Source organism: Pantoea sp. FN0305 (assembly GCF_050113845.1).
Taxonomy (GTDB): Bacteria; Pseudomonadota; Gammaproteobacteria; order Enterobacterales; family Enterobacteriaceae; genus Mixta; species Mixta alhagi.
Genome location: NZ_JBNJSN010000007.1, coordinates 170,013 through 227,683, shown reverse-complemented (window position 1 = coordinate 227,683; position 57,671 = coordinate 170,013). Strand labels below are relative to the sequence as shown.

At 54.9% G+C, this 57,671-nt stretch carries 47 protein-coding genes and 2 tRNA genes (1 of these 49 only partly in view); 16 read left to right on the top strand and 33 right to left on the bottom strand.

Translation table 11 applies throughout. The annotated features are described in order from the left end of the window. The 3 genes from queF to xni form a co-directional block, all read left to right on the top strand. A protein-coding gene (gene queF, locus ACQE3Y_RS15365) for an NADPH-dependent 7-cyano-7-deazaguanine reductase QueF (protein ID WP_085070376.1) crosses the window boundary here: on the top strand, positions 1-541 show its 3' portion. 305 nt of this gene lie to the left of the window's left edge; 541 of the gene's 846 nt are visible here — the last part of the coding sequence; the start codon falls outside the window, past its left edge; its stop codon occupies positions 539-541. 183 nt (positions 542-724) lie between these two features. Beyond that, on the top strand, positions 725-2,089 hold the full coding sequence (gene ppnN, locus ACQE3Y_RS15360; RefSeq protein ID WP_250650762.1) for a nucleotide 5'-monophosphate nucleosidase PpnN: 1,365 nt from the start codon (positions 725-727) through the stop codon (positions 2,087-2,089). A gap of 37 nt (positions 2,090-2,126) precedes the next feature. Further along, on the top strand, positions 2,127-2,882 hold the full coding sequence (gene xni / locus ACQE3Y_RS15355) for a flap endonuclease Xni (protein WP_426973672.1): 756 nt from the start codon (positions 2,127-2,129) through the stop codon (positions 2,880-2,882). A 219-nt stretch (positions 2,883-3,101) separates the two neighbouring features. Here xni and rlmM read toward each other — a convergent pair whose 3' ends face one another. The 4 genes from rlmM to ACQE3Y_RS15335 all read right to left on the bottom strand — a co-directional run bounded on the left by rlmM (position 3,102) and on the right by ACQE3Y_RS15335 (position 6,131). Further along, complete coding sequence (gene rlmM / locus ACQE3Y_RS15350) at positions 3,102-4,202, bottom strand: 23S rRNA (cytidine(2498)-2'-O)-methyltransferase RlmM (protein WP_426982022.1); 1,101 nt, start codon at positions 4,200-4,202, stop codon at positions 3,102-3,104. Beyond that, entirely contained in the window at positions 4,195-4,590 is a 396-nt protein-coding gene (locus ACQE3Y_RS15345) for a DUF423 domain-containing protein (protein WP_250650766.1), read from the bottom strand. Before ACQE3Y_RS15345 ends, rlmM begins: the two co-directional genes overlap by 8 nt. 57 nt (positions 4,591-4,647) lie before the next feature. Next, positions 4,648-5,565, bottom strand: a complete 918-nt coding sequence (gene gcvA, locus ACQE3Y_RS15340) for a glycine cleavage system transcriptional regulator GcvA (protein WP_085070366.1) — start codon at positions 5,563-5,565, stop codon at positions 4,648-4,650. A 341-nt stretch (positions 5,566-5,906) separates the two neighbouring features. After that, a complete protein-coding gene (locus tag ACQE3Y_RS15335; protein WP_426973668.1) occupies positions 5,907-6,131 on the bottom strand; it encodes a YgdI/YgdR family lipoprotein in 225 nt (74 codons plus the stop codon). 218 nt (positions 6,132-6,349) lie between these two features. Here ACQE3Y_RS15335 and csdA point away from each other — a divergent pair, with 218 nt between their 5' ends. Next, positions 6,350-7,555, top strand: a complete 1,206-nt coding sequence (gene csdA / locus ACQE3Y_RS15330; RefSeq protein WP_426982021.1) for a cysteine desulfurase CsdA — start codon at positions 6,350-6,352, stop codon at positions 7,553-7,555. Positions 7,556-7,560: 5 nt separating this feature from the next. Further along, positions 7,561-8,025, top strand: coding sequence for a cysteine desulfurase sulfur acceptor subunit CsdE (gene csdE, locus ACQE3Y_RS15325; RefSeq protein WP_426982020.1), 465 nt, complete (start codon positions 7,561-7,563; stop codon positions 8,023-8,025). Here csdE and tcdA read toward each other — a convergent pair. Both tcdA and mltA read right to left on the bottom strand, forming a co-directional pair. Next, the gene (gene tcdA, locus ACQE3Y_RS15320) at positions 7,988-8,791 is read right to left on the bottom strand and encodes a tRNA cyclic N6-threonylcarbamoyladenosine(37) synthase TcdA (protein WP_426982019.1); all 804 of its coding nucleotides are present in this window, start codon (positions 8,789-8,791) and stop codon (positions 7,988-7,990) included. The two genes, csdE and tcdA, sit on opposite strands and share 38 nt — an antisense overlap. Positions 8,792-8,847: 56 nt before the next feature. Beyond that, on the bottom strand, positions 8,848-9,999 hold the full coding sequence (gene mltA / locus ACQE3Y_RS15315) for a murein transglycosylase A (RefSeq protein WP_426973662.1): 1,152 nt from the start codon (positions 9,997-9,999) through the stop codon (positions 8,848-8,850). A gap of 202 nt (positions 10,000-10,201) precedes the next feature. Between mltA and ACQE3Y_RS15310 the strand changes: the two genes are divergently transcribed. After that, positions 10,202-10,278 (top strand) — tRNA-Met (locus ACQE3Y_RS15310). 49 nt (positions 10,279-10,327) lie between these two features. Continuing rightward, positions 10,328-10,404: transfer RNA gene (locus ACQE3Y_RS15305), tRNA-Met, on the top strand. An 86-nt stretch (positions 10,405-10,490) separates the two neighbouring features. Here ACQE3Y_RS15305 and amiC read toward each other — a convergent pair. Continuing rightward, positions 10,491-11,738, bottom strand: a complete 1,248-nt coding sequence (gene amiC / locus ACQE3Y_RS15300) for an N-acetylmuramoyl-L-alanine amidase AmiC (protein ID WP_250650771.1) — start codon at positions 11,736-11,738, stop codon at positions 10,491-10,493. Positions 11,739-11,969: 231 nt separating this feature from the next. Between amiC and argA the strand changes: the two genes are divergently transcribed. After that, positions 11,970-13,298: an amino-acid N-acetyltransferase gene (argA, locus tag ACQE3Y_RS15295; protein WP_085070352.1), complete on the top strand. Its 1,329-nt coding sequence runs from the start codon at positions 11,970-11,972 to the stop codon at positions 13,296-13,298. Positions 13,299-13,303: 5 nt separating this feature from the next. Here the strand turns inward: argA and recD are convergent, their stop codons facing one another. The 12 genes from recD to rppH form a co-directional block, all read right to left on the bottom strand. After that, positions 13,304-15,160, bottom strand: a complete 1,857-nt coding sequence (gene recD / locus ACQE3Y_RS15290; RefSeq protein ID WP_250650773.1) for an exodeoxyribonuclease V subunit alpha — start codon at positions 15,158-15,160, stop codon at positions 13,304-13,306. Beyond that, complete coding sequence (recB, locus tag ACQE3Y_RS15285; RefSeq protein WP_426982018.1) at positions 15,157-18,699, bottom strand: exodeoxyribonuclease V subunit beta; 3,543 nt, start codon at positions 18,697-18,699, stop codon at positions 15,157-15,159. Before recB ends, recD begins: the two co-directional genes overlap by 4 nt. Continuing rightward, positions 18,696-21,587, bottom strand: coding sequence for a pitrilysin (gene ptrA, locus ACQE3Y_RS15280; protein ID WP_426982017.1), 2,892 nt, complete (start codon positions 21,585-21,587; stop codon positions 18,696-18,698). The genes recB and ptrA overlap by 4 nt, the downstream gene beginning before the upstream one ends. A gap of 118 nt (positions 21,588-21,705) precedes the next feature. Continuing rightward, positions 21,706-25,095, bottom strand: a complete 3,390-nt coding sequence (recC, locus tag ACQE3Y_RS15275; RefSeq protein WP_426982016.1) for an exodeoxyribonuclease V subunit gamma — start codon at positions 25,093-25,095, stop codon at positions 21,706-21,708. A gap of 129 nt (positions 25,096-25,224) precedes the next feature. Next, positions 25,225-25,539 carry a prepilin-type N-terminal cleavage/methylation domain-containing protein gene (locus ACQE3Y_RS15270; protein WP_426973654.1) on the bottom strand — a complete coding sequence of 105 codons (315 nt, stop codon included), beginning with the start codon at positions 25,537-25,539 and terminating at the stop codon, positions 25,225-25,227. Beyond that, the gene (locus ACQE3Y_RS15265; protein WP_426982015.1) at positions 25,529-25,939 is read right to left on the bottom strand and encodes a DUF2509 family protein; all 411 of its coding nucleotides are present in this window, start codon (positions 25,937-25,939) and stop codon (positions 25,529-25,531) included. Before ACQE3Y_RS15265 ends, ACQE3Y_RS15270 begins: the two co-directional genes overlap by 11 nt. A gap of 14 nt (positions 25,940-25,953) precedes the next feature. Next, a complete protein-coding gene (locus ACQE3Y_RS15260; protein WP_426973748.1) occupies positions 25,954-26,493 on the bottom strand; it encodes a prepilin peptidase-dependent protein in 540 nt (179 codons plus the stop codon). Beyond that, positions 26,490-26,954 carry a prepilin-type N-terminal cleavage/methylation domain-containing protein gene (locus ACQE3Y_RS15255; RefSeq protein WP_426973652.1) on the bottom strand — a complete coding sequence of 155 codons (465 nt, stop codon included), beginning with the start codon at positions 26,952-26,954 and terminating at the stop codon, positions 26,490-26,492. Before ACQE3Y_RS15255 ends, ACQE3Y_RS15260 begins: the two co-directional genes overlap by 4 nt. A 329-nt stretch (positions 26,955-27,283) precedes the next feature. Then, positions 27,284-28,078, bottom strand: coding sequence for a thymidylate synthase (gene thyA, locus ACQE3Y_RS15250; protein WP_250650779.1), 795 nt, complete (start codon positions 28,076-28,078; stop codon positions 27,284-27,286). Continuing rightward, positions 28,075-28,950 (bottom strand): prolipoprotein diacylglyceryl transferase, encoded by an 876-nt coding sequence (lgt, locus tag ACQE3Y_RS15245; RefSeq protein WP_250650780.1) that lies wholly within the window; start codon positions 28,948-28,950, stop codon positions 28,075-28,077. The genes thyA and lgt overlap by 4 nt, the downstream gene beginning before the upstream one ends. 162 nt (positions 28,951-29,112) lie before the next feature. Next, positions 29,113-31,359, bottom strand: coding sequence for a phosphoenolpyruvate--protein phosphotransferase (ptsP, locus tag ACQE3Y_RS15240; RefSeq protein WP_085072293.1), 2,247 nt, complete (start codon positions 31,357-31,359; stop codon positions 29,113-29,115). Positions 31,360-31,371: 12 nt separating this feature from the next. Further along, a complete protein-coding gene (gene rppH, locus ACQE3Y_RS15235; protein WP_085070316.1) occupies positions 31,372-31,899 on the bottom strand; it encodes an RNA pyrophosphohydrolase in 528 nt (175 codons plus the stop codon). A 441-nt stretch (positions 31,900-32,340) separates the two neighbouring features. On the opposite strand from rppH, the gene ACQE3Y_RS15230 reads away from it, so the two are divergent. The 5 genes from ACQE3Y_RS15230 (at position 32,341) to ACQE3Y_RS15210 (ending at position 35,604) form a co-directional block, all read left to right on the top strand. Beyond that, a complete protein-coding gene (locus ACQE3Y_RS15230) occupies positions 32,341-32,535 on the top strand; it encodes a hypothetical protein (RefSeq protein WP_426982014.1) in 195 nt (64 codons plus the stop codon). A gap of 49 nt (positions 32,536-32,584) precedes the next feature. Continuing rightward, entirely contained in the window at positions 32,585-33,268 is a 684-nt protein-coding gene (mutH, locus tag ACQE3Y_RS15225) for a DNA mismatch repair endonuclease MutH (RefSeq protein ID WP_426982013.1), read from the top strand. Positions 33,269-33,335: 67 nt separating this feature from the next. Beyond that, positions 33,336-34,046 carry a TerC family protein gene (locus tag ACQE3Y_RS15220; protein WP_426982012.1) on the top strand — a complete coding sequence of 237 codons (711 nt, stop codon included), beginning with the start codon at positions 33,336-33,338 and terminating at the stop codon, positions 34,044-34,046. 138 nt (positions 34,047-34,184) lie between these two features. Then, positions 34,185-34,400 (top strand): YgdI/YgdR family lipoprotein, encoded by a 216-nt coding sequence (locus ACQE3Y_RS15215; RefSeq protein ID WP_085070310.1) that lies wholly within the window; start codon positions 34,185-34,187, stop codon positions 34,398-34,400. Between the two features lie 163 nt (positions 34,401-34,563). Then, complete coding sequence (locus tag ACQE3Y_RS15210) at positions 34,564-35,604, top strand: NADP(H)-dependent aldo-keto reductase (protein ID WP_426973646.1); 1,041 nt, start codon at positions 34,564-34,566, stop codon at positions 35,602-35,604. Between the two features lie 40 nt (positions 35,605-35,644). On the opposite strand, the gene lplT is transcribed toward ACQE3Y_RS15210, so the two are convergent. The 4 genes from lplT to ACQE3Y_RS15190 all read right to left on the bottom strand — a co-directional run bounded on the left by lplT (position 35,645) and on the right by ACQE3Y_RS15190 (position 43,301). Further along, positions 35,645-36,847, bottom strand: coding sequence for a lysophospholipid transporter LplT (gene lplT / locus ACQE3Y_RS15205; RefSeq protein ID WP_426973645.1), 1,203 nt, complete (start codon positions 36,845-36,847; stop codon positions 35,645-35,647). Beyond that, the gene (gene aas / locus ACQE3Y_RS15200; RefSeq protein ID WP_426973643.1) at positions 36,844-38,985 is read right to left on the bottom strand and encodes a bifunctional acyl-ACP--phospholipid O-acyltransferase/long-chain-fatty-acid--ACP ligase; all 2,142 of its coding nucleotides are present in this window, start codon (positions 38,983-38,985) and stop codon (positions 36,844-36,846) included. Before aas ends, lplT begins: the two co-directional genes overlap by 4 nt. 135 nt (positions 38,986-39,120) lie before the next feature. Beyond that, a complete protein-coding gene (locus ACQE3Y_RS15195; RefSeq protein ID WP_426973642.1) occupies positions 39,121-40,842 on the bottom strand; it encodes a penicillin-binding transpeptidase domain-containing protein in 1,722 nt (573 codons plus the stop codon). A 182-nt stretch (positions 40,843-41,024) separates the two neighbouring features. Continuing rightward, positions 41,025-43,301, bottom strand: coding sequence for a molybdopterin guanine dinucleotide-containing S/N-oxide reductase (locus ACQE3Y_RS15190; protein WP_426982011.1), 2,277 nt, complete (start codon positions 43,299-43,301; stop codon positions 41,025-41,027). A 184-nt stretch (positions 43,302-43,485) separates the two neighbouring features. Between ACQE3Y_RS15190 and galR the strand changes: the two genes are divergently transcribed. Beyond that, positions 43,486-44,487, top strand: coding sequence for an HTH-type transcriptional regulator GalR (galR, locus tag ACQE3Y_RS15185; RefSeq protein ID WP_426973640.1), 1,002 nt, complete (start codon positions 43,486-43,488; stop codon positions 44,485-44,487). A gap of 487 nt (positions 44,488-44,974) precedes the next feature. On the opposite strand, the gene ACQE3Y_RS15180 is transcribed toward galR, so the two are convergent. The 7 genes from ACQE3Y_RS15180 to ACQE3Y_RS15150 all read right to left on the bottom strand — a co-directional run bounded on the left by ACQE3Y_RS15180 (position 44,975) and on the right by ACQE3Y_RS15150 (position 52,089). Beyond that, positions 44,975-45,412, bottom strand: a complete 438-nt coding sequence (locus ACQE3Y_RS15180; protein WP_426973639.1) for a hypothetical protein — start codon at positions 45,410-45,412, stop codon at positions 44,975-44,977. Positions 45,413-45,424: 12 nt separating this feature from the next. Continuing rightward, complete coding sequence (locus ACQE3Y_RS15175; protein ID WP_426982010.1) at positions 45,425-46,522, bottom strand: hypothetical protein; 1,098 nt, start codon at positions 46,520-46,522, stop codon at positions 45,425-45,427. A 1,159-nt stretch (positions 46,523-47,681) separates the two neighbouring features. Continuing rightward, positions 47,682-48,140: a GNAT family N-acetyltransferase gene (locus ACQE3Y_RS15170; RefSeq protein ID WP_426982009.1), complete on the bottom strand. Its 459-nt coding sequence runs from the start codon at positions 48,138-48,140 to the stop codon at positions 47,682-47,684. Beyond that, the gene (locus tag ACQE3Y_RS15165) at positions 48,137-48,910 is read right to left on the bottom strand and encodes an FCD domain-containing protein (RefSeq protein ID WP_085070295.1); all 774 of its coding nucleotides are present in this window, start codon (positions 48,908-48,910) and stop codon (positions 48,137-48,139) included. Before ACQE3Y_RS15165 ends, ACQE3Y_RS15170 begins: the two co-directional genes overlap by 4 nt. 76 nt (positions 48,911-48,986) lie before the next feature. Further along, positions 48,987-49,304, bottom strand: coding sequence for a PTS sugar transporter subunit IIB (locus tag ACQE3Y_RS15160; RefSeq protein WP_426982008.1), 318 nt, complete (start codon positions 49,302-49,304; stop codon positions 48,987-48,989). Between the two features lie 10 nt (positions 49,305-49,314). Continuing rightward, a complete protein-coding gene (locus ACQE3Y_RS15155; RefSeq protein WP_426982007.1) occupies positions 49,315-50,742 on the bottom strand; it encodes a glycoside hydrolase family 1 protein in 1,428 nt (475 codons plus the stop codon). Positions 50,743-50,751: 9 nt separating this feature from the next. After that, complete coding sequence (locus ACQE3Y_RS15150) at positions 50,752-52,089, bottom strand: PTS sugar transporter subunit IIC (protein WP_085070291.1); 1,338 nt, start codon at positions 52,087-52,089, stop codon at positions 50,752-50,754. 182 nt (positions 52,090-52,271) lie between these two features. Here ACQE3Y_RS15150 and ACQE3Y_RS15145 point away from each other — a divergent pair, with 182 nt between their 5' ends. Continuing rightward, complete coding sequence (locus tag ACQE3Y_RS15145; protein WP_426973629.1) at positions 52,272-52,580, top strand: PTS lactose/cellobiose transporter subunit IIA; 309 nt, start codon at positions 52,272-52,274, stop codon at positions 52,578-52,580. A gap of 43 nt (positions 52,581-52,623) precedes the next feature. Here ACQE3Y_RS15145 and lysA read toward each other — a convergent pair whose 3' ends face one another. Continuing rightward, a complete protein-coding gene (lysA, locus tag ACQE3Y_RS15140; RefSeq protein ID WP_426982006.1) occupies positions 52,624-53,874 on the bottom strand; it encodes a diaminopimelate decarboxylase in 1,251 nt (416 codons plus the stop codon). A 112-nt stretch (positions 53,875-53,986) separates the two neighbouring features. Between lysA and ACQE3Y_RS15135 the strand changes: the two genes are divergently transcribed. Beyond that, positions 53,987-54,907: a LysR family transcriptional regulator gene (locus ACQE3Y_RS15135; RefSeq protein WP_426982005.1), complete on the top strand. Its 921-nt coding sequence runs from the start codon at positions 53,987-53,989 to the stop codon at positions 54,905-54,907. Between the two features lie 13 nt (positions 54,908-54,920). Here ACQE3Y_RS15135 and fliB read toward each other — a convergent pair whose 3' ends face one another. Beyond that, complete coding sequence (gene fliB, locus ACQE3Y_RS15130; protein WP_426982004.1) at positions 54,921-56,132, bottom strand: flagellin lysine-N-methylase; 1,212 nt, start codon at positions 56,130-56,132, stop codon at positions 54,921-54,923. Positions 56,133-56,422: 290 nt separating this feature from the next. Continuing rightward, positions 56,423-57,586 carry an MFS transporter gene (locus tag ACQE3Y_RS15125; protein WP_426973623.1) on the bottom strand — a complete coding sequence of 388 codons (1,164 nt, stop codon included), beginning with the start codon at positions 57,584-57,586 and terminating at the stop codon, positions 56,423-56,425. Positions 57,587-57,671: the final 85 nt, after the last annotated feature.

The following is a 57,671-nucleotide window of genomic DNA, read 5'->3' as shown; positions in this document are numbered from 1 at the left end:
GACACGCTTTGCCGACTGGGGCGAAGTGCGCCAAACGCTGGAGCGCGATTTACGCGCCTGCGCGCAGGGTGAAGTCAGCGTGGCGCTGTTTCGCCTGCAAGAGATTGAAGGGCAACCCATTGGTCAGTTCGATGGTTTCTGCATTGATGAGCAGGATATCAGCATCGATGACTATCAATTCAACGCTGATTATCTGGCCGATGCCAAAGGCGAAGAGATCGTTGAAGAGACGCTGGTCAGCCATCTGTTGAAATCGAACTGTCTGATTACTCACCAGCCTGACTGGGGCTCGGTACAAATTCGCTATCGCGGGCCGCGCATCAAGCGTGAGGCCTTGCTACGCTATCTGGTCTCGTTCCGTCATCATAATGAGTTCCATGAGCAGTGCGTGGAGCGTATCTTTAACGATCTGTTGCGCTTCTGCCAGCCGGAGACGCTGTCGGTATATGCCCGCTATACGCGACGCGGCGGACTGGATATTAATCCATGGCGCAGCAATACTGATTTTTCGCCCAGCCATTCGCGCCTGGTGCGTCAGTAAATTGCGCAGTTCCTCGCAGGACTGCGCGCTGTTACAGGAATCGGTTGAGGAACTTCAGTACAGCAAGCTACTCTGAGAAGCAGCGGTAGCGATACGCTACCGTCCAGGGATTTTCTCGTCACCGTGCGGTTATCGTAACGGCACGGTGTCATTTGTCACCCCGGCGGGTGTAAAGGAGCGCACTTGATTACACATATCAGCCCACTTGGCTCAATGGATTTGCTGTCGCAATTAGAAGTCGACATGCTGAAACGTACGGCCAGCAGCGATCTCTATCAGCTGTTTCGCAACTGTTCTCTCGCCGTGCTTAACTCCGGTAGCCAGACCGACAGCAGCCATGAACTGCTCTCCCGCTTTGAAAACTTCGATATTAATGTGCTACGCCGCGAGCGCGGCGTAAAACTGGAACTGATCAATCCTCCGGAAGAGGCCTTTGTTGACGGACGTATTATTCGTTCTTTGCAGGCAAACCTGTTTGCCGTACTGCGCGATATTCTGTTTGTTACGGGTCAGTTCGAAACGGCAGGCCGCTTTCAGCAACTCGATCTGGATAATTCCATCCATATTACCAATCTGGTTTTCTCTATCCTGCGTAACGCCCGCGCCCTGCACGTAGGCGAAAACCCTAATATGGTGGTGTGCTGGGGCGGGCACTCAATTAACGCCACCGAATATCAATATTGCCGCAATGTCGGCACCCAACTCGGCCTGCGCGAACTCAATATCTGTACCGGCTGCGGACCTGGCGTAATGGAAGCGCCGATGAAAGGCGCTGCGGTGGGTCATGCGCAGCAGCGCTACCGTGAAGGGCGCTTTATCGGTCTGACAGAGCCATCGATTATTGCTGCCGAGCCGCCGAACCCGCTGGTCAATGAGCTGATTATCATGCCGGATATTGAAAAGCGCCTGGAAGCGTTTGTGCGTATCGCTCACGGCATTATCATTTTCCCGGGCGGCGTCGGTACGGCGGAAGAGCTGCTTTATCTGCTGGGTATTCTGATGAATCCGGAGAATAACGATCAGGTGCTGCCGTTGATTCTGACCGGGCCCAAAGAGAGCGCCGATTATTTCCGCGTGCTGGATGAGTTTATCGTGAATACCGTAGGTGAGCAGGCGCGTCGTTATTACACCATTATTATTGACGATGCCGCCGAAGTGGCGCGCCAGATGAAAAAAGCGATGCCGCAGGTTAAAGAGAACCGTCGTGAAAGCGGTGATGCTTACAGCTTTAACTGGTCGCTGCGTATTGAGCCAGACTTACAGGTTCCGTTCCTGCCTACGCATGAAAACATGGCCAATCTTAATCTCTATCCTAATCAGCCGCCGGAAAAACTGGCAGCGGCCTTACGTCGCGCCTTCTCAGGTATCGTTGCCGGTAACGTGAAAGAGATGGGTATCCGCGAGATTCGACAGAAAGGCCCCTACAGGCTTCATGGCGACCCGGCCATTATGCATCGCATGGACGATCTGCTGCAGGGCTTCGTGGCTCAGCACCGCATGAAGCTGCCGGGCACGGCCTATATACCGTGCTACGAAATCATTAAATAATCGCAAACGGGCGGCTTCAGGTTGCCCGCCTTTAACTATGACTATTCATTTATTAATTGTTGATGCGCTCAATCTTATTCGTCGTATTCATGCCGTGCAGGGTTCGCCCTGTCAGGATCGTTGCGTAGCGGCATTACAGCAGTTATTAGGCCATACACAGCCGACGCATGCCGTTGCGGTATTTGATGATGAACTGCGTCGCGAAGGCTGGCGGCATCAGCTGTTACCCGATTATAAAGCGGGCCGTCCGCCAATGCCGGAGGATTTGCAGCGAGAAATGCCCGAGCTGCAGATGGCGTTTCGTCAGGCGGGCGTTTCCTGCTGGTCCGCTGAAGGTGATGAGGCCGATGACCTGGCGGCTACGCTGGCCGTGAAGGTGGCGCAAAGCGGCCATCAGGCGACCATTGTTTCAACGGATAAAGGGTATTGTCAGCTGTTGGCTCCTGAGATTCGCATTCGCGATTATTTTCAGAAACGGTGGCTGGACTTACCTTTTATTGAACAGGAATTTGGCGTTACGCCAGAGAAGCTGCCCGATTTTTGGGGGCTGGCAGGCATCAGCAGTAGCAAAATACCCGGCGTCGCAGGCATTGGTCCCAAAAGCGCCAGTCAGTTATTACAGCAGTTTGGTTCTCTGGAAACGCTCTATCAACAGCTTGATGCCGTACCAGATAAGTGGCGTAAAAAGTTAATCGAACAGCGTGAGATGGCATTTATTAGCCAGCGTGTCGCTACGCTGCGTACCGATCTTAATCTTAACGGTAATTTAAAGGCGTTGCGCCTGCAGAAGTGAAACCCGGTCCTGGCTGCTGCCGGGGCTGAGGAAACCACTTTTAATAAATGGTTATGACCTGCAAACCAGAGCCCCGTCGCGAATATTAAACCAGACCAGACGCAACTACATTGGGTTCTGCGCTTATATCTATTAAAAGCTTTTTGTAGTTAACTTAATCGCTAATCCCTTAGCGGAAGCAATACTATTCGCCCGGGATTAGCGTTGGTGTAAGATGTTCTACCGTTCGTCGCGACGGCCCGGCGCTGCGCCCCAAATGCGGCGAATATGCACCGTTACCTCTTCGCGATCGTGATAAAGCTGACGTGCCTGAATCTGGGCGTTAATGCCATTCTCCTGCAGCTTCTCCTGAATCATCGCCAGATTCTGCGATACTTCTTCATAGCGCTTCTTCATCGGCAGCTTCAGATTAAAAATCGCCTCGCGACACCAGCCGTTGATCAGCCATTCCGCCATCAAATTAGCCACGCGCACCGGCTTTTCCACCATATCGCACACTACCCAGCTAATATTGCTGCGCGTGGGACGATATTTGAACCCATCTTCACGATGATGCGTCACCTGCCCGGTATCCATTAAAGAAGGCGCCATCGGGCCATTATCTACCGCATGCACCATCATGCTGCGTTTCACTAACTGATATGTCCAGCCGCCCGGACAGGCTCCAAGATCAACCGCATACATCCCGCTAGCCAAACGTTCATCCCATTCATCAGCCGGAATAAACACGTGAAATGCCTCTTCCAGCTTGAGAGTCGAACGACTTGGTGCATCGGAAGGAAATTTAAGCCGAGGTATACCCATAAAAAACGGCGAATTATTGTTGGGATAAGAGTAACCCACATAACAGTGACCAGAAGCGATAAAGAACACATGGATCACCGGTCGGCTGGCGCTCTCGTAATTCAGCAAACTCTTCTGCTGACGCAGCGCGCTACGCAGCGGAACGGTAAACTTACGGCAAAACTTCAGCAATTCCTTCGCTTCATTGGTATCCGGCACCTCGACCCGAAGGTCGCCGCCCTTCTCTACCACGCCGTTTATCATCCCGGCCACTGGGGAGATACGATCTTCAGGCGGTAGATCACGCAGCAGTTCACCCACCACCACCATCTGACGAGCAAAAATCAGCTCGCTGAAAGGCAGTTCGCGCGCCAGCTTGTCGGCCTCGGCCGCTTCATAACACTCAAACAGCACATAGCCGGAATTCTCTTTTACCCGAGCGAAACCATAAATTTCACGTTGCGCCGCTTTATCGGTAATCTCTGCCGCACACTCTTTCTCAAAACCGGAACGGCAATACAACAACACTTTATTCATGGCGATCTGCCTTTCTCTTCAGACGCAGCGCGCCGATTAACATTAAAATCCAACCAATCAGAAAACAGGTGCCGCCTACTGGCGTAATAAACACCCACATCTTCAAATGCGACAGCGCCAGACAATAAAGACTGCCGCTAAACAGCACTACGCCCAGGGCCAGAAAGGCGCTGCTCCAGTAAAACCAGATATTTGCGCGACGAAGCATCGCCGCAGCCAGGCCGATAATGGTCAGCGTATGCCAGGCCTGATAATCCAGACCGGTATGAATCCAGGCCATTTCTGTGGGCCCCAGAGACTGACTCAGGACGTGCGCACCGAATGCGCCAAAAGCGACAAAGAAAAATCCGCTGATGGCTGAAAAAATTAACATTGCACGACTGGACATCGAACGATCCTCGTAACATAACGCGCCGGGTCACTCCGTCGCGGTTAAATAAACAGGTTAATTGGCGTAGCGGAAGCGGAATTTTTCTTGCTCGCTTGCGGCTTTTGCCAGAATCCATTGTCGAAAGGCGGCTATTTTACCCAGTTCTGCCTGGCTGTCATGACAAACCAGATAAAAAGCGTTTTTACTTACCAGCACATCATTAAAAGGACAAACCAGGCGACCAGCCTCAATTTCACTTTGCGCCATAACATTGTTCGCCAACGCCACGCCCTGTCCATGAATCGCCGCCTGCAACACCATCGCGCTGTGGCTAAAAATCGGCCCCTGCTGCACATTAATATGCTGCAAGCCTAACTGGCGCGTATAGGATTGCCAGTCGCGGCGCGAAGCATCATGCAAGAGCGTCATATGTTCTAAATCGGCTGGCGTTTTTAACGGCTTATCGCCAGTAAGCAGCTGCGGCGAGCAAACCGGCAACAAATATTCAGCGTATAGCTTTTCTACACGCAGCCCCGGCCAGTTGCCGCGACCATAAAAAATCGCCACGTCCACATCGTCGGCCAGTTTCTCCTCTTCACGGTCTACCGCCTGGATACGCACATCGATTCCCGGATAAGCTGAGTTAAAGCTGGAGAGACGCGGCACCAACCACTGAATCGCAAAACTCGGCAGCAGGCTTACCGTTAGCGCGCCTTTGGCGCTGCGCGCCTGCAGCTTACGCGTCGCATCATTAAGCGCCGAGAAAATCTCTTTAATATCCAGATAGTAGCTTTGACCTTCCTCGGTCAATAATAACGAACGATTACGCCGCCGAAACAGCTTCAGACCGAGAAAATCTTCCAGAGACTTAATCTGATGGCTTACGGCTGCCTGGGTAACAAACAGCTCTTCAGCCGCTTTGGTAAAGCTAAGATGACGCGCTGCTGCATCAAAAACGCGCAGGGCATTCAATGGTGGAAGACGTTTTGACATGGTTTCCAAATCTTGGCTGAAACACTTTGACGCAACCCGAAAGCGCCGCGTTACGTATTAGATTTTTTTATCCGAGACATTATAAATTGTCCGTTGAGGAAGCTCCAGCAAATACCTATAGTTGCCGCACTTCCTGAGCCGGAACGAAAAGTTTTCAGAATAGGTAGGAAACTACTGATTTCAGAGGGCTTTTGGCTTGTGGTCGTGATGTTGTGTTTGCAATTTGATCTGACGCTTTTCAGATCGGGTAGCCTGGCTACCTTTTATTCCTGTAGATTTACCCTGTCTGTCCATAGTGATTTTAATAGCACCGCATAAGCGGTGCTTTTTTTTGCCTGAAATTACTGGCCCATCTCTACCATCTCTTTGACATCAGAGCGGTTGATCTGCTGCTCGTTGCCCTGAGCATCTTTATAGCTGATCATACCGGTATCATCGTCTACCATAGGCTTACCATCGGCAACAATCGTGCGTCCATCATTGGTATGCATAACGTAATTGCTGGAACAGGCGGCTAAAGTAAATGTCATGGCACAGGCGGCCAGTACTGCGGCGAGTTTTTTCATTTTCTATCTCCTTGCAGATTAAATGCGATAAACCAACCGTCCTAATCAGCCAGCGTGAATGGTGCTCAGCAGCAACATTCGCTCTGGTAAATCGGCGGTAAACAGTTTAAACCTTGCCTTTTCAGCATAACGCGGATTTGCTGCTTTGCCAGTGGCTTAGGCGCTATTCGGCCTGTTCCTGGCCGCAGAAGCTAAACCTTTATTGTAATGAGAACCGCATGACCCTATTTAATCCCGCCCAGTTCCGCCAGCAGTTTCCGGCACTGGCAAACGCGGGCGTTTATCTGGACAGCGCCGCCACCGCATTAAAACCTCAGGCGGTGATTGAGGCCACCGATCACTATTACAGCCTGAGCGCCGGTACCGTGCATCGCAGCCAGTATGCGGCGGCGCGTAAGCTTACTGAGCGTTATGAAAGCGCGCGTGCGCAGGTGGCTAGCCTGATTAATGCGCCAAATCCACAGACGATTATCTGGACACGCGGCACCACCGAAGCGATCAACCTTGTGGCGCAGAGCGCATTCAGACCTACCTTACAGCCTGGCGACGAGATTATCGTTAGCGAAGCAGAGCATCATGCCAATCTGGTGCCCTGGCTAATGGTTGCTGAACAGACCGGTGCACGGGTGGTGAAATGGCCGCTGGGCCCGGATCGCCTGCCGGATATGGCGCTGTTACCCACGCTATTAACCGGTAAAACGCGTCTGCTGGCGCTGAGCCAGATGTCCAACGTGACCGGCGGCTGTCCCGATCTGGCGCAGGCGATAAAGCTGGCGCATGCCGCCGGGGCATTGGTTATGGTAGACGGCGCCCAGGGCGTGGTGCACTGCCCGCCGGATGTGCAGGCGCTGGATATCGATTTTTATGCCTTCTCCGGCCACAAACTTTACGGGCCGATGGGCATAGGCGCGCTGTACGGTAAACCGGCGCTGCTGGAAGCGATGGCTCCCTGGCAGGGCGGCGGCAAAATGCTTAGCCATGTGGATTTTAATGGCTTTACGCCGCAGCCGATCCCCTGGCGTTTTGAGGCCGGAACGCCAAACGTCGCAGGCGTTATCGGCCTGAGCGCCGCGCTGGAATGGCTGGAAAAGGTAGATATCGAGGCGGCAGAACGCTGGAGCTGTAGCCTGGCAACGCTGGCGGAAGAACAGCTACAGGCGATTCCCGGCTTTCGTAGCTTCCGCAGCGGTGAATCCAGCCTGCTCTCTTTTGATATTGCCGATATTCATCACAGCGACGTGGTCACGCTGCTGGCCGAAAGCGGCGTGGCGGTACGCGCCGGTCAGCACTGCGCGCAACCATTAATGGCAGCGCTGGGCGTCAGCGGTACACTGCGCGCCTCATTTGCCCCTTATAATAGCCTGCAGGATGTCGATGCGCTGGTGCGCGCCATCCATAACGCCATCACTTTACTGGCAGAGTAATCACTATGACGCTTATCGCTCCACATCCGTTTGCTGCACTGATCACCGTTTCATCATTAAAAGAAAAGTTTGCTGCCTGCCCCGGCTGGGAAGAACGCTATCGTCAGCTGATTCTGCTGGGCAAACAGCTGCCGCCGCTGCCGGATGCGCTGAAGAGCACGGAAATTGAGCTGAGCGGCTGTGAAAATCGCGTCTGGCTGGGTCATCAGCGCCTGCCTGACAGATCCCTGCATTTTTACGGTGACAGCGAAGGAAGAATCGTTCGCGGCCTGCTGGCGGTGCTGCTTACGGCCGTTGAACGGCAGCAGCCGGAAACCTTGCTGCAGCAGGATCCGCTGCAGCTATTTGATGAGCTGGGCCTGCGCGAACAGCTGAGCGCCTCGCGCAGCAGCGGGCTGGACGCGCTGGCCCAGGCGGTTCGCGCAGCGGCGGCTAACCCTGACGCGCCGCCTTCGCCAACATTTTCTTAAGCACGTGCGATACCGCCACAAAACCAAAGGTAGCCGTTACCATCGTAGCGGCGCCGAAACCGGAGGCGCAATCCATCCGTTTCGGGCCTTCTGCCGTGCTGCGTGAAGCGCAAACGCTGCCGTCCGGCTGAGGATAAACCAGTGCTTCAGTAGAAAACACGCAGTCGATGCCCAGCTTGCCTTTACTGTTTTTCACCACGCCAAAATCCTGCTTTAGCCGCTCCCGCAGCTTCGCCGCTAGCGGATCCTGAATGGTTTTCGCCAGATCGCTCACCTGGATCTGGGTAGGATCGATTTGTCCGCCAGCGCCGCCAGTGGTTACCACCGGGATCTTATTGCGGCGACACCAGGCAAGCAGCGCCGCCTTGGGCCGCACGCTATCGATGGCATCGATCACATAGCTGTAGCCTGCGCCCATCAGCTCCGCAGTATTATCAGGCGTAATAAAATCGTCCACGCAGTGAACCGTGCATTCCGGATTGATCGCCAGGATACGCTCGGCCATCACTTCCGTTTTTGCCTTGCCGACATTGCCCTGCAAAGCATGAATTTGCCGGTTGGTATTAGTGATGCAGACGTCGTCCATATCGATCAGGGTAATAGCACCGATACCGGTACGCGCCAACGCTTCCGCCGCCCATGAGCCAACGCCGCCGATGCCGATCACGCAGACGTGCGCATCGGCAAACAGCTGTAATGCGTCCTGACCATAGAGACGCGCCGTACCGCCAAAGCGCTGCCGCCAGGCGTCAGAGAGAACTCTCATGAAATAACCTTTGTTGATAGTCAATAGCGGGCCAGAACGGCCCGCTATACAGAAGTTTACTGGCTGGCGCTGACCAGCATTGAACCATTCTGGTTGTTTTGCACGTTACTGAACAGCGTAGTGCCGGTGCCCGGCGCAGCGCGCAGCACCCAAACGCGGCCATAGTGATTAAAGAAGCCGGCCATATGCCCCGCCTCCGGCCCAATGCCCTGATAAATATCAAAGTGCTGCCCTTTGATGGCCCCGCCTACATCCAGCGCCACCATCAAACGCATCTCATACTTACCGGTGAACTTGCCGTCATTATTTAGCAGCGGCACTTCTGCCAGCAGCACCGTGCCCGGCGGGATCAGCGAACGATCCGCCGCAACCGACGCTTTCGCAATCAGCGGCACCGCGCTGGCACCGCGCACCGGCGTAAACTCCTCCGGCTTAAAGAAAACGAAAGAGTTATTGGTTTCCAGCAGCGCACGCACCTCTTCCGGGCTGTGCTCATCGGCCCACTTACGGATCGCCTGCATCGACATATCTTCGCGTTTCACTTCGCCGCGATCGATCAGCTCTTTACCGACGCTGTGATAGGCCCAGCCATTTTTACCGGCATAGCCAAAGAACATCAGCGGACGCCCATCGCCAAAATCCACATAGCCGCTGCCCTGCACATCCATAATAAAGTTATCCATCAGCGAATTGCTGTAGCCAATCACATAGCGCTCATCCAGCGCGCCGCTGTAGATCTGTGCCCGGCTCGGCAATTTGCGGCCTTTACTACGCGGCGGCATACGGTACAGCGGATACTGGAACTCGCCCTGGCGCGTATAGCGCGCGTGGATAACCGGCGTGTAATAACCGGTAAACTGGACGTTGCCGTAATTATCCACCCCTTCCATCTGGTACGCATCCAGGCCAAACAGTCGCAGCTGGCGTGTATCGCCCCCTGCCAGCAACCAGTTCTCAATAGCGCTATAGGTATTATTTTGACGTGTATATAAAGAAGAAGAGGCAAAGCGTATTTCACTGACCTGATCGCCGAAATCTTTACCGTTAACCGGACGCCCTTTGGCATTCGGCTGATTCACCAGCGCCAGAGGCTGCTCGATTTTGCCATCTTTATATTGCTGACCGCGATCGGTCGGCTTAGAGGAACAGCCCGCCAGCAGTGCTAACAGCGCGCCCGTAACCCAATACTTCGTCCAACGTCCTTTCATTGTATTCTCACCTCAGCTGCGTGCAGGGCAAGATAGCAAAGGGGTAATAAGAATGAAATGCGTTACCGGAAAAAGAGTCGCGCCATTTGTTTAATTAATCAGCAAGACGCGGAGATATTCAACAACTGGCGCTATTATCCCAATTAATTTTCAAAAAGGGGTTGCATCATAATCCGGTAAGAGTATAGTGCGCTTCCACGGACGCGGGATGGAGCAGCCTGGTAGCTCGTCGGGCTCATAACCCGAAGGTCGTCGGTTCAAATCCGGCTCCCGCAACCAATTAAGCAGTACGCAATAGAGTGTCGTGACGGAAGCGACAACATCCGGACGCGGGATGGAGCAGCCTGGTAGCTCGTCGGGCTCATAACCCGAAGGTCGTCGGTTCAAATCCGGCTCCCGCAACCAATCATTAAAACACCCTTAAGGGTGTTTTTTTGTATCTGGCGTTTGGTAAAAAACCGGTTCGCCCGCAAGCGCGCTCCCCGGTACTCTCACTTCTTATGGTGCGCCAGCGCCGCCCCTTTTGAAAAATAGGCTTTGATGCCGCCAAGAATCGCTTCAGCCACCTGCTGCTGATAGCGCGCCGTACGCAGCTTGCGCTCTTCCGCTGGGTTACTGATAAAGGCTGTTTCCACCAGAATCGATGGAATGTCGGGCGCTTTTAATACCGCAAATCCTGCCTGATCCACGCTGCGCTTATGCAGGTGGTTAATTTTGCCGATACGCGTCAGCACTTCCTTACCAAATTTCAGGCTATCGGTAATGGTCTGGCTTTGCAGCATGTCGAACATAGTATGGTCAAGATAGCGATCGCCGCTTTTACTTACGCCGCCAATTAAATCTGATTCATTCTGCGTTTGGGCAAGAAAACGCGCCGCCGCTGAGGTTGCGCCTTTAGTGGAGAGCGCGAACACTGAGGAGCCGCGTGCTGCCCGGCTGGTAAAGGCATCGGCATGAATGGAAACAAACAGATCGGCCCGCTGCTTACGCGCTTTAGCCACCCGCACCTTCAGCGGTATAAAGACATCTTCATTACGCGTCATATAAGCACGCATATTCGGCTCTTTATCAATCAGCGCCTTCAGGCGGCGGCCAATTTTCAGCACGATATCTTTTTCACGCGTCTTATGCAGGCCATGCGCGCCGGGATCTTCGCCGCCGTGTCCCGGATCGATCATGATAACGATAGGACGATCGCGCCCGGCTTTACCCGGCAGCGGCGCCTCGGCGGGCTGCGTACGTTCCAGATCGCCCTGATTATAATCCTTGAGCAACGCCAGTAGCGGATCGTCCTGGGTGTCGTACGCCGAATAGAGATCCACCACCAGGCGATGTTGGAAGCCAGCTACCGGCGCCAGCGTAAACAGGCGCGGCGCGACATTTTGCTTTAGCTCCAGCACGATGCGTACGGTGTTTTTATCGAACTGGCCCACACGTGCCGTTTTGATATAGGGATCGTTTTTCTGCACCAGATGCCCTACCCCTTTCAGTACCCGATTCAAGTGCAGGTTTTCAATATCGATCACCACACGTTCGGGATGACTCAGGGCAAACTGCTTATATTTCAGGGCCACGCTTGATTCAATGGTCAGGCGGGAATAGCTGGAAGAAGGCCAGATGCGCACCGCAACAATATGACTGCTGGCCGCTAACCCCACCCGGCTAACGCTCAATAGCCATATTGCTCCAGCGCCCTGTAACAGCCGACGACGGCTGATAACGGGATTAGATTCGGACATGCCGCTCCAGATACTGTGTTGTGTCTAAAAAAAAGCCAGAAAAAAATGTGGCGAAAACTTTAACCCAATCGCTTTTATGCTGTCATCCGGAAAAAAGCCTTAAATGCAGCCTGTTAACCTTATTATCCGATTGTGAAAAATGATAAGCGATAATAAAAGCCGCTTGCACTTCAGGCAACAAAAGAATAAAAATACACAAAAACCGAATAGTCATGCAAAAGAGGGTTTGCCGTGAAGGAACGTAGTACCGCACTGGTTCAGGGTTTTCGCCATTCCGTTCCCTATATCAACGCCCATCGGGATAAGACCTTTGTCATTATGCTCAGCGGCGAGGCGATTGAGCATGATAACTTTTCCAGCATAGTTAACGATATTGGTCTGCTGCACAGCCTCGGCATTCGTCTGGTAGTGGTATATGGCGCACGGCCACAAATCGATGCCAGCCTGGCGGCACATCAGCTGGAACCGGTCTACCACAAGCATACCCGCGTAACCGATGCGCAATCCCTTGAGCTGGTTAAGCAGGCCGCCGGACGTTTGCAGCTGGATATTACCGCCCGCCTGTCGATGAGCCTGAGCAATACGCCGCTACAGGGCGCGCATATCAATGTGGTCAGCGGCAACTTTATTATCTCTCAGCCGCTGGGCGTGGATGACGGCATCGACTATTGCCACAGCGGCCGTATTCGCCGTATTGATGAAGAGGCAATCCACCGGCAGCTCGACAGCGACGCCATTGTTTTGATTGGCCCGGTAGCCGTGTCGGTGACTGGCGAAAGTTTTAATCTGACGTCGGAAGAGGTGGCCACGCAGCTGGCAATTAAACTGAAAGCGGAAAAAATGATCGGCTTCTGCTCTGAGCAGGGCGCGACGGATGATGAAGGCAATATTATTTCTGAACTGTTCCCGAACGAGGCGCAGGCGCGTATTGAAACCCTGGAACAGCGTGGTGACTACCTTTCAGGAACGGTGCGCTTTTTGCGCGGTGCGGTTAAGGCCTGCCGCAGCGGCGTGCGTCGCAGTCATTTGATCAGCTATCAGGAAGATGGCGCGCTGTTACAGGAATTGTTCTCCCGTGACGGCATCGGCACGCAAATCGTGATGGAATCCGCAGAGCAGATCCGACGCGCCACCATCAACGATATCGGCGGCATTCTGGAGCTGATCCGTCCGCTGGAACAGCAGGGAATTCTGGTGCGTCGCTCGCGTGAACAGCTGGAGATGGAGATCGATAAATTCACCATTATCGAGCGCGATAACCTGACCATCGCCTGCGCGGCGCTCTATCCTTTCCCGGATGAGCAGATTGGTGAAATGGCCTGCGTGGCGGTTCACCCTGACTATCGCAGCTCTTCACGCGGCGAAATGCTGCTACAGCGCGTTGCTTTGCAGGCGCGTCAGCTGGGGCTGAAAAAATTGTTTGTATTAACCACCCGCAGCATCCACTGGTTCCAGGAGCGCGGCTTTACGCCGGTAGATATCGAGCTGCTGCCGGAAAGCAAGAAGCAAATGTATAACTACCAGCGTCGTTCTAAAGTCTTGATGGCCGATTTGACCTGACCGGTTTAGAACAGGATCTCCTGATGTGGGGCGCGCAGACGCTCCACCAGTCCGCTGCGCCGCTGGGTACGCACGGCAACCGCGCGCGCAAAAATTTGCCGATCGGTATAAAGCGTTAACCGGCTGCGCGCGCGGGTAATGGCGGTATAAACCAGTTCCCGCGTCAGCACCGGCAGATAGTGGTTAGGTAACACCAGCGCGGTATGTTCGAATTCCGAGCCCTGCGATTTATGCACCGTCATCGCCCAGGCGGTATCGTGTGGCGGTAAACGACTTGGCTGTACCGCCTTAATCGTGCCGTCGGGCAGTGGAAAGAACACCTTCAGCGCGCCGCTGGCATCATTCATCGCAACGCCAATATCACCGTTAAACAGCCCCAGCGCGCTATCGTTGCGTGCAATCATTACCGGCCGACCGATATACCAGCGGCTTTGCGCCTGCGGACGCCGAATTCGTCGCTGCTTCAGCAACTGGCGTTCGATACGCTCATTCAAACCCGCCACGCCAAATGGTCCTTCGCGCAGCGCACATAACAGCCGGTAACGGGCAAAGGCTGCCAACACCTCATCCGCATCCGCATTGCGCTGGAGCAGCGTTAAATACTCTTCATAACCTGCAATGCCCTGCTCTAAAAGCTGCTGGTAATGTTCAGCACTGCTTAGCTCGCTGCGACAAATATCCTCAAAGCCCGCGCCGAAAACCTTTTCCGCCGCTTTGGCATCACCCGCGTTTACCGCCTGCGCCAGTTGGCCGATACCGGAACGGGCATCGAAACGATAACTTTTGCGCAGCAGACAGATACTGTCGCGTACGTTAGGCATATCTTCCCCGTCCGCCCCATCCAGCTGACAGCCGGTAAGCAAAGCCAGCTGCCGGGCACGCGCCGTACTGTAGCCCGCTTCAGCGCAGCGGCAAATATCGCCCAATACCGCGCCCGCTTCGACCGATGCCAGCTGATCGCGATCGCCCAGGAAAATGACCCGCGCATGTTTTGGCAGAGCGGCAATCAGATTTGCCATCATCGGCAAATCCACCATGGAGGCTTCATCCACCACCAGCACATCAAGATGCAGCGGGTTACCGGCGTGGTAGCGCAGCCGCTGGCTGTTGGGCTGCGCGCCCAGCAAACGATGCAGCGTGGTCGCTTCTTCAGGAAAGGCTGTACGCTCAGCGTCGCTTAGCCGCAACGCCTGCAGCGCCTTGCCTAATGACTCCGTTAACCGCGCGGCGGCTTTACCGGTGGGCGCGGCCAGACGAATACGCAGTTTTTGTTGCGAAAGGCGAATCAGCGCCGCCAGCAGTTTAGCCACGGTGGTGGTTTTTCCGGTACCCGGCCCACCGGAAATCACCGAGATGTGACGGGTAATGGCCACGGCGGCGGCGATCTTCTGCCAGTCGTCCGGGCGATCGCCGAACAGCTCATTTAATATCTGCTGCAAATCGGCGTCATTGAAAGCGGGCACCGCCTGCTCGGTGGCGATAAAACGCGCCACATGGCCTTCGCCTCGCCACATGCGGTGCAAATAAAGCCGCTGCTGCGCGACCACCAGCGGCGTCGGCTTTGAGCCATCGCTTACCGCGTGGCTTTGCAGCAGCAAACGCTGCCAGTCTTCCGGCTGACCTACTGTGCGCCAGATTTCCGCCGCCAGCTCCGGCTGACGTCCGGCGAACAGTTGACCGTCACGAAAATGATCGAGCGGCAGGCAAACGTGTCCTTCTCCCGCCTCGGCGCTTACGCAGGCCGCAGCCAGCATCAGCGCGGGTTGCTCATCATCCGCCAGCATATGGGCGAACTGCAGATCCAGCGCACGTATCAGGCGTTTTTCTACCGCCTCGCGCAGCAACTCGCTGATTTTTCTCATTCCGCTTCCACCTTGTCTCCGGTAAACAGGCGATCCAGCGCCATGACAAAATCTGCAGACGGACGGTGATGAAACACACCGTTTTCACTGGCGCTGCCGTCCATTCCGCGCAAAAAAAGGTAAAACACACCGCCGAAGTGGCGCTGATAATCGTAATCCGCTACACGATGGCGCAAATAGCGATGCAGCGCCAGCGTATAAAGCTGATACTGTAAATCGTAGCGGTGACTAATCATCGCTTCCGCCATCGCCTGCGGCGTATAGGCGGCGCTCTCTTCGCCCAGCCAGTTAGATTTATAATCCAGCAGGTAATATTTTCCCTGCCAGCAAAAGACCAAATCGATAAAGCCTTTCAGCATCCCCTGCACCTGCTGAAAATTCAGCTCCGGCGCGCGTGCCGACAGCGTATCGTGCTGACGCATTACCGCGTCCAGCGCCGGCGCGGTCAGCAGCTGATGCATCGGCAGATAAAACTCCAGTTCCACCAGATAGCGGCCCGGCGTTAATCCCGCCAGATGAATGCCGTCCTGATTAAGCGGCGTTTGCAATACCCGGCTAATCCAGTCGCACAGCATCGGCAACCATTGCTCGCCAAAGCCAGCCAGCTGTAGCTGCTCCGCCAGCCATGCCTCATCCGGAGGCTGGTTAAAATCCAGCGTTTCAAACAGGCCATGCAGAAAGGTGCCCGGCGAAGCGCCGCGCGGAAAGGTATGCGGCGTTAGTGCTGGCGCAACAACGTCTGTGGTTTCTCCTGCCGCATCGACATCAAAACGCGGTGCCAGATCGAGCGCAACCGTCGGGCCATGCTGTTGCAGACCGGAGTAGCTGGTAACGCGCCAGTGATCCTGCAGCGGGCGGGATATCACCGGGCTCTCCAGCTCCGGCATACTATCGCCTTCCGGTTGCCAGCGCCCTTCCGCAGCCTCTTCCGGCATCACTACCTCTACCGCGTCGTTGCTTAGGCCATACAGCGCTTGCTGTAATCCGCTGGCGTTTAGCGCTTCACCACGCTGAACCAGATAGCCCACCGCGCTTTTGTGCAGATCGCTGTCACCTTCTTTTTTACGGTTGCCCTTAATCAGCGGCGCAATGCCGATGCTACAGTGATAAACAGAGCGGGTCAGCGCCACATAGAGCAGACGTAAATCTTCCGCCAGCCTTTCCTGCTCGGCCAGCGCCAGACTCTCTTCATCATCGCTCAAATCCAGCAACGCCTGAAAAGTCTGTCGATCGTGATATAGCCCCTGCGCCGCCTCGCGGAAGTTAGCGGCAAACGGCAGCCAGACCAGCGGATACTCCAGCCCTTTGGATTTGTGAATAGTCACAATCTGCACCAGATGACGGTCGCTTTCGAGACGCAACTGCTGACTGGCGGACTGATGGTTAGGCTGCGCGACCTGCTGTGCCAGCCAGCGCACCAGCGCATGTTCGCTATCCAGCTGCGCGGCGGCCTCCTGTAACAGCTCCCCAAGATGCAGCAGATCGGTCAGACGCCGTTCACCGCTTTCTGAGGCCAGCAGATTTTCTGCAATGCTGCGCCGGGTCATTAATTCACGCAGCATAGGCAGCACCCCGCGCTGCTGCCAGCGTTGACGGTAGGCCGCAAATTCTTCAACCAGCGCGTCCCAACGATCTTCATCCTGACTCATGGCGTCGATGGTGGCGGCGTCCAGCCCCAGGATACTGGTGGCCAGCGCGCTGCGCAGGGTACGCTCCAGCTCCGGTGCCAGCACCGCCTGCAGCAGCCACAGCAGTTCACGCGCTTCCGGCGTAGTAAACACGCTGTCGCGGTTAGATAAATAGACCGAAGGGATATTAAGACTTTCCAGCGCATCGCGTATCACCGCAGCCTCGCTGCGGCTGCGCACCAGAACGGTAATATCGGAGGCTCTGACCGCCCGCTGGTCGCCCTGCTTGCCCACCAGCGCTTCACCCCGCAGGCCAGCCTGCAGCCAGTGGAGGATTTCCGCCGCGCACTGACGCGCCATCCACTGCTGGTATTCGCTAACGCCCACGCCTTCGCCGGGCTGCAGCCAAAAGCGCAGCGCTGGCTGCACCGTGCCGTCAAGATGGAAACCGCGCGTTTCATTGGGCGGCGCGGCGTTCACCTCAATAAAAGGGATCTGGCTGAATAAAAACGGGTTCTCCAGCCGGGAAAAAAGCTGGTTGACGCTGGCGACCATCGCTGGCGATGAACGCCAGTTAGTGTCCAGCGTATAGTGCGCGCTGATTTCGCTACGGGCGCGCATATAGGTAAAAATGTCCGCGCCGCGAAAGGCGTAAATCGCCTGCTTGGGATCGCCTATCAGCAGCAGCGCATTTTCCGGCTGGGCGATATAAAGCCGCCGGAAAATACGATACTGCTGCGGGTCGGTATCCTGGAACTCATCGATCAACGCAACCGGATAGCGGGCACGAATGGCTTGCGCCAGTAAATCGCCGCCGGGCTGCTGCAGCGCTTCATCCAGACGACTCAGCAAATCATCAAAGCCGAGCAGCGCCCGTAGCTTTTTCTCTCTGCGGGTTGCCAGGCGAATATCTTCCAGCGCCCGGGCAATAATCAGATCGCGTAGCGAAAGCGGCTCGGCGAAGAAGTCATCTACCGCCGTAAACAGCGGATGGCGTGGCGGTTCGCCCTTTTTGGTTTTCTCCAGCAGCACGCTCTGGCGAAAACGCGCCAGATCTTTAGGCACCGTATAGCCCTGGGTCTCTTCTTCTACCCAGGTTGCCACATTATTCAGCCAGGCTGGTAAATGCTTACTACTGTAACTCCGCTTATCAACGCCAGATTTTTCAATCAGCTCGCGCAAATCTGCTGCCGCCGCACGCCATTGCGCCTTCAGGTTATCAATGCGCGCCACGATTTTCTCATGACGCTGCGCCAGCGTTTCTTCGCTATCCGGCGCATATTTTAACGCTGGCGATTCGCCATGCAGCCATGGCATTAAGGTGGCGAGCAGCTGTTCCGGTCCGGTCCACTCCTGCGCAATGACTTTGGCAATCGTCAGCGGCAGCGGATAGCAGTGGCGACGCCAGAAGTCGGCGGCGGCCTGACGGCGCAGCGCAGATTCATCTTCAATCAGCTGCTGCTCAAACAGCATCCCGGATTCAAAGGCGTTGAGGTTCAGCATCCGCTGACAAAACCCGTGGATGGTAAAAATCGCCGCTTCATCCATTTGCCGTTCGGCGGCCAGCAGCAGCGCGGCGGCATCAGCAGGATCGCTAATCTCCTGCATCAGCGCTGCCAGCACCGGATTGGCGCTGCTGCCGCGCACGCAGGCCAGCCGCAGCTCATGGATATTCTGCCGAATACGTCCCCGCAGTTCAGCGGTGGCCGCCTCGGTAAAGGTCACCACCAAAATCTCTTCCACCGACAGCGGACGATGAAAAGCATTATCCTGCCCGAGGCCAAGCAACAGCCTCAGGTAGAGTATGCCGATAGTAAAGGTTTTCCCGGTTCCCGCTGACGCCTCGATAAGCCGCTCTCCACGGAGCGGCAGTGTTAGCGGATCGAGCCGCTGGGGATTGTTGTCACTCATTTCTTCTCGCTTGTCACCGGCAGCGTCTGCTGCAGGCTGCTGACGTTCGGCCAGGTTTTCCAGCCTTGCGGTGATGCATAGTCAGCTTTTCCATGCTGGCTGCCGGAAATCTGCGACAGCATAGCCAGTCCCTGCTTAGCGATCACCGCCTGGTGGAAGAAATCTGCCAGGCTCTGCGGCGTCAGCGTTTTAAGTTGTTCAATAACCTGTTCACGGGTATCAAAAGCGTAATTTTCCCGATAGAAATCTTTGCCATAGCGCGCCGCCTCTTCATCCAGCGTTTGCGGACGCTGCTGCAGTTCATTAATCAGCGCCGCCTGATACTGGGCGAAATCCTGCTGGCTTAACCCCCGCAGCCGCTTTTCAGCATCGGCATAGAAAGCTTCATAGCGTTGCAGCAGCAGAGCGGGCTGTTTGCTGTTGCTTTGCAGCAGAAAACCGATGCCCCACTGGCGTCCCACTGACATCGGGAAGGTAAAGACCGCATAGCCCAGCTGTTGTTGAGTACGTAACTGGTTATAAAACCAGGGTTGAATAATCTGACTCAACAGCGAGCTGATAGCAATACTTTGTTCTTCACCGTAGCCCACAGGAATGTAAACCGCAGCCAGCGCTGAGTCGCTGCTGCTGCCCGCCTTCTGAATATTGGCGCGCAGCGGCTGGTTAATCAGGATATCTTCGCTGTGCCACCAGCTTTTGCCCTGACAGTTAACCTGCTGCTTAACTTCACGCGCCAACGACGTCACCATTTGCGGGGTCATGTTGCCCACGACCAGCATCTCCGGCGTCGCCTGCTCTGCCAGCATGCGGCGATAGTCGTTCAACTCCTGCAGGCTAATGGAATCCAGCAGCTTACGGCGCTCGCTGCGCTCGGTATAAGGAAGCTGCGACAACATCCGTACCGGCTGAATCGCCTGCTCAAACGCTTTGCCTTTTTCTGCCGCATCCAGTTGTTCTTTATACCAGGACTTGGCCTGCGCCAGCTGATCTTCCGTCGGAACATAATTGACGTAGCCCTGCAGCAGGGTAACCAACAGTTTGGGCAAACGTTGAGTAAAGCCGCTGGCGCTAAAAATGACGCCATCACTTCCGCTGGTGGAAAAGCTAATGCCGCCGACCGCCGCCTGTGAGCTCAGTTCATCAAGCGCCAGACCCGCCAGATAATCATTCAGGGCGAACAGCACCTGATGACGGGCGCTATCCATCGCCGCCTTATTACGTAATGCCAGCATAATATCGGCTTTCGGCTCGCTGGCATGATAGCGGCTTGGCATATAAAAGACGCGCAGCCCCGGCTCATTAATCAGCGGTTGCGGATGGGTTATCGGCTTTTCAGATGCCGGAATTAAATTAAAATCATCGGGGATATAGGGATTCAGAGCAGGCAGATCCAGCTTGATATTTTCGGCCTCCTGCTGCCACTTATTGAACAGTTCGGCGCTGATTTTATCTACCTGGTAAGGCGCTTCGACAAAATAAGCGACTTTGTTATGCGGCTCGTTGGGGCTGATATACCAGATGCGCGCATTCTGCGGCGTCATCTCTTTCAGGCGCGCGCTGATTTCCGCCGGATCATAGCGGTCAGCAAGGTAGGAGGCATTAAGCGTATACTCGACCGGCACCCGCAGCATGGTATCCGCCAGCCATTCGATATAATCCATATCGCGCGTAATCGACGGATAGCGATAATCGATATCCAGCACATGCGCCATCTCATCGAAATAGCGTTTATCGATACCCTTATCGCGCAGCATGGCCAGATAATCAAAAATCGCCGCGACTACCCGATCGCGCTGCGCCAGGCCTTTATCGGTTAGCGAAACGCTAATGCCAAATATACCGCCGTTACGCGTAATGAGCGGATCGGCGCCAGCATCAATGGAATCGGCCAGCCCCTGACTTTGCAGCCAGTCGGAAAGCGTATTTTTGCTGCGGTTGCTAATCAGGTAACCGATCAGCGTATCGGTTTTGCTGCGAAAGCGATCGCTATTGTTATCAATTCGGAATTCCAGGCGCAGTTGTTTACGCGGCTGGGCCGGTACGTAATGAATGATAATGCCTTTTTGCTGGTCGGTGACCACCGGCACGTTGATCGCAGGGACGCTGGCGTGACGATTGCTCACGCGCCCAAACGTCTGCGCGGCGATAGCGGCCAGCTCCGGCAGCGGTTTATTGCTGTAGATAACCGCTTTCATCAGGTTGGCTGAGTAGTGCTGCTGATAAAACTGACGCAGCGCATCCTGTAGTTTGCTGTCTGGTTTGTCGCTCAGCGTCTCCAGGTTACCGCCCGAGAAGCGCGCCGCTGGATGCGCCGGATTTAATGTCTCCGCTCCAACCTGAGCCATCCGATGTCCGTCACGGGAACGCGCCATCGTCAGTTCAGCGTTAACGGCATTCCGCTCGCGATCGGCATTAACCGGATCAAGCAGCGGCTCGGCGATGGCGTCAGCCAGGCGGTCGACGGCCGGGGCCAGCGCATCATTTTCCACTTCCAGATAGTAAGCGGTACGGTAAGAGGCAGTGCTGGCATTATGGCTGCCGCCATGTTTCTTCAGAAACTCCGCCAGGTTATCCGGCTGTGGATAGCGCTTCGAGCCCATCAACACCATATGCTCAAGATAATGCGCCAGGCCCAACTGCCGATCGGGATCGTCCAGCGAACCAATTGGCAACGTCAGCGCCGCCAGCGATTTCGTTGCCTGGGGATCGGAAACCAGCAATACCGTCATCTCATTATCCAGACGAATCGCCTGATAGTGACGCGGATCTTTATTGCTCTTTTGAATGGTCCGATCGAGAGGCTGCCAGCCTTTCTCAGCGCTGGCTACCTGGCTAAACATGGTGAAAATCAGTAACAGACTGGCTGTCCAGACAGCGTACTTTCTCATTTAATCCCCTTGAGTGTTATCCTTTTTCCAACGCGGTGTCGCTGATCAAAACAACTATCACCACTGAAATCTGGCGGGCTGGCTTCCCGCCAGGCGCATCTACTGTAGGTCAAACTGGCTACTCATCATTTTTCTGCGTATCGCTGCGGTTAAAACGCAGCAGCGGCAACAGCCACTGTTCGGCTGCAGCGCAAATGGCATCAAGCTGCGCCGCTTCCAGCGTACGGAACAGCCGTTGCAGATAGGGATCGCTCCCCTCGCCTTCCATTTGATAGTTGCCCTGCCAGGCGGTTAACAGCTTCGCCCGCGCTTTGGTTTGCGTGGCCTCATCCATTAGCATGATGTCGTTTTTAACGTCATAGCTCGCCTCCAGCCAGGCACCCCCGGTTTTCGCCAGCAGCAGCAACGGTGAACACATGCCGTCACGATAGCCTTCGACATAGCGCGTAAGCCACTCCTGCGCCTGCTGCGCATCGATCGCGTCAAAGCACCAGCTGCTCTCTTTGCGTCCCAGCATGCGGCTCTGCCCTTTTCCACCCAGCGCACACCACGCCAGATGCTCCAGCCACAGCGCCAGCCCATCGGTGAAGTTCAACACGCCAGGCCGCCAACGCAGCAGGCCGCTATCCTGCACCTGCGGCAACCAGCCGTTAAGTTTGACGCCTGCAATGGTCAGGTCGATTTCCATACTGCGACTTTCAGCGCGCAACGCCCTGACCTGTTCAGCCAGCGGCGTCATCTCTTCCTGCTGCGTTTGCCAGAAGAGTTCACCGAAAGCGCCATAGGGCAACACGCCCGCCGCGCGATGATGATTGAACAGTCGTTGGGTATCTTGCTCTTCAATCAGCGCGTTTAGCAATTGGGCGTTGATCTGATAGCGATCGAGCGCATCCAGTACAAAGGGTTCGGCATCTGGCAGTTCGGTCTGCTCCAGCGCAAAACTCACGCCGAGGCGCATAGTAAAGAAAGCGCGAACCGGATGCCGCCAGAAACGCAGCAGCTGTTCAAAGCTTAGCTCACGGAGCTCCAGTGGCGGCAGCGGCTGCATAAATGGTGGATGCGGCTCGCCGCTGCCACGCGCAGCAGGCAGCCACTCATGGGCGAAACTGCGATACTCCGCCTGCGGCGCGAAGTTTTGCGGATCGAACGGCATACGGCTGTGCAGACAGTGCAGATGCGCCAGCACCCGTTGAGCGCTGCTGTCTACATCCAGTGCCTCGTCGCCCGGCAGATGAAAGCTTTGCCCAATATAGTCCACCAGTTCAGTGACCAACACCGAAGGATATCGTTCCGTATTATCCTGAATCGAGCGGCCAATATAGCTGATATAGAGTTTCTGCTGGGCTGAAAGCAAAGCCTCAAGAAACAGGAAGCGGTCATCGTCGCGGCGGCTGCGGTCGCCCTTTTGCGGCTGCTGCGCCATTAAATCAAACCCCAGCGGCGGCAGCGTACGCGGATAGACGCCATCATTCATGCCCAGCAGACATACCACGCGAAACGGCACCGAACGCATCGGCATCAGGGTACAGAAGTTAACCGGCCCGGCCAGGAAACGCTGGCTGATGCGCTGCTGATCGAGGCGCGAGGCCAGCTCATCGCGCAGCAGCGTAGCCGGAACGCTATCAACGTAGCGCGCCTGCAGACCATAGGCCATCACCTGCTGCCACTGCTCTTCAATCAGCATCAGCGCAGCATCGGTATTCACATCGGCAGCAAAAAAGGTTTGCAGCATTTCACGGCACAGTGGTTGCCAGTCGCTCAGCGTACGCGGCTCAGCCAGCACCTGACGCCAGTGGTTAAGCTGCATCAGCAACTCTGCCAGATTACCGGCCAGCTCGGCGATTAACCCGCTGGACTCATCGTAAGGCAGGATGCCGTCCCAGTCGCCATGCATGCTCTCCATGGCATAACCGAGCAACATTCGCGTGATGCCGAAACGCCAGGTATGCTGGCCGGTGGGCGGTAGCTTCAGCTCACGCACGTTATCATCATCCAGCCCCCAGCGAATGCCGGATTCCTCTACCCACATACGCAAACGGCGCAGCCCTTCCTCATCAATAGCAAAGCGCGTTGCCAGTGCCGGTACCTCCAGTAGCGCCAGCACCTCTTCACAGGCAAAGCGGCTTTCCGGCAAAGCGAGCAGGTTAAGAAAGGCCATAATCGCTGGATGGGCGAAGCTGGCGCGGCGATCCGAAATGGCAAAAGGCAGATAGCGATCTGAGGATGCGTTGCCGAATACCGCCTGAATATATGGCGTATAGGCATCAATATCAGCCACCATCACGATAATATCGCGAGCGGTCAGCGAGGGATCCGCCTCCATCATAGCCAATAATTGATCCTGCAAAACTTCCACTTCACGCTGCGGGCTGTGACAGACATGCACCACCACGGATCGATCCCGAGGATCGAGGCAGCGCTTTTTATGGCTGCTTTTCAGCTCTTCCGCATCCAGTCCAATCACCGCGTTATCTTCCAGCTCCAGCAGATCGTGCTGCAGCACCTGCAACAGCGTGTCCTCCGGGACATCGACAAAAGCATCAATTTCCCTCGCCTCCATTTGTGCCAGCAGATAGAGGTTATCGCGCCCCAGTTTGCCCCACGAGGCCAGCAGCGGGTTGGTCAGCTGTTGCTCTCCGGCATCGTTAAATAATGAAGAGGCTGCGTCGGGATCACGAAACAGGGCAATGTCCTGCTGCTGCTGATGATGGCGACGGCGGCGGCTTTGAAGTTTCGCCAGAAACGCGTAATCCTGGATATCGCCCCAGTAGTGCCGACAAGGATTGGTAAACAGCAGATGAATATCGATATGCTTGCCCAGCGCCTGTAGCGCCTGCAGATAGACTGGCGGCAGCGCGGAGATCCCACAGATAAAGACGCGGTCGGGCAGGCCCGCCGGACGTGATTCGCTGCTTTCCAGCTTTTGAATAAAGCGCGCATACAGGTTGGCGCGGTGCCACTCTGGCTGATCGAGATCGCGGGTATATTCCACCAGCGCGGCCCACAGCGGGGCCTGCCACTGCTGCGCCTCGCCCAGCCCATCGATCACTTTCCCCTGCTGCCAGCTGTTCAGCCATTCCGGGCGATAGACCAGATACTGGTCATAAAGATCGGCCACGCGCGAAGCCAGCTGGAACAGCTTACGTTTGTCATCGTCGTCGTTGAGATAGTGCTGCAACGGGCGAAACGCCTCCTGACGCAGCAGATCGGGCAGCAGCGTCATTAGCTTCCAGCTCATGCTGGCTTTATTAAAGGCGCTCTCTTTGGGGATGCCGGGCAAGACGCGCACAAACATATCCCAGATAAAAGAGGCGGGCAGCGGAAAAGCGATATTGGCCGCAATACCGAACTGTTGCGCCAGCTGCATCTGTAGCCACTGCGCCATGCCCGGGCTTTGCACCAGCACCACCTCGGACTGAAAAGGGTCGCGTAACGGTTCGTTTTCAATCAGATACGCCGCCAGCGATTTAAGAATATCGAGCTGGTTGGAGTGATAAACCGTAAACATGTTGGCTCCTGTTCAGTGCTGCTACGGCGCGTTAGCGCGGGGACACTCTACCCCTTAAATTGGCTAATGCAACCGTCGCGCAAAAAAAGCGCAAAAGTACGATGAATAACAATAGGCCCGTAGGCGGCTTCAACGATGCGGAACGCTATTATCGCAGCGCAGCTGGTCCAGCGTAACAGCAGAGAGGCCGGGCCGGAAAGCGGTGGCCCGCCATAACAGGCAGCCCTCTACCGCAGGCAGTTTGTGTAGCGAGGTTTGCCAGCCTTCGCTCTCCTGCCCCTGCAGACGCAGCGCCGCCATGCGCCACGCTTCGCGCTGTTGCCACTGTTGATAAAAGCCAGCTGCCAGCATCTGCTGATAGTGCAGCAGCGCCGTTAAACTCATGGCAAACAGCAGCAACGCCAGCAGCGTTTCCACTATGCTGAAACCTCTTTCACCCGACATCAGGCAGGCAGCCCTCTGACAGAGGAAGCGGGCAAAAATCGAGCCAGCCATGTGCCAGCGGTTGCCAGCGCCCCTCCGCTACTGGCGTCAGCCACTGCCATAGCGCCAGCGCCTCCCCTGTTGATGACTCTCCGGCACCGCGCAGCAGTGCTTCACCGTTATGCCTGAGCAGTATGCAGGCGCGCCAGCCATATGTCGGCTGCTGCTGGCAGTGCCAGCCCTGTTGAGTCGGCCAGCTCAGCCTTGCGCCCCAGGCCAGCGCCGAAAGCGCATGGTGATGCTCCCGCAGGAACTGACGTTCATCCGTAACCAGCGACAGCGCACCGTCCAGCTGTTGCCGTGTGGCATGCAGCAGGCCAGAGCCGAGCAGTAGCATTAGCAGCACCATCGCTATGGCCATGCCGCCATCTTCTCTTAAGGCAAGTTGTGGGTGCTGATGATGCTTTGCAGCCTGAGTGCTGACGTGGAAAAGCCTGATGATTCGCCGCCGAGCGTCACCTTCACCTGCTGCCCGACGCGGGTGAAAGCCAGTTCGCCAATGGTTAGCGTGGCCGGATCGGACAGGCTCTCCCAGCCACTGCCGTTGCAGCTGCTCACGCCGCGCTGTATTTCCAGCCGTTGATTGCGGAGCCGGTATCCGTACCATTCGCTCTCCTCATGCTCCGGCCCTTCCCAGCGACCGTTGCTGTTTTCATCCCACCGGATCAACAGACAGCGCTGTTGAATGATAAGCGGTGTTCCCTGGCAGAAACCGTGACAGTAACCCGCTCGCCGAATCGCTTTTTCCAGCACGCTCATTATTTGCTGCAGCTCTTCCTGTAAACGCATCTGGCTTTGCAGCTGTATATTTTGCCGCTGCAGGTGCGGCAACAGACGCAGCGCCCCCAGCATTAAAATGCCGCTCAACGCCATTGCGATCATCATTTCCATCAGACCAAAGCCAGCCTGTTTCACAAACATGGCGCAACCTGGCAAAGCCGAATACGGCCGCGTGAGGAGATAATCATGCGCCAGCGCAGCGAGCCTTCGCCAAAAATAATGTGCCCTGCTTTTGCCACGTTGCGTTTACCGTAAAACCCCGGCGCACCTTCAATGGCAATGATATGGACCTGCGAATGCGGCGCCAGCAGCTGTAAACGTCTGCCGCTAGCACAGCCCGCCGCAGGCACGGCGCCGCTGCCAAGACACCACCTTTCGCCCGTTAACAGCCATAACGGCTGTTCCCGGTTATGCCAGTTGGCCCAGGCGCGCACGCCGTGTAAAAAGCGTTGCAGCTGCCGGGCAGTTTCCTGCATGCGCTGACGCTGCTGCCAGCTTTGCCAACTCTGCAACGAAGCGAGGCTCAGCAACGCGGCTATCGTCAGCACCAGCAGCAGTTCCATCAGGGTAAATCCATCGGTACGCGTTTTTTTCATGGCGCTATTGTGCCGGGCTGAAGCGTCGCGACCAGTACCATATTGATGGATTGCGGTCTTGCTTCCCGCTTTTTTAATCGTTTTACAGCTGTTTGCGCTGCGCTGTGACGTCTGCCACGCCACAAGGCGCATGACGGTTCTGCAGCTGGGTTCAGTGCCGCATGTCGATTGTTTAAATAGAGAATTAATGAAGGAAAAGCAGACGTTATAAAAGTATCGACAGCTGCCGCAGGCTAATCTCTACCAACAGCGCAGGATGGCGTTAGCCGCCTGTTACCTACTAAGAACAGACGCCAGCGGCGCGAGTGTGCGCTGCTGGCGTGCCGGAGTTATATCGCCACCGGCGCTTTAATAGCGGGATGCGGATCGTAGCCTTCGATTTCAAAATCTTCGAAGCGGTAATCGAACAGCGAGGCGGGCTTGCGTTTGATGACCAGCTTCGGCTGCGGACGCGGTTCGCGCGTCAGCTGCAACCGCGCCTGCTCCAGATGGTTGCTGTAAAGGTGCGTATCGCCGCCGGTCCAGACAAAATCTCCCGGCTCCAGATCACACTGCTGCGCCATCATATGCACCAGCAGCGCATAGCTGGCGATATTAAACGGCAGCCCCAGGAACACATCGCAGGAGCGCTGATAAAGCTGGCAGGAGAGCTTGCCATCCGCCACGTAAAACTGGAAAAACGCGTGGCACGGCGCCAGCGCCATCTCATCCAGTTCACCAACGTTCCAGGCTGAAACGATAATTCGACGCGAGTCGGGATCGTTTTTCAGCTGCTCAAGCACCTTCGTCAGCTGGTCGATTTCACGACCATCAGCCGCGCCCCAACTGCGCCACTGTTTGCCATAGACCGGTCCGAGATCGCCATTTTCATCGGCCCACTCATCCCAAATCGAGACGTTATTTTCTTTCAGATAGGCGATATTGGTGTCACCGTTCAGGAACCACAGCAGCTCATGAATAATTGAGCGCAGATGGCAGCGTTTGGTGGTCACCAGCGGAAAGCCTTCCTGCAGATTGAAACGCATCTGGTGGCCAAAAATCGACAGCGTGCCGGTTCCGGTGCGATCGTTTTTCGGCGTGCCCTCGTTCAGCACTTTCTCCATTAATGCCAGATACTGCTTCATTTCTGTTCACCTGTTTGTAGCTGCGGGCGACGACGGTACGCCCAAATCATCATGATAATGCCGGCCAGAATCATCGGTATCGACAAAATTTGTCCCATGCTGATGCCGCTAAACAGGCCCAGCTGGGCATCAGGCTGACGGAAGAACTCCACGATAATGCGGAACGCGCCGTAGCCAATCAGGAACAAGCCGGAAACGCTGCCCATCGGGCGCGGCTTGCGAATAAACAGGTTAAGGATGGCAAACAGCACAATGCCTTCCAGCACCAGTTCATAGAGCTGTGAAGGATGACGTGGCAGCACGCCGTAAGTTGCCAGCAGTGATTGCCATTCAGGGTGCGTGGCGACCAGTGCCACATCTTCGCTGCGCGAACCCGGGAACAACATCGCCCAGGAGAAGTTCGGCGCGACGCGGCCCCAAAGCTCACCGTTAATAAAGTTACCAAGACGACCAGCGCCGAGCCCGAAGGGGATCAGCGGCGCAATAAAGTCAGCGACCTGAAAGAAATGACGTTTTGTACGATGCGCAAACCACATCATCACCACGATAACGCCAATCAGCCCACCGTGGAACGACATGCCGCCATCCCAGACTTTGAACAGATAAAGCGGATTCTCCAGAAACAGCGGCAGGTTGTAGAACAGCACGTAGCCGATGCGACCACCGAGGAAAACCCCCAGGAAGCCCGCGTACAGCAGGTTTTCCACTTCCTCTTTTTTCCAGCCGCTGCCGGGCTTGTTGGCCCGTCGTACCGCCAGCCACATCGCAAAAATAAACCCAACCAGATACATCAGGCCGTACCAGTGCAGGGCGACGGGCCCGATGGAGAAAATCACCGGATCGAATTGAGGGAAAGCCAGATAGCTATTCATCTTTCACCATTAATGTCATCCGTCCACAGGCTGGACGATGGATAGTTCACTCCTTGCGCGCCGCGTAATACACAGCGCCTCTCAGCCAGGAAAAACCGGCCAGGCATGATAGCATAGCCGTTTTATACCGGGTTCATCGAAATGTAAACGTGGATAAATGCCTTAGCGGCCGCCGCGAATGAGCCCGCCCAAACCGCGTCGCTCCATAAAGGCCGCGACCTGATGACGGACTTCAGTTGCCGTTTGCGCCTGCAGGCTGCGTTCAGCCAGCACCTGTGCCTCTTCATGGTCGATGTGGCGCAGAAGATACTTCACACGCGGTACGTTTTTGCCGTTCATGCTCAGATGGTGATAGCCCAGACCAATCAGCAGCGCCACGCACATCGGATCGCCCGCCATTTCACCACACAGGCAGAGATCGATCTGCGCTTCGCGCGCAGATTCTGCAATCGACTTCAGCGCTTTTAGCATTGCCGGATGCAGCGAATCATACAGGTTGGCTACGCGGGTATTGTTGCGATCCACCGCCAGCAGATACTGCGTCAGATCGTTAGTGCCCACTGATACAAAATCAACGCGCCTGGCCAGATGCGGGATCATAAACAGCATTGAGGGCACTTCGATCATAATGCCAATGCGCGGTTCAGGGATCTCATAGCCCAGCATCTCTTCCACTTCTTTGCCGGCGCGATCGATCAGACGACGCGCTTCGTCAATCTCATCGATGCTGGTGATCATCGGCAGCAAAATGCTGAGGTTGCCGCTGGCGGCGTTAGCGCGCAGCATCGCGCGCACCTGCACCAGGAAGATCTCCGGCTGATCAAGCGTCAGGCGTATGCCGCGCCAGCCCAGGCAGGGGTTCTCTTCGCTGATGGGCATGTAGGGCAGCTGTTTGTCCGCGCCGATATCCAGCGTACGCAGGGTTACCGGCTTATTCAGAAACAGCTGCAGCATGCCCTGATACTGTGCCACCTGCTCCTCTTCGGAGGGGAAGCCATTTTGCAGCATAAACGGGATTTCGGTGCGGTACAGGCCGATGCCGTCCACCCAGTTATCCATTGCCTGCTCATGCTCAGCACTCAGGCCCGCATTCAGCATAACCTGAATACGTTCGCCGCTTTTCAGCCTGGCGATCTGCTCAACATCATCTTCCGCCAGTCGGCTCAGCTCATTTTCTTCGCTGACCAGCTGTTGATATTCCTGGATCAGTACCGGTTCTGGATCGATCAGCAATTCGCCACGATAGCCGTCAACGATCAGCAAGCGCTTATTTAACAGCTCAGGCAGAATATCCGCACCCATTACTGTCGGAATGCCCATCGCCCGCACCAGGATCGCCGCATGGGAGTTAGCCGCGCCGTCACGCACCACGACGCCTGCCAGCCGCTCCTGCGGCAGCTCCGCCAGCGTGGTTGCCGTTAGCTCATCCGCCACCAGCACAAACCGCTCCGGCCAGGTGTTGGTGCCCTGTAACGTATCGTCAAGATGAAACAGCAGGCGCTGGCCCAGCACGCGCAGATCGCCCGCGCGCTCGCGCAGGTAGGTGTCCTGCAGGCTGGCGAACTGAGCGGCGAATTTCTCGATGACCTTTTTCACCGCCCATTCCGCTACCGATCCGCTGTCGATCTCGGCAAACAGATCCTGCTTAAGCCGCGCATCGGTTAACAGGTGGGAATAAAGATCGAAGATCGCCGCGCTCTCTTTCTGCACGCTGGCGCTGAAGCGTTTGCTGAAGCGACGAAATTCGTTGCTTGCCTCGCTCATCGCCTGCGACAGACGTTCACGCTCGCGCCCGACATCCAGCGTCGAAGCGGCGAAAACATGCTCCAGCGAGGGCTGCGTGGTATCGACCCAGCCAGGCGCAACCGCCACGCCAGGCGCTGCCGCCAGCGCACGCACGCGTTTTTGGCGGAAATGACCAAACAGCTGGCTAACCTGAGATTGGGTGATCAGTGTGGCAAGTTGAGTCGCGAGCGTGACCAGAAAAGATTCTTCGCTTTCATCAAACTGGCGATGCTCGCGCTGCTGCACCACCAGCACGCCCAGCAGCTGACGTCGGGTAATGATCGGCACACCGAGGAAGGAGCGGAAGCGCTCCTCTTTAACCGAAGGAATATATTTGAAGCTGGGGTGGCTTTGCGCATCCGCCAGGTTGATCGGTTCCGCCAGCCGTCCAACCAGCCCGACGATACCTTGATCAAAAGCCAGCGTGACGATCTTACCGCGCGGCTTTTTCAGTCCGCGCGTCGCCATCAGGTAATAGCAACGACGATCGTGATCGGCGAGATAAATGGAGCAGACTTCAGTTTCCATGGCGAAACAGATTTCGTTTACCAGGATCTCAAGCGCTTCTTCGAGGCGCGGAGCGCCTGCCACTTTCTCTACAATCTCACGCAACTGAGTCAGCATCATCAGCGTGGCTTAACCTCTTTTCCGTCGATAAGCAGGCGTATTGCGCTGCGTTGCACTCTCCTGCAATGGCATGACCACAGCGGCAAACTCTTTCATCACGCGGCGATAAACGTCGCGTTTAAAGGAGACAACCTGACGAACCGGATACCAAAAGCTGACCCAGCGCCAGCCGTCAAATTCTGGCGTGCTGCTGGTTTGCATGTTGATATCTGCGTCATTGCACATCAACTGCAGAAGAAACCACTTCTGTTTCTGGCCGATACATACCGGCTTCGTGTCCCAACGCACCAAACGTTTCGGCAACTTATAACGTAACCAGTTTCGGGTAGAGGCGAGCAGGCGCACATCTTTACGGTGCAAGCCGACTTCTTCAAAGAGTTCGCGGTACATGGCCTGTTCCGCCGTTTCGCCAGGATTAATGCCACCCTGAGGAAACTGCCAGGAGTGCTGTCCGAAACGCCGGGCCCACAATACCTGTCCCTGTCTGTTACAGATTACAATACCAACATTTGGGCGGTAGCCATCATCGTCGATCACGGGACTACCTCAAACTGAAATTCAGATAGTCTGATTGTTTCATACTCCTTACAGGCGGTAAACCACTGCTTGCGGCTGTGAATAACGCATAACAGGGGGATAACTCACAGTTTTCATCATAGTTATAAACAGCTGACGGCTAAAAAGCCTAATTTTATTCACTTTTTCTGTGGATAGCTTTGTGCAGAACATGGTAACCGAGTGGGAAAAGCGTGAAATAACGCAGAAACATCTGGCAGGCATAATATTTATAATTTATTTATTTTAAACATGTTTTTGTTTTTATTAGTCGCAATTTAGGCCCTGGAAGTACTGTTTATACCCGCAAGGATCCTTTACTGGCGAAAGATCGCCCACCGCCGATTTTATCCACAGAATATGCGATAAAGTTATGCACAAAATGGCTTCACCCAGCAAAAAAGCCCTGCGTCAAGGCTGTAAATGGAAACAGTATGCGAGAAAAAGCTGAGTTATCCCATGTTTCTGTGGATAACCAGGTGTAAGATCCTGTTCATTGCCGGTGACAATGTGGGTAAAACAGCCACGCCGTTTGCTCTTCCTGTTGCGCGGCAAAATAAAATCCCAAGATTTATCATGCTATTATTCCCTGGTTTTACCGCCCATCAGGCTACATAAAAGATACCTAAACGAGGTGGTTATTTTTTGAGCAATAAACAGAGGGGATATGGAGCCACGTTTTCTCACTACGCCACCGCCAGATGAAGAGACATTACTGGCGCGCGCGCAGGCGCTGGCAGGCTATACGCTGGGCGAGCTGGCGCAGCAGGCCGGTATCGCCACACCTGCGGATTTACGTCGTGATAAAGGTTGGGTCGGCATGCTGCTGGAGATGCATCTTGGTGCCAGCGCCGGCAGCAAGCCGGAACGTGATTTTGCCCATCTTGGCGTCGAGTTAAAAACAATTCCCATTGATGCGCAGGGTCGCCCGCTGGAGACCACATTTGTTTGCGTTGCGCCGCTGACCGGCAATAGCGGCGTGACCTGGGAAAACAGCCACGTGCGTCATAAGCTGGCACGGGTACTGTGGATCCCGGTGGAAGGCGATCGAGCCATCCCTCTGGCGACGCGACGCGTTGGCGCACCGCTGCTGTGGAGCCCGACGCAGCAGGAAGAGGAATTGCTGCAGCGCGACTGGGAAGAGCTGATGGATATGATTGTATTAGGCCAGGTGGAGCGCATCACCGCCCGCCACGGCGAGGTGTTGCAGATCCGTCCCAAAGCGGCCAACAGCAAGGCGTTAACTGAAGGCATTGGCGAGCATGGTCAGCCGATTATGACGCTGCCGCGCGGTTTTTATCTGAAGAAAAGTTTTACCGCCCCGCTGCTGGCCCGTCATTTTTTGCTTTAATTTTTTCCAGAGTATGAGGCGATGCGTATAATCACCGTTTAACTTTCGTTTAGGATGCAGTGTTACAATGTTTGACTGGATTGCAGATCCCAATGCCTGGCTGGCCCTCGGCACGCTGACCATACTTGAAATCGTGCTGGGCATCGATAATATTATTTTCCTCTCCCTGGTTGTGGCAAAACTACCCAAAAATCAACAGAATAGCGCACGACGCATTGGTCTGATGGGCGCGATGCTGATGCGTTTAGGGCTGCTGGCCTCTATTGCATGGGTTATTAAGCTCACCGACCCGCTGTTTACCCTGTTTGATCACTCCTTTTCCGCGCGTGATTTAATTCTGCTTGGCGGCGGTCTGTTCCTGCTGTGGAAATCGAGCATGGAGATCCATGAAAGCATCGAAGGGGATAATGAGGAGCATAAAACGAACGTTCACTCCTTCTTCGGGGCTATCGTGCAGATCATGGTGCTGGATATTATTTTCAGCCTCGACTCGGTGATTACCGCAGTGGGTCTGTCCGACCATCTGTTTATTATGATGGCTGCGGTAGTGGTTGCGGTTGGCGTAATGATGTTCGCGGCAAAAGGCATCGGGGAGTTTGTCGATCGCCATCCGTCAGTGAAAATGCTGGCGCTCGCGTTCCTTATTCTGGTCGGCTTCACGTTGATTCTGGAAAGCTTCAATATCCATGTGCCGAAGGGCTATATCTATTTCGCGATGTTCTTCTCAATGGCGGTAGAGAGCCTTAATCTGCTGCGTGGCAAGAAATCCGTTCAGTAATTGCTGTTCCTCAATATATCCGGCTGCGACCGGATATTTCCTTCCCCGCGCTTTTTTCAGAATCCTGCGATTAATCCTGGGCAGTAAATATTTTATTACTACACTGTGTAGTTGGAATAACCACCAGGAGAAAAGATAATGAAGCGGATTACCAGCGTGGCTGTGTTGACCATGATGATGCTGTTAAGCGGTTGCAGCAGCAGTTACGTCATGTCCACTAAGGATGGTCATATGATTATGACTGACGGCAAGCCGGAAATTGATAAAGATACGGGGCTGGTCAAATATACCGATCAGGCCGGTAATGAAATGCAGATCAATGGTGATGAGGTCTCTTCCATCATTGAGCGGTAATCAGATATAAGCGCCGACTTTGCAACAGCCTCCGGCGCTTATCGATAAATTGAACCATCACTCTCCTCTTTCCCCTCTCGTCACTGCCCGCTATAGTCGAAATGGTGCTTGTTGAAATCGCACCGCCAAGTTTTTCCCCATAATGACAAAAGGAAGCCGGCAAATGCACTATCACCGTATCCCCCATAGTACGCTGGAAGTCAGCCAGCTGGGATTGGGAACCATGACGTTTGGTGAGCAAAATAGCGAAGCCGATGCCCATGCCCAGTTGGATTTAGCCGTTAGTTGCGGCATTAACCTCATCGACACCGCGGAAATGTATCCTGTTCCGCCACGCCCGGAAACGCAGGGATTGACCGAAAGCTATATCGGCAACTGGCTAAAGGCGCGTGGCAACCGCGACAAAATCGTACTGGCGACTAAAGTTGCCGGGCCATCACGCGGCAGTGACGCCGGTATTCGTCCGGCTCAGGTGCTGGATCGCAAAAATATTCGCGTGGCGCTGGAAGCCAGCCTGAAGCGTCTGAACACTGACTATATCGACCTTTATCAGGTGCACTGGCCGCAGCGGCAAACTAACTGTTTTGGCAAACTGGGCTATCAGTACACGGATACCAGCGTGCCGGTTACCCTGCTGGAAACGCTGGAGGCGCTGGCCGAGCAGGTGCGCGCCGGTAAGATCCGTTATATCGGCGTCTCGAATGAAACGCCGTGGGGCGTAATGCGTTATCTGCAGCTGGCGGAAAAGCATGAGCTGCCGCGTATTGTTTCCATCCAGAATCCCTATAGCCTGCTCAACCGTAGCTTTGAAGTGGGCCTGGCGGAGATTAGCCAGCATGAAGGCGTCGAGCTGCTGGCCTATTCCAGCCTCGCTTTCGGCACGCTTAGCGGTAAATATCTGAACGGCGCGCGTCCGGCCGGGGCGCGAAATACCTTGTTTAGCCGCTTTACGCGTTACAGCGGCGAGCAGTCTCAACAGGCGGTAGCGGAATATGTCGATCTGGCGCGCAGCCACGGGATCGATCCGGCACAGATGGCGCTGGCTTTTGTGCGTCAGCAGCCTTTTGTCGCCAGCACGCTGCTGGGCGCTACGACGCCTGAACAGTTGCAGAGCAATATTGACAGTTACCAGTTGACGCTCAGCGGTGAGCTACTGGAACAACTGGAAGCGATTCATCGGCGCTACACCTATCCCGCGCCGTAAAACAGCGGCGCAGCGTTAAACGCTGCGCCTGCTTACTTTTCTATCCGCGACGCTTTTGCGCCAGCTGCCAGCCCCAGAGCATGGCGATAGCGAGCGCAAACAGCGCGCCAAAGCCCACGCCGGTTGCGACCGGCGGCGCACCCAGGCGGATCGCCAGTGAATAGAGGCCCAGCATCAACAGCATGGCGCTGTTCTCACCCAGGTTCTGTACCGCAATAGCGTTGCCTGCGCCGACCGTTTGTTTGCCGCGCTCCTGCAGCAGCGCATTCAGCGGCACCACAAAAAAGCCGCCCAGTACGCCGATGACCATCAGCAGCGCATAGGCGTTCGGCTGGGTATGCTGTAGCGCAAATATCACTACCGCGACGCCAATCAGAACGCCTGCAGGCATACAGCGCCCGACGGTTTTCAGCGTAACCAGTTTTGCCGCCGCCGCCGCGCCAATCACGATGCCGATCGCCACCATCGCATTCAGCAGCGTGGGGGTTTTGTTGTCGGTGATGCCCAGCGCAACCGGCACCCACAGCACCAGCAAAAAGCGCAGCGTTACGCCCGCGCCCCAAAACAGGCTGGTGCCTAACAGCGAAAAGCGTGTTTCACCATTGCGCCACAGCAGCCGTGCCGCCTGAAAAAAGCTACGCGTCATCGCCAGCGGATGCCAGCTTTGACCGGGACGCGCCGCCTGCAGCTTCGGGATCAACAGGTTGGCGGCGACCGCCAGCCCGTAGGCCACCACACAGGCGAACAGCGCCGCCAGCAGGTGCCAGTCCGCCAGTACGCCGCCCGCCATCGATCCCAGCAGGATCGCCGCAATGGTAGAGGCCTCCATCAGGCCGTTGGCTTTCACCAACTGTTCGCCATTGGTGATCTCACCAAGAATGCCGTACTTGGCAGGTGAATAGGCCGCCGCGCCGATGCCCACCAGCGCATAACCGACAAATGGATCGAAGCCAAAGCAGATCACCAGCGCGCCCAGCAGTTTCAGGCCGTTCGCCAACATCATTACCCGTCCCTTGGCAAAACTGTCTGCCATCTGGCCCACAAAAGGCGCCAGCAGAATATAGGTAGCGACAAATACCATCTGCAGCACCGGCTGGCTCCAGTCGGGATAGTGTTGGTTTTTCAGCAGCGCCAGCGTTGCGAACAGCAGCGCGTTATCACCAAAAGCGGAGAAAAACTGGGCAACAATTACCGCCAGCATGCCGCGCGACATTAATGAAGATCCATGCACGGGGAGTGTCATTCTTCCACCATTTTTTTCAGCGTGACGAAATCGGGCTTACCGCTGCCCAGCAGCGGCAGCTGTTGCAGGAAACGAATATCTCGCGGTATCGCCAGCTCTGCCGCGCCCAGTTCTCGGGCCGCCTGCTGCAGGCGATCGCGCTGTAGTTCGCGGTCGGTGGTGAACAGTACCAGCGCTTCGCCACGATTGCCGTCCGGCTTAATGGCGGCGGCGTGCTGTTTCTCCGGTGAGGCTTTCAGCGCGATCTGCTCAACCACCTCCAGAGAAACCATTTCGCCTGCAATTTTCGCAAAGCGTTTCGCCCTGCCCTGAATCTGACAGAAGCCGCCCTCATCAAAGCTGACGATATCGCCGGTGTCATACCAGCCCGGCTCCATCACGCCTTCGCCATTGTCGGCTACTGGCGGCTCCAGCTCGCCGGGACGCTCCACGCGCAGATAACCATTCATGATATTCGGCCCGCGCAGCTGTAGCCGCCCGCCCTGCTCAATGCCCGGCACTGACATCAGTCGTGAATCCATACCCGGCAGCAGACGGCCAACGGTATGCGGTTTTGCCGCCATCGGTACGTTAATCGATACCACCGGCGCGCACTCGGTAACGCCGTAGCCTTCAAGAATGCGGATCCCGAAGCGCTCCTGATAGAGCTGACGCACGCTTTCCTGCAGTTTCTCCGCTCCGGCGACCACATAGCGCAGGCGGGCGAAATCATAGGGGTTGGCGAAGCGAGCATAGTTGCCAAGGAAGGTTGAGGTACCAAACAGCACGGTGCAGTTACGGTCATAGACCAGCTCCGGCACGATGCGATAGTGCAGCGGGCTGGGATATAAAAACACCTGCGCGCCGGTAAACAGCGGCGTAAACAGGCCAACCGTCAGGCCGAATGCATGGAACAACGGCAGCGAGGCCATAAAGCGATCGCGCGGCGTAAAATCCGCAACGGTACGAATCTGTTCCACGTTCGCCAGCAGGCTTTTATGGGAGTGCACCACGCCTTTCGGGTTGCCTTCCGAGCCGGAGGTGAACAGCACCATCGCCGCATCTTCCGCCCGCTGCGGCAGCATCGCACGCCGGGGAAGCAGCAGATGCGCCAGGATCCACAGCTTATCTTTACCTGTCAGCGTATCTTTCAGATCCTCAAGGAAGATCCACTGAACCTGCGGGATCCCCTGCGGCAGATGCCACAGGTTGCCTTTATCCAGAAACTGCCGTGAGGTGAAAACGGTTTTTATTTGGGCGGCGGTCACCGCGCTGGTCAGGCCGTTTACCCCGGCGGTATAGTTCAGCATTGCCGGTACGCGTGCGCGCAGCGTGGCTCCGAAAATAGCGGCGGCGGTCACGGTGGTATTCGGCAGCAGCAGGCCGACATATTCGCCCGACTGCGTGTAGCGCTCCAGAATGCGCCCCACGCCCAGCGATTTTTTTAGCAGCCCGGTATAACTGTCCGGCGCAAAATTAATATCTTCGATACAGCGCTTAAACCAGCCGTAGCGGGTACGGGCACTAAGAAGAGCCTCGAACAAGGTTTCGCGCGGACGCACCGCCATGCGTGCTTCCATCATAATATGATGCAAGTGCTCACCGGCCAGCGCGCGACGATCGCGGGCGCGCGGCGCATTGGGCATGGGTATCAGGGTGGGCGGCAGTACCGTCAGGGTAATACGCGGGAACAGGCGACGCTTGAAGATGCCGCCGAGTCGGCCAAAAGGCGTATATTCCGCGCCTTCGATGCGCATCGGCACCACCGTCGCCTGCGATTTAGCCGCGACAAAGCCAGCGCCGCTGTAAATTTTCATTAAAGAGCCGGTGATGGTAATGCGCCCTTCCGGGAAGATAACTACCGGACGCCCTTCATTAAGCGTGCGCACCAGATATTTAAGCGACATAGGCCGCGTAGGATCGAGCGGTACAAAATCCACCATCGGCTTAAGCAGACGCATATACCACTTATCGCTGATGCTGGAATAGACGGCGAAAACCGGTTTTACCGGCAGGAACAGCGCCAGCAAGGCTCCGTCCAGAAACGACGCGTGATTAGGCGCAATCAGCACCTTTTCTTTGCGCAACCCGGAGAGATCGCCGCGCAGCTGCACGCGCCACAGCAGACGAAACAGAAAACGGAAGAAATTAAAAAGCATGCCAGCTCCTTAGCAGCCGAAAAAACTGGTTATAACCATGCAGCAAAGGCACGCTGAACTCAACGCTAAGAGATTAAAAAACCGCGCAGTCTCACTGGCTGCACGGTTTTTATCATATCGAAGAGCAAGGATATATTAATGTGAGGCGGCGTTTACCAGCGCATCAGGAGCAATGTTCATATGTTTCAGTACCGGCCCCATGATGTTGCCAAAAATCGGCGCGGCGACCGAGCCGCCAAAGTGATCGCCGGCGGTTGGATGGTTAATCATCACCACCAGAGCCACCTGCGGATCGCTGGCGGGCGCAATGCCAGCGGTGTAGTTAACGTAACCGCCATCATATTTACCGCTACTGCCCATTTTCTCTGCCGTACCGGTTTTGGTGGCTAACCGATAGCCTGACACCGCCGCACGGATCCCGGTGCCGCCCGGCAGCACATCGCTTTCCAGCATATGCACCACCGTTTTTACCGTTTCCGGATTAGCGACCTGCTTACCCAGTACCGGCGGCGTAACTTTGGTAATGGAAAGCGGTCGGTAAATACCGTAGCTGCCCAGCGTGGCATATTCACGGGCGATCTGTAACGGCGTTACGCGTAATCCATAGCCAAACGAGAAGGTTGCGCGTTCAATATCAGCCCAGCGCTGACGATGCAGCGGAAAATAGCCGACGCTTTCGCCGGTGAGCCCAAGGCCGGTGGGCTTGCCAAGACCGAAAGCGTGATAGGTATTTACCAGCGCTTCTGCCGGCATCGCCAGCGCAATGTGCGATACGCCGATGTCACTCGATTTTTGCAGGATGCCGGTCATGGTCAGGCGCGGCCAGTGACCAACGTCGCGGATCAGGTGACCGTTAACGCGGTACGGCGTGGTATCCAGCACGGAATCAGGCCGCACCAGGCCACGCTCCAGCCCCTCCATTACCACCAATGGTTTTACCGTGGAGCCGGGTTCAAAGCTGTCATTGATCGCCACGTTGCGCATCTGGGCAGGCGAGACGTCCGCATAGTTGTTCGGGTTAAATGACGGATAAGAGGCCATCCCAAGGATTTCCCCGGTATCAATCTTTACCAGTACCGCCGCACCGGAATCGGCTTTATTCAGCAGCACGCCATCTCGCAGTTTGCTGTAAAGCGTGTACTGATCGAACTTATCGATACTGAGCTGTACGGTGGGCGGCTGTTTCGGCGGCTGATAATCGATCATTGCGATGATGTTGCCTTCGCGATCCTGGCGATATTTCTCGAAACCCGGCTGCCCCTGCAGCACTTTGTCGTAGCCTTTTTCCAGCCCGTTCAGGCCGGTGTTATCAGCGCCGACAATGCCAATAAGCGGTGCCGCCGCTTCGCTCATCGGATAAAACCGACTGTCATTATAAACGGTGCTGATGCCTTTCAGATGCAGCTTGCTGATATCTTTGGCGATGCCCAGTTCAATTTTACGCCCCAGATAAAGGAAGCGGCGATGCGGGTTGGCGGTAATTTGCTGCTGTATCTGTTCCGGGCGTTGATTAAGCGCATTAGCCAGATATTGCCATTTAGGGCTGGTGAAATCGGGTTGCGCTTCCAGTACGCGCTGCGGATCGGCAATGATATCGCGTGAAGGAACGCTAAGCGCCAGCGTCTCACCATTGCGATCCAGCAGGGTGCCTCGGTTCGTAGGCAGAGTAACGGTACGCAACGAACGCTGATCCGCTTCGTGTTCCAGCCTTGGATGATTGATTAACTGGAGATCGGCGACGCGGGCCAGCAAAACAGCCAGACATCCCACCACCCCCAGACAAATAAGGCGAAACCGAAACGGATTGAACGGCGCTTTAATCTGATCTTTTCCAGGAAATTTTTGTATGCGGGGCATGGTCCATGACCTTAATGCGGGCAAAAAAAACCTGCGCATCTGCGCAGGTTGGTGTAATCAAAAACTTGTTGATGTTCACCCATCAATACCTCTGGGACTTAAAATGTACCAAGCGGCAGAGACGGGCGGCTATCAATGATTCGCAACAGTTGCCCGCAAAATGTAACCAGCTATGTGATTTATCAGCTCTTTTGCAATGTTTTCCGCTGACAGATCTCTACCAGGCAGGACATTGCGTTCGGCCCCTGCGTTAATAGCGAGGTGCCAATATCCAGCGTCAGAACATTAGGATTCCCGGCGCGATCCCAGGGTTGCCAGGCTCCGCCAAATCCCGGGTCGAACCAGGCGCCGGTAGAGATGACCACCACGCCGGGTGCCAGGCCGGGGTTCAGTTGCACACCGGCCAGCATCATGCCGCGCGCGTTAAACACCTCGACTTCATCGCCATCGCTGATGCCGCGTGCCGTTGCATCCTGCGGATGCATCCACAGCGTTTCATGACCGGCGGTTTTATTCGCCTGGACGTTTGGTGTCGCATCCAGCTGGCTGTGCAAGCGATCTGCGGGCTGAACAGAGATCAGATGCAGTGGAAAACGATCCGCCTGTTCACTGCCCAGCCACTCCTGCGGTGCACGCCACTCCGGATGCCCCGCCATGTCGTCCAGTTGGAAATCCGCAATAGCCTGACAAAATAGCTCAATTTTTCCGCTGGGTGTTTTCAGCGGGCTGGCCTGAGCATCGGCGCGAAAGTCAGACATAAAAACATAGTCGCGCTCGCTGGCTGGCACCTCGGCATAGCCGCGCTGCCAGAACTGCTCAAATGACGGCCACTGCACCCCTTTGCGCTGCTGCGCTTCACCGCACTGCTGGTAAAGATGGGCGATCCATTGCATCTCATTACGGTTTTCAGTGAAGCGCTCGCGATAGCCGAGGCGCTCAGCCAGATCGGCGAAAATATCGAAATCGTTACGCGCCTGATGCTGTGGGGCAACCGCCTGATGCATGGCAAAAACATAGCGATCGCGCGAAGAGCCGCCAATGTCGTTACGCTCAAGGGTAGTGGTCACTGGTAGGACGATATCGGCCATTTTTGCCGCCGCCGTCCAGACAATGTCCTGCACAATAACCGTATCTGGCCGCTGCCAGCCCTCTACCAGCCGGTTGAGCTGCTGATGATGATGGAAAGGATTTCCACCCGCCCAGTGCATCAGATGAATATCTGGATAGCGATGCGTTGCTCCCTGAAAGGCATAGCTTTCGCCAGGTTGCAGCAGCATATCGCAGATACGCGCAACCGGGATCGCCAGCCCGGCCGGGTTGGGTCCGGTGGGCAACTGCGGTGCAGGCGTATCGATTCTGGGGTTGCCTACGCTGTTCATGGATCCATGCCCAAACGAGAAGCCCGCACCCGGCAGGCCCGGCTGTCCCAGCATGGCGGAGAGCGCAATCATCATCCAGTAGGGTTGTTCACCGCGATGCGCGCGCTGTACGGCGTAGGAACAGGTGATAAAGCTGCGTTTACCCGCCAGCTGACGCGCCAGCCCGGCGATGCGTTCCGCCGGCACGCCGGTAATGGCGCTGGCCCATTGCGGCGTTTTCGCTATGCCGTCGCTTTGTCCCAGCAGATACTCCCGCAGCTGCGGATAACCAACGCAGTGACTATTCAGGAAGTCACGATCCGCCGCGCCAAGGCGTTCAATTTCATACCCCAGCGCCAGCATCAGAGCGACATCCGTGTTAGGGCGAATCGCGATCCAGTCGGCATTCAGGAAGGCGGGACAATCATCGCGTAGCGGACTGACGTTAATAACGCGTGTGCCTTTTCGCGCCAGCTGCTCCAGGGCTGGTTTCAGGGTATGTTCGCCCGCTCCGCCCGATGCAACCTGCGCATTTTTCAGCGCCAGGCCGCCAAAGGCCAACACCACTTCCGCATGTTCGATAACGCTCGGCCAGTCGGTTACGCGTCCGGTCAGCGGCATATAAGTGCCGATTACATAAGGCAGGAAGAATTGTGCAGAGCCCCAACTGTAGTTACCTATTTGATCAACCCCGCCGCCGCCGTTGAAGTAAAAGCGTCGGACCAGCGTTCGCGCATGGTTTACCCGTCCAGCTGAAGACCAGCCATAGGATCCGGTGAAGATGCCGCTGGCGCCGTAACGCTCGCGCACGCGCTGGTTTTCCTCTGCCACCAGATCAAGCGCAGTTTCCCAGCCCACCGCGATGAAGTCCTCACGTCCACGCAGCATGCGATCGCTGTTTTCCCGCGCCTTTAACCAGGAGCGACGCACCATCGGCTGCTGAATACGTTTGTCCGAATAGATCAGTTGCGGGATAGTTTGCAGCATCGGTGAGGGATTGCTGTCGGCAAAAAAGGGTTCGCAGCCGGTAAGGCGGCCATTTTCGGTTACGGCGGTAAAGGCGCCCCAGTGGGCGAGATGTGGAACTTTTTTGATCGTCATGGTGCGGGTGCAGGCGTCAGCGAAAGGAAAAGAGAGGCATGGTAGCTTTTCCCGCATGAAAAATAAAAGCGCAATAATCGGCGCGCTTTGCGACGGGGCTGACATTCTGTGCGGTTGAACTTGCGGGTCTTTTCCGCAACACTCTTGGTATGTGTAAACGTTTACCCCGGAAGGTTCTCTATTCATGGCTACGATAAAGGATGTCGCCAAACTGGCGGGTGTTTCTGTCGCCACTGTCTCTCGCGTTATCAATAATTCGCCCAAGGCCAGTGAAAATTCTCGTCTGGCGGTATTTAGCGCGATGGAAGCGTTGCAATATCACCCGAACGCTAATGCGCGTGCGCTGGCGCAACAGTCGACGGAGACCATTGGTTTAGTTGTTGGTGATGTTTCCGACCCGTTTTTCGGTGCGATGGTGAAGGCCGTTGATGAGATTGCCTGGCAGACCGGCAATTTTTTGCTGATTGGTAATGGTTATCACAATGAAGTTAAAGAGCGGCAGGCGATTGAGCAGCTAATGCGTCATCGATGCGCAGCGTTGGTGGTACATGCCAAGAAGATCCCTGACGAGGAGTTGGAGAAGCTGATGCAGCAGATGCCAGGCATGGTGCTGCTTAACCGCTCTTTGCCTGCTTTTCAGCAGCGCTGTATTGCGCTGGACGATCGTTATGGTGCCTGGCTGGCAACGCGGCATTTGATTCAGCAGGGCCACGATCAGATCGCCTTTATCTGTTCGACGCATACGATTTCCGATGCCGAGGAGCGTTTGCAGGGTTATTACGATGCGCTGAAGGAGCACAGTTTGCCCTGTAATGACCGGCTGGTGGCGTTTGGCGAGCCGGACGAGGTAGGCGGCGAGCAGGCGATGACAGAGCTGTTAGGGCGTGGACGGAATTTTACCGCCGTCGCCTGTTATAACGATTCGATGGCGGCGGGTGCGTTAGCCGTGCTGAGTGATAATGGTATTCGCGTGCCGGAGGAGATGTCGTTAATTGGCTTTGATGATGTGCTGGTGTCGCGCTATGTACGTCCGCGTTTAACCACTATCCGTTACCCGATTGTGACGATGGCGCAGCAGGCTGCCGAGCTGGCATTAGCGTTAGCAAATAATCAGCCGCTGCCGGAGGTGACGAATACGTTTAACCCAACGCTGGTACGCAGGCATTCTGTTAGCCCGCCAGGCTGAGGTTGGGCTTTGTCAGATGCCGGTTATATAAAACATTACGGGTGCCGGTCACGAGAGGGACGGGCAGTTCCGGCGGGACGGCATAAACCCATCCCTGGGGCCTCCGCCCGCGCCTTCCCTGCAGCGGGAGGCCCGCCTACTCTGCCCGTCCCTCTCCTTCCCCTTATATCCCGCTATCTTTACTTAACCTTTTAAAAATCAAAACCAGTAAGGCGGCAGCAAACAATTACAGGAGTCAGTGAGGCGGCAGCAAAAGGCACAAGAGCAAGTGAAGCGGCGGGCAGGTAGCGGAGTAAAGCCTCCGCGTCAGGGATGACGCGGCGGAGTCCCCAGGGATGGGTTCACGACGTCTTTACGCAGCGCCTGCCCGCCGCCGAACAGACTGAAATCACCCTAAACTCAGCCAGACACCGAACAGACTGAAACCACCCTAAACTTCAGCCCTGAAGCCGAACAAAACCAAAGCACCACAGAAAGCACATGACATTCAAATTGAAAGAGCTAACCTGGATAGCAAAATTTTTCCCTGAGCAACGTAATACACGCCATCAAACAAAAACAAGCATCCCTCATGCTCTAACACGCTAAACCCTTTATTTCCACACTCAAAATAGACACCAATACTCCCTTCCTCAATTCCTTCCAGCTTGTACTCATAGATATCAGTTATCTTCTTGCCAACGTAACTGGCTAATTCATTAGCTGTCTGTACCGGCCAGGCAAATTCATCGTCAATATCTTTGATATCCCTAAGTTCGGGTTCTGTTTTTTCATATGTCCAGGTTAAAACGCCTTCATCAATACTTAACGATACCCAACCAGAATCAGAACACTGGAAAAACAACACAAGCATCCGACAAACCATCTCATCCTCTATGTAAAAAGAACGAAACCTAAAATCTTTAAAATATTCATTAGCCAACATACACTCCCCCTTTTAAAATTTCGATGACCTTTCAGGAATTAAGGTATCAAAATCATATTTATCATCAGATAGAACTCTTAAACTTACGGTACTGTTTGTCTTTTCACTATAGACATGGATTAAATCATACTTACCCCGGACAGAGGAACTGGGGAGGATCGTGCTAATCTGCGTTGCGTTTTCTAACGTTTCCTTCACTATTTCTTTTGCCTGCTCAATGCCAGCTTTACTTGCCTCATAAGGTAAACGTCCTTGTCCAATCTTGACTCCTAACTTTCTGTTAAGGTTGGCTGATTGTGTAAAAATGAAGTCGCTAACATTACCAAAATTTTTAAGTTTTACCCTTTCTCCTTCGATTTTATTCATAGCTTTAACCGCTGCACTCTTCGTTTTTATAGAAGAGTGAAAAACCTCGGGAAATATTCTTCCCATCGTTAAGCCAGCGGCTATCGAAGCACCTGTTATAAGCAAACCTTTGGTCTGATCCGACATTATCTGGTCATAACCGGCGGGTGCCTCGCCTCCCAGTTGTTGCGCGATCAGCCTGAACCCTTCAGGGTTGCCGTTATAAATTCCACCTGCCGCCAGCAGCCGTCCGGCGGCTTTGCTGTTGATAGTGCTCAGCGGCGTGGGCTGCTTTATTTGGGTCTGGCGGGCAGGTAACACCGTGGGACGCGGTTTTCCGCCCCGTTTTCTGTAGTCGCGGCGGGCAACCGACCGGTTATATTCCCGGATAATAGCCCGCGCTCCGTCAAACTTAAACGCCAGCGGGTCGCGGCAAATCAGTGCGCCGTGCTCATCAATATAAAACAGCCTTCCCTTTGCGAAAGAAAACCCACCGAGCATCACCACCTCGCCGCTGAATACCATTCTTTGTAGCTTTTCCTGCTCACGCGGCCCATGCGGCGGCGGCTGGTTGGTATAACCGTTAAAGTCGCGCTCATACATATTAATCAGCTTAAAATTCAGCGTCTGGCGGTCATTAAAAACATATTTATCTTTAATTCTGGACCAGGAAAAAACAGGGCTGGTTATTTCCTCATATCTTTCTGGTGACAAATCGTCACGCGGCAGGTAATAAAGATCGTTTCCGGGCAGGCTGAAACTCATACACCATATCCTTATGGTAAAAATAACTGATCCAACCATTACATAATTAATGGATTTGCTTCAAGCCAGAATAATCCATTCTTTTAACCCGAACACACTTTCAGAATAATGGGTTGAATCATATATTTACTGCAAATAATAACGGGTATAGTTTATATGAAAAGGTAATCCAGAATGGATATTAAAACCAACCATATGAGTTGTAATAAATATTAATTTTAGCCACTTTAAAGACTAGCACAACGATATATCGAATGTGATGTTTTCCCGTTACGAAAAAGTTGATTGATGCCGGTCAAAAGAAGGCTACTGGTGTCGGTCAAAAGAAGGCTACTGGTGCTGGTCACGAGACGGTTACTGGTGCTGGTTAAAAGAAGGCTACTGGTGCTGGTCACGAGAGGGACGGGCAGTTCCCGCGGGACGGCATAAACCCATCCCTGGGGCCTCCGCCCGCGCCTTCCCTGGCGCGGGAGGCCCGCCTACTCTGCCCGTCCCTCTCCTTCCCCTTATATCCCGCTATCGTTACTTAACCTTTTAAAAATCAAAACCAGTAAGGCGGCAGCAAACAATTACAGGAGCCAGTGAGGCGGCAGCAAAAGGCACAAGAGCAAGTGAAGCGGTGGCAAACAAGCACAGGAGTCAGTGAGGCGGCAGCAAACAAGCACAAGAGCAAGTGAAGCGGTGGCAAACAAGCACAGGAGTCAGTGAGGCGGCAGCAAACAAGCACAAGAGCAAGTGAAGCAGTGGCAAACAAGCACAGGAGTCAGTGAGGCGGCAGCAAAAGGCACAAGAGCAAGTGAAGCGGCGGGCAGGTAGCGGAGTAAAGCCTCCGCGTCAGGGATGACGCGGCGGAGTCCCCAGGGATGGGTTCACGACGTCTTTACGCAGCGCCTGCCCGCCGCTGAGCGAACTGAAATCACCCTAAACTCAGCCAGCCGCCGAACAGACTGAAATCACCTTAAACTCAGCCAGCCACCGAACAGACTGAAATCACCCTAAACTCAGCCAGCCACCGAACAGACTGAAACCACCTTAAACTCAGCCAGCCGCCGAACAGACTGAAACCACCCTTAACCCAGCCAGCCGCCGAACAGACTGAAATCACCCTAAACTCAGCCAGCCACCGAACAGACTGAAACCCTGCGCGCGCTAACGCTTATCACAGCGCCTTGTGATACAAGCGAACCACCACATCCGGATAATCCAACGCATCACCGATATAACGCCAGCCAAAACGCTCGTAATAATCCGCACACAACGAATACAAATAGAGATCCGGAAAACCCCGTGCCCGACACCAGGCTTCAGCATAACTTTGCAGCGCCGCGCTTAACCCACTGCCGCGCGCGCTTTCATCCACATACAATGCCGCCAGCCACGGAAAAAGATCCTGACGGCTAATCAAATCGCAACGCCAGACGCCTACCGTCCCCACGGCACGAACGTCATCCAGCGCCACAAACGTCTGCGGGAAATCAGCGCCGCGCACGCTGCTCTCTATCACGCTGGCGAAAAAAGCGCGGCTCTGCTGATCGCCAAACGCCTGCCACAGCCACTCCACCAGCTGCGGCTGATACTGCGGAGCCTCAGATAACGGAACAATATGCCAGCGGCTCATACCAGCTTACCCTGAAAAATTGGTACTGACTCAAACAGATAACCATCAAAATCTGGCGCATCGGCATCCGACAGCTCCATCAGCGTATTCTTCACATTCTCCAGATGCTGCCACATTCCCTGCCAGGCTCCCATCACATCTCGTCGCCGCAAAGCGGCCAGAATCGTCTGATGATCGCTCAGCCACTTCAAACGGTAACTGCGCGTCTCAATATGCCTGCGCAACTGCTGCCACAGCGGATTATTTTCATGATGCCGCCAGATACTTTTTACCGTATCCATCAGCATCTGATTCTGCGTCGCACCCGCCAGCAAAAGATGAAACAAGCGATCGTTATCCTGACTGGTATCGTCCAGCGCAATTGCGCGCTGCTCCTGTTCCAGCGTGCGGCGTAAATTTTCAATATCGGCTTTGGTCGCCATGCGCGCAGCGAAAGCGGCAATATTACTCTCCAGCAGCTGACGCGCCTGCAACATCTCAAATGGGCCGACATCGCTGCGGAAAAAAGCTTCCTCTTCATCGCTGCTGGCGCTGGGAATACGCATCACATACACGCCAGAACTTTGACGAATATCGACCGTTCCCTCCAGCTCCAGCATCAGCAACGCCTCGCGAACGATGGTTCGGCTCACGCCCCACGTCTCAGCAAGATGGCGCTCCGGCGGTAAGCGTGAGCCAACCGGATAAAGCCCGGCCACAATCTGCTGGCGTAAATGTTCGCCAATCTCCTGATACTGCTTTCTCTCTTGCGGCGCTGCGCCCTTATCCACTTCATCACCCTTAGTCCGTTGACTACACCATTCCGTAGCGCCTGATTAACCGGTAACAACAGATGGCAACACGTCGCTAGTTTATCAAAGTCAGCGCCTGATCGAGTACTTTTGCGCCATTTAGCGTGCCGTAAGCCAGCGTATCGATCACTGCGATCGGGATCCGTTGACTGTCGGTCAGCTTACGGTTCTCCTCCAGCTTAAAACGCACCTGCGGCCCCAGCAGCACCACGGCTACCTCGCCAGCATAGTTTTGTAGCTCCTCGCGCAACTCTTGCTCCGGAATAGCATAAATCTGGTAGTTCAGGCCGCGTGCCGCCGCCTCTTTCTCCATGCGCGTCACCACCATTGAGGTCGACATACCTGCAGCGCAGGCCAGTATGATACGTTTCATTTTCGGCTCCTTATCGGGGTTGATCATCCAGCGTCAGGGTCAGCTGGCGGCTATCACGCAGCTTGCGAAACCAGCGCGCTGACTTCTTCATGCGTCGCTGACGCTGATTCTCTAAATCGATTTCAATCAGGCCATAGCGATTTTTAAAGGCGTTCATTGGCGAAACGTTATCGGTAAACGCCCACAGCATATAGCCCCGACAGTTAATGCCCGCCTGACGGGCAAGCAATGCTTCATATAAATGCTCAGCGATAAAATCGATGCGGTAATCGTCCTGAATCTCGCCCTGTGCATTCCTGAAACGCGCTTCGTTCTCAATTCCCATGCCGTTTTCTGCAATAAACCACGGAAAATTGCCGTACTCATCACGCATCCGGCAGGCGATATCCGCCACAATGCGTGGCTGAATCTCCCAGCCGCGTGACGGATTCATCCTGCGGCCCGGCAGCTCAAACGGCTCATAATAACGAGCGGGATGAAACGGCGTTTCGGCAGGCCAGGCGCGCGACGGCGCTTTTACCCGATGCGGATAGTAAAGATTCAACCCCACTTCATCGACGCGATGCGCCGCGATCAATGCCAGATCTTCATCACTGTATTCCCACGCAACCTGATGCTGCGCTAACAGCTGCAACAGCGCTGGCGGGTACTCGCCTTTGATCGCTGGATCGAGAAACACCCGGTTGTAGAACAGGTCATACATCTCTGCGGCATGTCTGTCGTGCGGCGCGCTGGAACGCGGCCAGGTTACCTCCGGGTTTAAAATCGTTCCGATGCTGCCCGGCCAGCCTCCGGCGCGAAACAGCGCCACAACGCGCGCGGTCGCCAGATTTTTATGATGATTCCACTGCATCCAGGTCGCGGTACTTTGCTGATACGGCCAGCGCAGCGCGTCAAGGTATACGCGGGTTTGCACCACAATGGGTTCATTAAACACAAACCAGCGTTTAACCCGATGGGCATAGCGCGCAAACACCGTCTCCGCGTAGCGAACAAAGAGATCCACCACCTTTCTCGCGCCCCAGCCGCCATACTTTTCCAGTAGCGTCGCCGGCAGCTCGTAATGCTCCAGGCAGAGCATCGGCTCAATGCCACTGGCCTCCATCTCATCAAGCAGACTGTCGTAATAGCGGGCGTACTCCTCATCCACTTCCGCCGTTTCATAATCCAGCAGAAAGCGCGACCAGTTAATGGAGGTGCGATAGTGCGTCAGTCCACAGGCTTTCATTAGCGCCACATCTTCCCGATAGCGATTGATAAAATCGGTCGCTACCGCCGGGCCGTAGCCGTTATGCCAGACATGTCGATCGTGCTGATACCAGGCATCCAGATAAGAGTCCTGCCCCGCCTTCTTACCGTGCCAGCCTTCGGTTTGCCAGGCGGACGCCGCCGCGCCCAGCATAAAATCCACGGGAATATCGATAGTGACTTTGCTCATCTCTGTTCCTTAAGGCTGCGCCAGTTCTGGCTGCTGCAGGGCTTTCGCCTCGGCGGCTTCGGCGCGGCGTGCGGCAATTTTGACAAACGGCAGATAGATCAGCACCGAAACCACAATACACACCAGCTGGGTTACCACCGCGCCCATTGAACCGGCGGTAGAGAGCCAGGCATTAATAATCGGCGGCGTTGTCCAGGGCACCATCACCACCGCTTTACCCGCAAACCCCGTGAGCGTCGCAAAATAGCCGATGGTGCCGGTTACCAGCGGCGTAATAATGAAAGGGATCGCCAGGATAGGATTCAACATAATCGGCATACCGAAAATTACCGGCTCATTGATATTAAACAACCCTGGTCCAAACGAAAGCTTGGCGATCTCGCGCATCTCTTTACGTTTGGTTGCCAGCATCACCGCCGTCAGCAGGCCGATGGTCAGGCCAGAGCCACCAATACTCATATAGACATCCCAAAACGGCATGGTAATGATATTGGGTGCCTCTTTTCCCTGCTCGAAGGCGTTCATGTTCACCAGAATCGCTCCCAGCAACAGCGGCTCACGGATCGGTTTAATCATTTGATTGCCATGAATGCCAATCACCCAGAACAGCTGGGCGACAAACATCAGCAGTAAAATGCCCCACAGGCTCTGCACCACCGATTCCAGCGGCTGTTGCACCACACGATAAACCGCATCGTAGAGGTAGAGTCCACTGACCCGATGGAAAATAAAGCCGAAGGTGGCGATAGCCGACACGGTAATGATCGCCGGGATCAACGCAGAGAAAGAGGCGGAAACATTGGGCGGCACGGTATCGGGCATTTTGATTTTTAGCCGCTCAACATTTTCCAACCGACAATATATTTCTACCGATAAGATAGCGATAAACATACCGAGAAACAGGCTTTTGGTATCAGAAAACTGCTTCGCCAGCACATCGGTAACCAGCCGCATCTGCCCGTCGACCATCATCTGCAGCGTGGTCGGCGTAACGGCAATAAAGCAGATTACCGCCAGCAGGCCGGGAAACAGCGTTTTGATGCCGTTAATCCGCCCCAGCTCAATACCGATTAAAAATACCGCGCCGATATTCAGGAAGCTGAGCGTGGCGTAGTTAATACTGGTGGTAATGGGTTTGAGATCGGCCAGGAAAGAGAGCGCCTGGAAACTGGCCAGGCCGTTTTTAGCATCCAGCACCATATTAGAGATCAGCACTGAAAAAGCGCCCACGATAATCACCGGCATCAGCGTAATAAAAGACGCTTTGATCGCCATAATATAGCGATAGCTGTTAAAGCGCGTGGCGAAGCTCCCCAGCGAGTCAATCAGTCGATCCTGTAGAGACATAAGCAATAACCTCAGGGTAAGTGAGTAATCGTCCTGTTGTGACAACCCAACCCTTCCCTGATATGGCATACCAAAATTAGCCGAATGCACGCTTTTTTCTGTGAGCTTTAGCGCAGTTCGCTTATTTGGTATTCCAATATGATGATTAACCCAAATCTGGTATACCAATAATCGAGGTGAGTATGGATTTTGAACAGGTCATCATGGAACTGCTGATTAACGCTGGCGAGGCGCGTTCTCATGCAATGAGCGCTATTCAGGCAGCGCGTCGACGTGAATGGCAGCAGGCGGACCAGGCGCTGACTGCCTCGGCAGAAGCCTCTAAAGCGGCGCATCGCATTCAAACGCAGTTGATCGGGGCTGATGAGGGCGAAGGAAAGTTACCGGTGACCTTGATCCTGGTACATGCGCAGGATCATTTGATGAACGCTATGCTCTGCCGGGATCTGGCAGAAGAGATCGTATTACTGCGTAAAGAGCTGCTGGCGTAAAAAGCAGGCCGTTCCCGCTAGCGCAGCAGAAACGGCCCTCTGTTTATAGCTCCAGCGCCAGCAGCTCCTGGATGGTCTGGCGACGGCGGATTTCGCGCGCTTCGCCGCCATCAAACAGCACCTCCGGGATCAGCGGACGGCTGTTGTAATTGGAAGACATCGATGCGCCGTACGCGCCGGTATCATGAAACACCAGATAATCGCCCGGTGCCGTTGCCGGAAGCAGGCGGGTTTCAACCTTGCCGCCTTCCAGCTGGGTAAAGACATCGCCCGATTCGCATAGCGGCCCCGCCACCACGGTTTCACGCTGCTCTCTTTGTGCAGCAGCGCCGTCAGCAGAAAGCAATGAAATATGATGGTAACTGCCGTACATCGAAGGACGCATAAGATCGCTGAAGCCTGCATCCACCAGTACAAAATGGCGGCTGCCCATCTCTTTCACCGCCCGCACCTGCGCAACCAGAACCCCTGCCTCGGCCACCAGGAAACGCCCCGGCTCGATCTCTAATTTCACCGCATGGCCCAGATGCGCCGCAATACGTTCGCGCGCGCTGTGCCACAGGCTGTAATAGTGCTGCGTATCGATCGCCTCTTCACCGTAACGATAGGGGATCGACAGCCCGCCGCCAGCAGAGATCGCCGTGATATCCCGATCCAGCGCGATAACCTGGCTTACCATCGCATCGCAGACCTGTTCCAGATGGCCATAGTCCACCCCGGAACCGATATGCATATGAATGCCTGCCAGTTGCAGATCGTACTGCTGAATAGCGTCCAGCGCCTGCGGCAAGTCGCTGTGCCAGATACCATGCTTGCTGTTTTCGCCGCCAGTATTGGTTTTTTGACTGTGTCCGTGGCCAAAGCCCGGATTAACCCGCAGCCAAACCGGATGACCCGGCGAGCGCTCGCCTAGCTGATGCAGCATGTCCACCGATCCGGCATTGACCGGAATGCGCAGCTCGGCAATGCGTGCCAGCGTGGGTTTATCCAGCACGTCAGCGGTAAACACGATCTCATCGCCACCCGCCACATAGCCTGCCGCCAGCGCACGCTCAATTTCGCCCAGAGAAACGGAATCGACCTTCACGCCCGCTTCACGCATCAGACGCAGAATATGGATATTCGAGCAGGCTTTCTGAGCGAAACGCACCACGTCAAACTGCTGTAGCTGGGCGATGCGCTGGCGAATAATATTAGCGTCATAAGCCCAAAATGGACCATCATAGCGTTCGGTGAGCGGCAGCAGATTTGCGGCGTTCAGGGCGCTGTCAGCGTGATTGAGCGGGCGCGGCATAATACGTCTCCTTGAAATTTTCTCTATTACGCCATAGCCCTTCTAGAGAGAAAAATATCTGTTTCTGCAGAGTCTATGCAAATATGATATGGCTTTCGCTTCCGGAGAGATCATGGCTAACATCACCCATCGGCATATAGAGATTTTTCACGCGGTGATGACCAGCGGCAATCTCACTGCCGCTGCCGAACTGCTGCATACCTCTCAGCCAACCGTTAGCCGCGAGCTGGCTCGGTTTGAAAAATTAACCGGGCTAAGCCTGTTCGAACGCGTACGTGGTCGTTTGCAGCCTACCGTGCAGGGCCTGCGCCTGTTTGAAGAGGTGCAACGATCCTGGTACGGTCTCGATCGCATTATCAGCGCAGCGGAAGGGTTGCGCGAGTTTCGCCAGGGCGAACTCTCTATCGCCTGTCTGCCGGTTTTCTCTCAGTCTTTGCTGCCGCCACTCTGCCAGCCTTTTTTACAGCGCTATCCCGACCTCAGTTTGAATATTATCCCACAGGAATCGCCATTGCTGGAGGAGTGGCTGTCAGCCCAGCGCCACGATCTCGGCCTGACCGAAACCCATGTTACGCCCGCCGGCACCGAGCGCATCGAGCTGTTAACGCTAAATGAGGTTTGCGTTTTGCCTGCCGATCACCCGTTAGCCTCGCGCAAGCAGCTTACGCCACAGGATTTTGCCGGGGAAAGCTATATCAGCCTGTCGCGCAGCGATAGCTATCGACAGCTGTTGGATGCGCTGTTTCATGAACAGAACGTACAGCGCAGGATGGTAATGGAAACGCACAGCGCGGCGTCGGTATGTGCGATGGTGCGGGCAGGTATCGGCATTTCAGTAGTGAATCCGCTGACGGCGCTTGATTATGCAGCCAGCGGCATTGCCATCAGACGTTTTAGTGTGGAAGTGCCCTTTACGGTGAGCCTGATCCGCCCGCTGCATCGTCCGGCGTCGGCGTTGGTTAGCGCCTTTAGCCAGCATCTGCAGCATGAGACCGCACAGTTTCAGGTGAAGCTCGACGCGCTGCTTGATTAACCGGTCGGCGCAGTTAACCTAACAGCAACAGGCAGGAGAGATCATCTCCGCCGTTTATTTCGTTAATGGCTTTATCGAGGTTATCCGCTGTTTGGGCAGAATGGCCGACATACTGGTAATAGTCGGCAAACAGAGTAAGCACATCCTCCTGTTTAATGTCTTTATACAGCGACTTCACCGCAAGTGAAATTTTGAGGAAGAAATAGTCCATCACCATGCGGTAAAACAGCCGCATAATAAGCGAAAGATCTTTGCCGGGAAACCAGCTGGTATAGAGCTGATAAAGTAAATAATTGCGCAACACATAAGGATCTTTCAGACATGAAGTGGCACAAAGCTGCTGCCATTGCTGATTAAGACGAGCGAATTTATTTTTCAGATCAGCTTTATTAGAAACTTCTTCCTCAAGATATTCCGCAATAGAAATATAATCAGCGCGAAGAGAGTAATTCCGCGTGGTAGTATTTATATCTTTATAAATTGCCATAATTGCGCGAAGCTTCAACAAGGCCGACTGCTCTCGTTCTTCGTTATTGACTGACAGTTGACCGCTGTGTAGCGACGCGAGTAATTCTTCATAGAACGCTTCAGCTTCAGCAAGCCGCCCCGACAAATCAAAATTTATACGCTGTAGATACAAAACAAACTGCGCCAGGGCGAATAAGTTGGCCTCAATATCGTTACTTTGCGCCGCGATCAGGTTCCAGGCAAACAGGTGAATAAGCTGACTGGCTTGCCCTAAGCTATCCTTATAAAGCAGTTTACTTTTAGCCGCTGAGGCAAGAAGGTTGATTTCTTCGTGCTGTTGCATACTGTCTTCAGCAAATAAGACCAGACGCACCACTTCAGAACAGGCCATCGTCAGGCCACGGCGTAACTGATCGCCCCAGATACGCTGTGTCCTTGGATAGATCGCACAGGTTGGAGAGAGCGCGTCGCCCCCTAACTTTTGGTGCACTCTACATAACTTGTCGGCTGTAAAAAAAGGACACGTTCCCTCGTCATTAAACTTAATAATGGAATATTTCTTTCTTCCCGCCCGGGTTAACGCAAGGGCGTTCTTCGCCACGCTTCTTATTTCTTCATCGCGCGAATTAATATAGTTATCATGTGTTTTTTTATCTATGTAAATAATCCATCCATGGCAACAGTGATTTAAGCATTCCGGACCCGTGCATCTGAACTTTTTATAAAAGTTTGGGGTGATGATTTTGCGTACTTTCATAGATTAACACCCTGATATAAAACCGCTAAGGTAACATAAAGTGTTAATAACCCAATGGGATATAAGCGCACACTTTAGCGCGCAATTAGGCATAACACGTTCGGATAACAGAGAGAGTTATACGATGGATAACCAAACAATTCCCGGCGAACAGATTGATGATTTAGGTTTTATAAGAATGTCTGGAAACAGCGTGGATAAGGCAATGAAAGGGATACAACATGGAGGAAAATAGCCTGGCGGGCAGCGCTGACGACGCGAGGCCGCCAGCGCATTAACGCTCGGTTGAATTACGCGTTTACCGGCTGCGCTTTACCGTTGGCGCGACGGAAGGTAATCAGGCAGACAATCAGGCCGATTGCAGCCAGCACGGCGGCTGCCACCGGCACCGCAGTCAGGCCGTAGCCGCCTTCAATAACCGCACCGCCAACCCAGGCACCCAGCGCATTGCCCACGTTAAACGCAGAAATGTTCAGGGTAGAAACCAGGTTCGGCGCCTCTTTACCGTGGCGCACCACGTTAATCTGCAGCCCCGGCACGGTAGCAAATGTTGCCATCGCCCACAGGAACAGGGTGATTTCCGCCAGCCACAGCCCGTGACTGGTCCAGCTAAAGGCCAACGAGAAAAGCGCAATCAGCGCAAAGCTCAGGATCAGGCTGAAAGAAACTTTCCAGTCCGCCAGCTTGCCGCCGATGATATTGCCCACCGTCAGACCCGCGCCGATCAGGAACAGCGTCCAGCTCACGCCGCGATTGCTGATGCCGGTAACCTGCAACAGCAGCGGTGCGATATAACTAAACAGAGCAAACATTGCCGCCGCAAAGCAGACCGTCATCAGCAGCGACAGCCAGAGCTTACCATTCGCCAGCGCACTGATTTCACTGCCGAGATGCACCGGCTTCTCATCTTTATTAGTCGGCAGGCTAACGATCAAAGCCACAAAGGCCAGTACGCCAATTATCGCTACGCCCCAGAAGGTGGCGCGCCAGCCAAACAGCTGACCAAACCAGGTACCGAGCGGTACGCCCAGTACGTTAGCCAGCGTCAGGCCGGTGAACATGAGCGCAACCGCTGAAGCCTGACGATTAGGCGCAACCAGGCTGGCAGCCACCACCGAACCGATACCAAAAAAGGCACCATGACACAGCGCGGTAACAACACGTGCCAGCATCAACAGGTTATAGCTATAAGCCAGTGCGCACAGGATGTTGCCGATAATAAAAATCGACATCAGCAGGATCAGCGTGCGCTTGCGCGGTAACCGTGCGGTCAGCAGCGCCATGACCGGCGCGCCGATTGCGACGCCCAGCGCATAGCCGCTGATCAGCCAGCCGGCGGAAGGGATCGACACGCGCAGATCGCCCGCCACCTCCGGCAGTAACCCCATAATAACGAACTCAGTGGTGCCGATTGCAAACGCACTCAGCGCCAGCGCCAGTAATGAAACAGGCATAACATTCTCCAGAAACGATGATTGCAGACTCCAGGCAGGCCGCTGTCAGGCAGCGGATTGGATGACGCGTTGTAATGCTGCATCT

Excerpts from the sequence above, each read along its gene's own strand:
- mltA (WP_426973662.1), bottom strand. The coding sequence starts at position 9,999 with ATGAAAGGACGTTGGACGAAGTATTGGGTTACGGGCGCGCTGTTAGCA.
- ACQE3Y_RS15270 (WP_426973654.1), bottom strand. The coding sequence starts at position 25,539 with ATGTCGGGTGAAAGAGGTTTCAGCATAGTGGAAACGCTGCTGGCGTTG.
- xni (WP_426973672.1), top strand. The coding sequence starts at position 2,127 with ATGACTATTCATTTATTAATTGTTGATGCGCTCAATCTTATTCGTCGT.
- ACQE3Y_RS15145 (WP_426973629.1), top strand. The coding sequence starts at position 52,272 with ATGGATTTTGAACAGGTCATCATGGAACTGCTGATTAACGCTGGCGAG.
- ACQE3Y_RS15255 (WP_426973652.1), bottom strand. The coding sequence starts at position 26,954 with ATGAAAAAAACGCGTACCGATGGATTTACCCTGATGGAACTGCTGCTG.
- fliB (WP_426982004.1), bottom strand. The coding sequence starts at position 56,132 with ATGAAAGTACGCAAAATCATCACCCCAAACTTTTATAAAAAGTTCAGA.
- ACQE3Y_RS15190 (WP_426982011.1), bottom strand. The coding sequence starts at position 43,301 with ATGACGATCAAAAAAGTTCCACATCTCGCCCACTGGGGCGCCTTTACC.
- gcvA (WP_085070366.1), bottom strand. The coding sequence starts at position 5,565 with ATGTCAAAACGTCTTCCACCATTGAATGCCCTGCGCGTTTTTGATGCA.
- ACQE3Y_RS15230 (WP_426982014.1), top strand. The coding sequence starts at position 32,341 with ATGGAAACAGTATGCGAGAAAAAGCTGAGTTATCCCATGTTTCTGTGG.
- galR (WP_426973640.1), top strand. The coding sequence starts at position 43,486 with ATGGCTACGATAAAGGATGTCGCCAAACTGGCGGGTGTTTCTGTCGCC.
- rlmM (WP_426982022.1), bottom strand. The coding sequence starts at position 4,202 with ATGAATAAAGTGTTGTTGTATTGCCGTTCCGGTTTTGAGAAAGAGTGT.
- ACQE3Y_RS15180 (WP_426973639.1), bottom strand. The coding sequence starts at position 45,412 with ATGTTGGCTAATGAATATTTTAAAGATTTTAGGTTTCGTTCTTTTTAC.
- aas (WP_426973643.1), bottom strand. The coding sequence starts at position 38,985 with ATGCTTTTTAATTTCTTCCGTTTTCTGTTTCGTCTGCTGTGGCGCGTG.
- ACQE3Y_RS15175 (WP_426982010.1), bottom strand. The coding sequence starts at position 46,522 with ATGAGTTTCAGCCTGCCCGGAAACGATCTTTATTACCTGCCGCGTGAC.
- lgt (WP_250650780.1), bottom strand. The coding sequence starts at position 28,950 with ATGAATAGCTATCTGGCTTTCCCTCAATTCGATCCGGTGATTTTCTCC.
- ptsP (WP_085072293.1), bottom strand. The coding sequence starts at position 31,359 with ATGCTGACTCAGTTGCGTGAGATTGTAGAGAAAGTGGCAGGCGCTCCG.
- csdA (WP_426982021.1), top strand. The coding sequence starts at position 6,350 with ATGACCCTATTTAATCCCGCCCAGTTCCGCCAGCAGTTTCCGGCACTG.
- tcdA (WP_426982019.1), bottom strand. The coding sequence starts at position 8,791 with ATGAGAGTTCTCTCTGACGCCTGGCGGCAGCGCTTTGGCGGTACGGCG.
- recC (WP_426982016.1), bottom strand. The coding sequence starts at position 25,095 with ATGTTTACGGTTTATCACTCCAACCAGCTCGATATTCTTAAATCGCTG.
- recD (WP_250650773.1), bottom strand. The coding sequence starts at position 15,160 with ATGAGAAAAATCAGCGAGTTGCTGCGCGAGGCGGTAGAAAAACGCCTG.
- ACQE3Y_RS15170 (WP_426982009.1), bottom strand. The coding sequence starts at position 48,140 with ATGAGCCGCTGGCATATTGTTCCGTTATCTGAGGCTCCGCAGTATCAG.
- ACQE3Y_RS15160 (WP_426982008.1), bottom strand. The coding sequence starts at position 49,304 with ATGAAACGTATCATACTGGCCTGCGCTGCAGGTATGTCGACCTCAATG.
- csdE (WP_426982020.1), top strand. The coding sequence starts at position 7,561 with ATGACGCTTATCGCTCCACATCCGTTTGCTGCACTGATCACCGTTTCA.
- ptrA (WP_426982017.1), bottom strand. The coding sequence starts at position 21,587 with ATGAGAAAGTACGCTGTCTGGACAGCCAGTCTGTTACTGATTTTCACC.
- ACQE3Y_RS15150 (WP_085070291.1), bottom strand. The coding sequence starts at position 52,089 with ATGTCTCTACAGGATCGACTGATTGACTCGCTGGGGAGCTTCGCCACG.
- ACQE3Y_RS15345 (WP_250650766.1), bottom strand. The coding sequence starts at position 4,590 with ATGTCCAGTCGTGCAATGTTAATTTTTTCAGCCATCAGCGGATTTTTC.
- ACQE3Y_RS15195 (WP_426973642.1), bottom strand. The coding sequence starts at position 40,842 with ATGCCCCGCATACAAAAATTTCCTGGAAAAGATCAGATTAAAGCGCCG.
- amiC (WP_250650771.1), bottom strand. The coding sequence starts at position 11,738 with ATGTCCGAATCTAATCCCGTTATCAGCCGTCGTCGGCTGTTACAGGGC.
- ACQE3Y_RS15220 (WP_426982012.1), top strand. The coding sequence starts at position 33,336 with ATGTTTGACTGGATTGCAGATCCCAATGCCTGGCTGGCCCTCGGCACG.
- ACQE3Y_RS15155 (WP_426982007.1), bottom strand. The coding sequence starts at position 50,742 with ATGAGCAAAGTCACTATCGATATTCCCGTGGATTTTATGCTGGGCGCG.
- recB (WP_426982018.1), bottom strand. The coding sequence starts at position 18,699 with ATGAGTGACAACAATCCCCAGCGGCTCGATCCGCTAACACTGCCGCTC.
- lysA (WP_426982006.1), bottom strand. The coding sequence starts at position 53,874 with ATGCCGCGCCCGCTCAATCACGCTGACAGCGCCCTGAACGCCGCAAAT.
- mutH (WP_426982013.1), top strand. The coding sequence starts at position 32,585 with ATGGAGCCACGTTTTCTCACTACGCCACCGCCAGATGAAGAGACATTA.
- thyA (WP_250650779.1), bottom strand. The coding sequence starts at position 28,078 with ATGAAGCAGTATCTGGCATTAATGGAGAAAGTGCTGAACGAGGGCACG.
- lplT (WP_426973645.1), bottom strand. The coding sequence starts at position 36,847 with ATGACACTCCCCGTGCATGGATCTTCATTAATGTCGCGCGGCATGCTG.
- ACQE3Y_RS15265 (WP_426982015.1), bottom strand. The coding sequence starts at position 25,939 with ATGGCCATAGCGATGGTGCTGCTAATGCTACTGCTCGGCTCTGGCCTG.
- ACQE3Y_RS15210 (WP_426973646.1), top strand. The coding sequence starts at position 34,564 with ATGCACTATCACCGTATCCCCCATAGTACGCTGGAAGTCAGCCAGCTG.
- ACQE3Y_RS15335 (WP_426973668.1), bottom strand. The coding sequence starts at position 6,131 with ATGAAAAAACTCGCCGCAGTACTGGCCGCCTGTGCCATGACATTTACT.
- ACQE3Y_RS15135 (WP_426982005.1), top strand. The coding sequence starts at position 53,987 with ATGGCTAACATCACCCATCGGCATATAGAGATTTTTCACGCGGTGATG.
- ACQE3Y_RS15125 (WP_426973623.1), bottom strand. The coding sequence starts at position 57,586 with ATGCCTGTTTCATTACTGGCGCTGGCGCTGAGTGCGTTTGCAATCGGC.
- ACQE3Y_RS15215 (WP_085070310.1), top strand. The coding sequence starts at position 34,185 with ATGAAGCGGATTACCAGCGTGGCTGTGTTGACCATGATGATGCTGTTA.